Origin of the sequence: Paenibacillus nanensis, from assembly GCF_003583765.1 — a bacterium.
Taxonomy (GTDB): Bacteria; Bacillota; Bacilli; order Paenibacillales; family Paenibacillaceae; genus Pristimantibacillus; species Pristimantibacillus nanensis.
Genome location: NZ_QXQA01000005.1, coordinates 115,344 through 172,530, shown reverse-complemented (window position 1 = coordinate 172,530; position 57,187 = coordinate 115,344). Strand labels below are relative to the sequence as shown.

Here is a 57,187-nt window from a genome sequence, read left to right as displayed (position 1 = left end):
TATCGCTTATGGGCGCGGGCGCGGCATCTCCGTCTGGCCGGGCGTGATGACGCCGACCGAAATCGTAAAGGCGATAAAAGCAGGAGCCGACGCGGTTAAGCTGTTCCCGATGGGGACGCTTGGAACGGGCTACTTGAAGGAGATACGAGGCCCGCTGAACGATGTGCCGATCTTGGCGACGGGCGGTGTGGATATGCACAATATAAAGGATTATTTTGCCGCGGGCGCGAATGCGGTCGGTATGGGCGGCAAGCTCGTTAACATGGAATGGGTGAAGGAAGGCCGGTTCGACCTTGTGACGGATCGCGCGCGGGCTTTCACGGAGGCTGCTGCATCCCTATAACGGTAATCGGAAGCGAAAACGGCGCCGCAATCTAGCATGATTTTTATATCCAAGCATATGATGGTAGGAATAGGCGTGAAGCGCCTACGCTTTCGAAGTATGTTTCACTTACGTGAACCATTTGAGGAGGAACGTATGCGAAAAGGAATGGCCAGGCTGCTGTTGCTTGTTGTGATCGTCTTAGCGGCATACAGTCTCGACCAGAAGCTGGATTTGTTCCCGAAGTTCGCGAAGTCGGAGGTTGCGATGGAGCCGGCTGAAGGGGAGCGGGTGACGCTTCAAAAGCTGGATGGCGGCAATGCCCAGACGGAGCGGCCTTACGGCAAGCTGGAGCTTGAGCTCGCGGCAGGATTCAAGGAGCGTTCCGAGCGGTTTTCGGTGACCTATACGGGGGACAAAAAGAAGCTTTCGGAAAACATGACTAGCATCATTCGCGATGCGCTAAGGCATGATGATTATTCGGCTTATATTTTGGAATCGTACATCTACACCATACGCAGCTGGGGCAATAAATCGACCATTACAGTAGAGGCGCGGTATCGCGAGACGCTTGAGCAGACGGCGGAGGTCGACCGCGTCATTGAAGAGGCTCTGGCCGAAATTTTAAGGCCCGAAATGAACGATCATGAGAAAGTGAAGGCGATCCATGACTGGGTCGTTACGCATGTGGAATACGATCAGTCTTTGAATTATTACACGGCTTACAACGCCGTTTCCCTCGGCAAAGCGGTCTGCCAGGGCTATACGCTACTTGGTTACCGTATGCTGGATAAAGCCGGCATACCGGTGCTTATCGCGGAAGGAACGGTAAATACAGGCGAGCACGCTTGGAATATGGTGCAGCTGGACGGCGTTTGGTACCATCTTGATTTGACATGGGATGATCCGATAGGCGTGGAGGATGACCGCATCCGGTATACGTATTATTTGAAAACGGATGAAGAGCTGCGCGCCGACCACCAGTGGACGAGGACGTATCCGGCTGCTGCCGTCTCCTATGCGGATACGGTGGAGACGTTGGTGCAAGAAAGCGGCGAGAAGGACGCGCTGCGCTACAACAAGCTGAAGCTGTCGCTTGGCTTGCACTGGTTCGACGAAGCGCATACGGTAACCGACGAGGAGCAGCTCCGCGACAAGATCCATACTGCCGTTCGTTCGCGGACGACGAATTTGGAGTTCCGCTATAAGGATGGGGAGGCTTTCCCCGAAGCTCTGAAAGCGGCTTTTGATGGCGTCGGCGTGGCGGTCGGCTACCGCGCCAGCTACGAGAAATTCGGCAGCGACGAATCGCTGCTAGTTAATATTCATTTGAGCTACCAGTAAGCGCGTGAATATAAGAAGCCCGCAGGACCTATTAGCCATTACAGACAAAGGCTAATGCGTCTTGCGGGCTTTTTTGCAGCGATTAATTGATATCCTGCTCTTGATTGCGCGCGGCCGTAATCTGCTGCCATACCGAGCCGGCCGCTTCCTCGCCGCGCTTAATTCTCTCGAGCGCGATTTGGGCTTGCAGCTTCACTTCGAATTCGCTGTCGTTCGCCGCTTCTTCGAGCGCTTCAATCGCCGTCTCGTCTCCGGCTTCATACAGGAACCTGGCGGCTCTCCACCGCACCAGCTTGTTTTTATCCTTAAGCGCCTCGATCATCGGTCCGATTGCGGCAGGGTCACCCATATCGGACAACGTATCGCCGGCAGTTCTTCTGACGGAGGAAGAGCGGTCTTTCAGCGCTTCGAACAGGAGGGGCAGAGACTCCGGCGAACGAAGATCGCCCAGATAGACGACCGCTAGACGTCTGATCGACGCGTTCTCGTCGCGGATCGCTTTCGCCAGCAGCGGAATCCCTTCCGGTGCGCTGACATAACGCTCCAGCGCGGCGTAACGGACCTGCCAATCGTCGGATTGGAACGCCTGCACGGTCTCTTCCAGAGTAAGCGGCGCCGGTCTAGGCGCAGCGGGCGACGCCTGCTCACCGGGTCCTGCTTCGAGGGAGGCTGCGATCAGTGCTGACAGCCTCTCGTCCGTATAGGTCGCATCGAGCTCCCGGACGATTTCTTCCGCGATTTCCTCCGGCTCGCCATAACGGACGCCGAGTTCCTCCAGCTTTCGTTCCCGGATCATGCTGGACCCTGCCGCAGCGTTCACCGCGTCGGCGAATTTGGCGGGCAGCGCCGAACGGACCTCACGGTCGTTCATGCGGACTCTGACCTGGATCGGTATGCCGCGGAACATTTGAACCAGAACCTGCGCTTCGCCGAAGCCGGTAGCGACGCCGGCTCCGCCGCCTGATTGGCTTTGGCCGTCTCCATCGGCTTGGAGCAGCGCGCGCGCATCCGCGAGAATCCGCGCCCAATCAGCGCTTGGCTTGCGGTCCAGCGCAATGAAATCCGCCGTCCAGAATACGCTTTTGACGCCGTCTATGCCAAGCAGGCCTTTGAGCGGCTCCGGCGCCTGCTCGGCTTCGCTCGCCAGAAAAGTCAGTCTGCGTCCGCGCGGCAGCGTCTCATCCAGGTTAAGCTTCATGGAATTCGGGCTCGGCGTTGGTTCTATCGATAAAAGCTTCATAAGAAGAGTTCCTCCTTTAGCGGGTGAAAATGTCGATTTCTGCGTTTGCCGCAGCAGTCATTTCTACTATACCATGACATTAGCGGATATTCCCAGCCGACGGCACCATCGATCCTGTCCCGGGAGTAAATTGTAAAAGATGCGGCCGACTTTGCGGGGGACGCAAGGCCTTATTTGCATTGCATACCTATCGCTTGGTATCTTAATGGTATGCATAAGCATGCGAGGAGGGTAAGCCCAACTTGAGGATAAGAAGATTCGAAAATCAGGATCAGGTCGAACTGCATAATTCCTACAAGCATCTAAAACGATGGCGTCAAGAACGAATCCGGAAGCTGAAGCTGAAGGACTATTCGTATAGGGTGCCTAACGTAGAGCCGGATTTGCCGTTTCTGGCGCGCAACAGGGACATTCCCTCGATAACGTGGATCGGCCACTCGACCTTCTTTATTCAGCTCGGGGGACTTAATATCATTACCGATCCCGTATGGGCAGGCCAGATGGCCTTCCAAAAGAGGCTGGCTCCGCCGGGCGTTCCGATCGATGAGATGCCGCCTATCGATATCGTGTTAATTTCGCATTCGCATTACGACCATCTCAATATCTCCTCCTTAAGGAGGCTGAAGGGAGAGAAGCTGCTGCTTGTTCCCGCCGGCTTAAGCAATAAACTAAGGCTTAAAGGGTTCAGCAGAGTGAAAGAGCTGGGATGGTGGGACTCCGTGACGGAGAACGGCGTCACCTTCACGTTTGTCCCGTCTCAGCACTGGACACGCCGCAATCCATGGGATACGAACAGCTCCCATTGGGGCGGCTGGGTCGTAGAGCCGGCAGCCAAGCGTGAAGCTGCGATGGAGAAAGGCGGCGGATCCGGCAAGAAGCAGGACGAATCGGTGACGGCTTCTCGCAACGAAGCAGCGGCATCCCTGGACACTGGCGGAGCGGTGAAGCCCGGCCGTATGGAAGGAAGGGGTCCGAGACCGCTTGTTTCCTCGTCGCCGACGGTATATTTTGCGGGGGACAGCGGATATTTTCGAGGCTTCAAAGAAATCGGCAGCCGCTTCCATATCGATGTGGCGCTGATGCCGATCGGCGCTTATGAGCCGGAATGGTTCATGGGACCGCAGCATGTTACGCCGGAGGAAGCTTTGCAGGCGTTCGAGGATGTGGGAGCGAATTGGTTCGTCCCGATGCATTACGGCGCGTTTAAGCTGGCGGATGACACGCCGCGCGAAGCGCTCGACCGGCTGGAGGCGGAACGTCTTCGCAGAGGGCTGAACCAGGAGCGCGTTATCCTGCTCCCGCATGGGGAGACATGGAGGCTTGCGGACGGTTCCGAGGTGTGAGCAGGCGCCCAACTATATTACGTTTTCACTTATTGTCATACTAGCATTCATATTAGGAGGGTCTTTTATGAGCCAGAATACCATTTCAATCGGCATCATCGGAGCGGGAGGAATCGGCAACGTCCATATGGGCACGTTAGCCCAAGTAGACGGCGCGGAAGTGACGGCTGTCGCTGACGCTTATCAGCCTCTCGCTGAACAGCGGGCGGAGGAGCACGGCATTAAGACTGTATATCCCGATCCGGGCGCGCTGCTGCAGGATGAAAGCATCGATGCCGTCGTAATCGGCGTTCCGAACAAATTCCATGCGGAGCTTGCGGTCGAGGCGTTAGGTCGCGGCAAGCATGTGCTGCTGGAGAAGCCGATGGCAATCGATTCCGCCGCGGCTAGAACGATCTACGAGCAGGCGGAGCAATCGGGCAAAGTGCTGATGATGTCGCATCAGATGAGATGGAGGGGACTGAGCCGCGCGGTTAAGGCGATCATTGAAAGCGGCGAGGTCGGACGCATCTATAACGCGAAGACGGGCTGGCTCCGCAAGAAAGGCATTCCGGGCTGGGGCTCCTGGTTCACGCGCAAGGACCAATCGGGGGGCGGGCCGCTCATCGACATCGGGGTGCATATGCTGGACCTGTCGCTTTATTTGATGGGCAATCCGAAGCCGGTATCCGTATTCGGCTCTACCTATGCGGAATTTGGCCCCAATAAGGAAGGCATCGGGAACTGGGGAACTCCGAATTGGGACGGCTACTACGATGTAGAGGATCTCGCATCGGCGCTCATTAAGCTGGATAATGGCGCTACACTGGCGCTTGACGTCAGCTGGGCAGCGCACTCCGCCGGATTGCCGGAGGAGCCGTTCATCCACTTGATGGGAACGAAAGGCGGCATTTCGATCATCGGGGAGAAGGGCACTTATGTCACGCATAAGGACAATCAAGTGGTCGAAACCGAAATTGCTCCGCTTGAAGGCGAAGAAGACCGGATCCTGATGATGAAGCATTTCATAGATTGTATCCGTGAGGGCAAAGCGCCGATTACATCCGCTCTGTCCGGTTATACCAACAACCGGATTTTGGATGCCATTTATGAATCCTCCAAGACAGGACATGAAGTGAAGCTGAACTGGGACTAAAGCATATGCGGTTCAATACATACCTCCGCAAGGGAAGCTTTGCGGGGGTATCCTTGCATAGTGCGAAGCTGGAGGCTTCGTCTAAAATGGATTAATAGTGTTGAATTTCCTATTTATTCGAGTCTTTACAAGAAACCTTCCTTGCGAAGGTTCGTTTCTAGTTGGGCCTGTGCTATAATAGTTCGAGAAAATGCGATTTTGTAGTGAAGGACGGGATTAATAACCATGATAAGTACGAGCGGCATTACGCTTCGTTACGGGAAGCGAGCCCTTTTTGAAGATGTTAATATTAAGTTTACGCCTGGGAACTGCTATGGCTTGATCGGCGCGAACGGCGCGGGCAAGTCGACGTTCCTCAAAATTCTTTCCGGTGAAGTGGAGCAAACGTCGGGCGAGGTTCATATTACGCCAGGCGAGCGCCTTGCGGTGCTGAAGCAGAACCATTACGAATATGACGAGTTCCAAGTGCTCGAAACCGTCATTATGGGTCATAAGAGACTGTATGAAGTGATGAAAGAGAAGGATGCGCTTTACGCCAAAGCCGATTTTACGGATGAAGACGGCATGCGCGCCGGCGAGCTGGAAGCCGAATTTGCCGAGATGAACGGATGGGAAGCGGAGTCGGAAGCGGCTGAAATGCTGAACGGCCTTGGCATCGGTACGGATTTGCATCACAAAAAAATGGCGGAGCTGGGCGGCAACGAGAAGGTTCGCGTCCTTTTGGCGCAAGCCTTGTTCGGCAATCCGCAAATCCTGCTCCTTGACGAGCCTACCAACCATTTGGACATCGAATCGATTCGTTGGCTGGAAGACTTCCTCTCGAAGTATGAAGGCACCGTTATCGTGGTCAGCCATGACCGTCACTTCTTGAACCAGGTTTGTACGCATATCGCGGATATCGACTTCGGCAAAATTCAGCTGTATGTGGGCAACTACGATTTCTGGTACGAGTCCAGCCAGCTGGCTCTGTCCCTGATGCGCGCGGAGAACAAGAAGAAGGAAGATAAAATTAAAGAGCTGCAGGCGTTTATCCAGCGCTTCAGCGCGAACAAGTCCAAGTCCAAGCAGGCGACTTCGCGGAAGAAGCTTTTGGACAAAATTACGCTGGACGATATCCGTCCGTCTAACCGGAAATATCCGTTCATTCAATTTAAAGGCGAGCGCGAAGCCGGTAAGCAGCTGCTGCTTGTGGAAGGGCTCACTAAGTCCATCGAAGGCGAAAAGCTGATCGACAACCTGACGATTACGATCAACAAAGGCGATAAGGTTGCGTTCGTCGGTCCGAACGGACTGCCGAAAACAACGTTCTTCCAATTGATCGCCGGCGAGCTGGAGCCGGATGCGGGCACCTATTCGTGGGGGGTAACAACGACCCGCGCGTATTTCCCTAAGGACAACTCCAAATATTTTGACGGGGTAGACCTGAATCTGGTGGAATGGCTTCGTCAATATTCCAAGGATCCGGATGAGACGTTCCTGCGCGGCTTCCTCGGACGGATGCTGTTCTCGGGCGACGACGCGATGAAGAAAGCAAGCGTACTGTCCGGTGGCGAGAAGGTGCGCTGCATGCTGTCCAAAATGATGCTGGAAGGCGCAAACGTCTTTATTCTAGACGAGCCGACGAACCACTTGGATCTGGAGTCCATCACGGCGCTGAACAACGGCCTGATCGATACGGACTGCACGATCCTGTTCACATCGCATGACCATCAGTTTGTTCAGACGGTCGCGAACCGCATTGTTGAAATTACGCCAAACGGGGTAATCGACCGGATGATGACGTATGACGAATATCTGGAAAGCGCGGAAATTAAAGAGCTTCGCGAGCGTATGTACGCGGTATAGCATGCGCAAACTAACCGTCTTGGGAGAAATCCCAAGGCGGTTTTTTCATGTGGCGCTTAGGCTGTATGGCGCTTATCCCACTTTTTTGCCCTTATGCATAAATGTGCGTACAAGGTCAACACTGTTTCTCTAGACCCACACGGGATCGGTCGGGTATGATAGCGAGAGATGTTTGCTAGAGAATGGCAGGAGGGTACGACTCTGACACAGTATGATGAAATTAAACAAGGCGAGAAGGGCGCTTGGGTCAGCATCGCGGCATATTTGGCGTTATCGGCGCTAAAACTGGGCGCAGGCTATTGGTTCGTATCGGGCGCGCTTGTGGCTGACGGTTTTAATAACCTGACCGATATCGTCGCTTCGGTTGCAGTCCTTATCGGCTTGCGTATCTCGCAAAAACCGCCGGACAAAGATCATCCCTATGGTCATTTCCGGGCGGAGACGATTGCGGCACTTGTAGCTTCCTTTATTATGGCGACTGTCGGCATCCAAGTGCTGATCACAGCCGTCAAATCCATCTTTGACGGCGAGCCGGCGACGCCGAATCTGTTCTCGGCATGGGTGGCTCTGTTTGCGGCGGTATGTATGGGCGCCGTCTATGTATACAACAGCCGTTTAGCCCGTAAAATAAATAACCAAGCGCTGCAAGCGGCGGCTAAGGATAACCTGTCCGACGCGCTGGTCAGCATAGGCGCGGCTGTCGGCATTATCGGCGCGCAGTTTGGCATGCCATGGCTGGACCCGGCTGCGGCAATTGCCGTCGGTCTCGTCATATGCAAGACGGCTTGGGACATATTCTCCAGCTCGACGCATGCTTTAACGGACGGCTTTGACGAGAAGGAGCTGAAGACGCTCCGGTCAACGATCGCCAAAACAAAAGGCGTCTTAATGATTAAAGACATCAAAGCGCGCATTCACGGCAGCAATGTGCTGGTCGACGTGATCATCCAGGTAGATCCGGCGCTTACGATCATCGAAAGCCATCAAATATGCGATGATATCGAGCGGAGGCTTGGACGCAAGCATAATATTATGAGCGTGCATGTCCATGTAGAGCCTCTCGAGGAAGAAACACAAACGCCGCAATCGGCGCCACATTGACATCCATTCTCGGCTGGTAATTTGGACCAATGACGGCGGCTAAATCGATAAAATGAGTCATTGGTCCTAGGACACAAATGAGAAGGTCCTAATGTTTGTGAAATACGACAGGGTGTGGCAGTTCAAGCGACGGCTGAAAAAAATATCAAACATTAAAAAAATGTGAAGGCATCCCTATAATAGGGATGCCTTTTATTAATTTTTTCTCAGCGTTTTCCTATAATCCCATACTCCCAGTCCCGGCTAGTCCTATTTAGGAACATGGGTCGATGCCCAGGCTAGTGGACGAACTTACAATGGTTGTAGTCGCCGATTACGGCATCATTACAACAACCGGGGAGGCGTATTCCATGAAATACACGATGAAACAAAAAGTCGCAGCCGCGACGGTTACAGCAGCAATTATGTTTGGTTCCTTGACGGTACTGCCTGCGCCAGCAGCATATGCCGCGCAAGCTGCCGAAGTGACTTGGGGCGTAAATATGCGCACCGCACCGTCCGCATCGGGCGATGTCATCCGCATGCTGAAGAAAGGCGAGAGCATTTCCATAATTGATGAAACAGGAAGCTGGTATAAGATTAGCGACGCCAGCGGCAAAGTGGGTTATATCTCTTCCAATACAAAATATACGGACATGGTCAGCGGAAGCTCCGCACAGACGGTAACGGCAGCCTCAGCAGGATCTAACGCTGTTGTGAAAAAATCAGTCTCGTTCCGAAAAGGACCTTCGACTTCTTCTTCTCGCATCCGTTACATGAAAGCGGGCGAGCAAGTGAAAGTGACTAGCAAATACAACAGCTACTGGTACGCGGTTACGGATGCGAACGGCGTCAAGGGCTACGTTTCGACGCAGTCTCAGTACCTGTCCGTTGGCAGCGGTACCGTCAGTTCGGGCACAACGAACTCTGGCTCGGCTACGGCGCCGTCTGCTCCAACGCAAACGCCGTCGACGCCGGCATCGACTAACGCGTCCGTTGAAAAGGTCATTGCCGCGGGCATGAAATATTTAGGCACGCCTTATGAATTTGGTTCGAACCGCAACACGACAGCGACGTTCGACTGCTCCGATTTCGTGAGACAAGCCTTCAAAGACGCTCTTGGCATAACCCTGCCCGCAGACTCCCGTCAGCAAGGCGAATATGTGAAGAACAAAGGCAACTACACAACAAATATCAACAATTTGAAACGCGGCGATCTCATGTTCTTTATGTCTTATAAAGGCAGCAGCGCGTCGGCCTATAGCGGCATCAACAAGTCTTCGCAAAAAATAACGCATTGCGGCATTTATTTGGGCGACGGCAAAATTTTGCACACGTATTCCAATGAAAGCGGCGGCGTAACGACTAGCGTCGTGACCGGCAAGCACTGGGAATACCGCTTCCTCTTCGGCGGAAGCGCCCTGTAATCGCGGAAGCAATGAAAAAAGCTATCCTTATTCCTGCTCTTGATAGGAGCGGCAATAGGGATAGCTTTTCTTTTTTAGGCGTCGTGGCGCAGTCCAGCGGGTTCCGCCTGCACGCTTCCGCCTCCGGCTTTTTTGTCCGGTTCGGGCTGTATATCGGTGACAGCGTTCTGCTCGCCGCCATTCGCTTGCTCGCCGGCTTTCTTTTTCTTGCGGAGCCGGTGCCGGATAAAGAGGAAAGCGGCAATAATCGGAATACTGCCAAGGAACGTATACAGCGACACGTCCTTTACCATCGATTCGGCCGCGCGCCCATAGAAGTAAAACAAAGTGCCAACCGCATAAAACTTAACGGCGCGGCCAACGGCGGCATACCCGATCAAGCGCCACAGCGGGAAGTTCAAGCAGCCGGATAATATCGTGAACACCTTGAACGGAATAGGAGTGAAGGAACCGATTAGTATGGCGGATTCACCGTTCTTCTGGAAGCGGCTTGTCGCCGCGTCGATCCATTCAGCTTTGAGGAACCGATATAGGACGGATTTGCCCATCACTTTGCCCAAATAATAACCGACCGGCGTGCCTAATAAGCAGGCGATATAACCTACGGTAGCCAGCCATAGCGCGGTAGTCGGATTGACGATACTGAGCGAAACTTGCGTGAAGAATGCGGGAATCGGGAATATGACGGCATCCAGAAAGGAATGCGCGAACAGTCCCCAGGGACCGTAATCCTCAAGAAAATCGACGACGGCTTGAAACATGAAGTGGCTCCTTTTCGTTCGACTTACCTGCCAAGTGCTTGTCATTAGCGGGTGATTATAAATTCAAATCTCGAGGGCACAGTCCGCCTCTTAATGATTTTACGTGCAATTCGGGTTCAGGTTTCAAAAAAAATTGGTTAAAAGATTGTATACGCCAAGTAAATGCGCGTGGCACATGGTTTTCTTTAAAATGCTCCGGTTTTTGCTTTTGATGGAAAGGAAAAGGAAGCGTATAGTTGTTTAAATAAGCGGTTTGTCCGGAAAAGCGTGCGAATTAGACATCACGAAAGAGGAGTGACAGGATGGAAAATTGGAAACGAACAATGTGGATTTTATGGTTCGGCGTCTTGTTTTGCAGCTCCAGCTACACGATGGCCGTCCCTTTTCTCCCCTTGTTCCTGTATGACCTCGGCGTTGATAAAGGCTCGGTGAACTTGTGGGCAGGGGTCGTCCATTCTTCAGCCTTTATGGTCGGCGCGATTATGGCGCCTTTATGGGGGATGCTTGCCGATAAATTTGGCAAGCGGAACATGGTTATACGGGCAGGTCTCAGTTTAGCGGTCATCTATGCGCTAATCGCCTTTGTTCAAACGCCGTGGCAGCTGGTAGGCGTCCGGATGCTGCACGGGTTCGTCGGCGGGTTTGTGCCGGCTTCGATGTCGATCGTGGCAACGATTGCGCCGAAGGAGAAGCTGGGCTGGAGCCTTGGCATCATGCAGGCAGGCACAATGACAGGCGGGATTCTCGGGCCGTTGTTCGGAGGGCTGCTTGCTGAAGCGTTCGGCATGAGAAAGTCGTTTATCGCGGCTGCCGTTATTATTTTTTTGGCGGCAATTGCGGTGCTGCTCTGGGTGAAGGAAGGAAAGGGGCAGCGTCAATCAGGAGCAACCAGCAAAAAAGATTCGGCCCCGGTAACCTATCGGTTGGCGTTCCGCAATCGGGCACTCATTTATATGCTGCTGATTCTGGTCGTATTCCAGTTATCGGTCAATATGATCCAGCCGCTTTTGTCGCTGCATATCGCCGATTTGCAGGGCGGGGAGAAAGGGGCCGTCTTATCGGCGGGTTTTGTTCTCGCTTTGATCGGCATCGCGGGCATCATCGCTTCTCCGATTTGGGGGAGACTCGGGGAGCGAAAAGGATATTACCGGATTTTAGTGTTCTGTCTGCTCTGCGCGGGGACGATCATCTGCCTTCAATATTTTGTCGAAGCGCTGTGGCTGTTTGCTCTTGTCCAGTTCTTATTCGGCTTGTTTATGGCGGGAGTCGGCCCAATTGTCAACACGCTGATGGTGCAAAGCACGGATGAGCAATTTCGCGGCCGTTCCTTCGGCTTGACGGCGAGCGCCAACCAATTCGGCTCGATGCTGGGGCCGCTGCTCGGCGGACTGCTCGGTCTCTTCCTTGGCATCCATTGGATCTTCGTGGCTACAGGCGTCATCATGTTCGCCGCAGGCCTTGCCGTATTCGCGAAATGGAGGGGCAGTGACGCCGCGCGGCAGCTTCACAAGCAGCAGGGGGAACTGACACAATAGCGCGCAAAAACCTGCTTGCAGGAGAGCGTAAACGTCCTCCTCACAAAACAGAAAAAGCTGCAGGCTCTAATCCTAGCGAGTCTGCAGCTTTTTGCATTATTCGCGCATTTGGCGGCGCGAGACGCCGCTGCGTTTTGCGGCGTCCATGACGCGGCGGCGCACCTCTTCCACAACCTTCGCGTTGAATACGCTCGGGATGATGTACATGCGGTTCAGTTCGTCTTCGCTGATGACCGAGGCGATCGCTTCGGCGGCGGCAAGCTTCATCTCTTCATTGATCTCGGAAGCGCGGCTGTCGAGCGCCCCGCGGAAGATGCCGGGGAAGCATAATACATTGTTGATTTGGTTCGGGTAGTCGGAGCGGCCCGTCGCGAATACGCCGACAATGTCCTCCACAAGCTCCGGCCGGATTTCCGGTTCCGGGTTAGCCATCGCAAAAACGATCGGCTCGGGCGCCATACTGGCGACATGCTCGCGTGTAAGCAGTCCTCCCGCCGAGACGCCGATAAAGACGTCAGCGCCTTGCACGGCTTCCCTCAGACCGCCCTTAAGCCGTTCTGGGTTGGTGTTGCTTGCGTACCATTGCCAGTTTTGATTGTCATAGGTTTCATCCGCCGTTAGAATACCGGCGCGGTCAACGCCAACGATATGGCGCGCTCCGCCGGCGAGCAGCATTTTGGTGCATGCCGTGCCGGCAGCCCCGATGCCGCAGACGACGATCCGCGCTTCGCTTAAGGTCCGCCCGGTAAGCTTCAAGGCGTTCAGCAAGCCGGCATACAGCACGACGGCCGTTCCATGCTGGTCGTCATGGAATACAGGGATGTCGAGCTCGGCGCGGAGACGCTGCTCGATTTCGAAGCAGCGCGGAGCCGATATGTCTTCAAGGTTGATGCCGCCGAAGGCGGGGGCCAAATGTTTGACAGCCGCGATGACTTCCTCCGTATCCTGGGTGTCCAGACAGATCGGGAAAGCGTCAACGTCGGCAAACTGCTTAAAGAGCATCGCTTTGCCTTCCATAACAGGCATAGCGGCATATGGTCCGATGTTGCCGAGTCCCAGCACGGCGCTTCCGTCCGAAACGACGGCAACCGTATTTCTTTTGATCGTCAGCGTATGGGCCTTGGACGGCTCCTCCTGGATCGCCTGGCATACTCTTGCGACGTCCGGCGTGTAGACTCGGGACAGGTCGTCCCGGTTCTGAATCGGCGTCTTCGGCTGAATCGTAATTTTACCGCCAAGATGCAATAGGAACGTCCGGTCGGAGATGTGCAGGAGACGGATGCCCGGCACCGAGCGAAGAGCGTTGGAGAGCCGCTCGGACGCGCCCTGCTCTGTAATTTTGACCGTCAAGTCTCGTATGCTTTTGTTTTTATCCGTATGTATAACGTCGATGGCGACGATATCGCCTTTTGCCTGTTCGATTGCGGTGGCCGCTTTGCCGAACTGCGCCATTGCGGTATCGATTTCGAGCCGAAGAATGATTGTTTTTCCATCCGTTAATTGCGATTTCATCTTTCGATCTCCCTTCTCTTAATACTATGCCATAAGCGCCCGCATCTTTATCCCAATCTTTTCAAGCGAAAAACAAAGCCGTCACTGCATCAGCTGCAGAACGGCTTCCGGACACTTTTTCGCGTCGTATTGTTGATTGCGCTTGTGAATGAGCTCTTCCCGAAACCGGCTCGACGCTTCTTTGTTATGAATAAGCTCGAACCATCGGTCCACGGTATCGTTGGAATCCAGCATTTCGCCGAACCCGTTTTGAATAAAATATTCGCAATTCTCTTCTTCCTGGCCCGGAATCGGCTCGTAGAACAGCATCGGCAGCGCCTTGCTCATCCCTTCCGTGCAGGTCATACCGCCCGGTTTCGTTACGAGGAGGTCGGCGACGTCCATCAGCTTGTGAATCTCACGGGTAAAACCAACGATTCGAACGTTCGGATGCTGGAACATCGGATCCGAAAGCATCTTCTCCTTCATTTTCTCATTGGAGCCTACGCAGAATATCAACTGCGTGTTCTCGCGCCACTTGGTCATATAGGAAAGAGCATTATCTTCATATAATATACCCCAACCGCCGCCCATAATCAGCACGGTAGGCATATCCTTCAGCCCGAATTCCTCCCGCACTTCCTCCTTCGAATGGGGATGCCAGAAGTTCGGGTGAACAGGAATGCCTGTCACCTCGATTCGTTCAGGCAGCACGCCTTTCTCGACAAGGCGGCGCTTTACGTCCGGCGATGATACGAGATAGTGATCGACCTGCTGGCTAACCCATGAGCCATGAGCGTCGTAATCCGTGATGAGCGTATATAAAGGCATTTCCAAACCAAGCCGCTTCAGCCTCCCGACAACCCCGTTCGGAACGGGATGCGTACAAACAATAAGATCTGGCTTAAGCTGCGAGATCACCTGCGACGTCTGCGTATAGAACATGCGGTGAAGCGCAAGCTGGGTGAATCGGTTTGTCGGCTTTTTGTAATTGCTGCGGTACATAAGTCCTACCATCTTCGGCTGAGAGCTGACCGTTTTGCGGTAGGCGGACACAATCAAGGGGCCAATGACGGGATTTAAAAATTTCCCAAGTTCGATGACTCTGGCTGAAATGCTCGGACATAACTGCTTCAAACCGACTGCCAGCGCGTTCGCCGCCTGCGTATGACCAGAGCCGAACCCCTCCGAGAGCAGCAGCACTCTCTTCTTGCGCATAATCTCACCTACTTTTCTATTTCCATATTACTTCGCACGTCAGGTTAATACAAGCATTTGTGTTCGCCTTGCTATGAATTCCGCGTTGCTTTACAGTATTTATATATGAAAAAAGCGGTTTTTCAGTCATTAAGGATGGGTCAATTAGGAGGAAAATGGAAAATGTCCAACCAAGAAATGAGCGAATTGAAAGTAGGAGATATCGTCAAGGCAGAGGTTCGTACTGGCCAATACGCCGGTGAGATCGTCGAGCTGTACGGTCCGAGGGCAGTCGTTAAAGTGCTTGCTGTGCTCAAGCATCCGGAACAGGGCGATCTGCATCACCCCTATAATCCGGACGTAGCGATGTTCCATGAGCGACGCGCCTTGAGCTATACGGAGAAAACGACGGTGCTTCTGAGAGATCTAAAGCGGTATTCGGAAGCGATTCCCGACTATAAGGAGTCGCTTTGCGCCGCCGCGGCGGCGGAGATCGAGCAATTGGACCGTCTCCGCCGCTGGTCGGCGCAAAGCCTCGAGCTCATGCAGCAATTGCAGAAGGAATATCAATCCATTAAGAATTAATAAATGCGGCTTTTAGCGTGTCGCGGTATTCAACCTGCAGGCCAAGTCCTTCGGAGAGGGCGGCCAGAGGCACGTATGTTTTTTTCTCGCCGGGATATTGCTGGAAGTAAGCGGGCTCCGCGTTTAGCGGCATCGTCTTTCCATTAATCTTGATCGTTTTTGCGCCTATCGTCATTTCAACCGTGCGGCCGTCCAGAAGGATGGTCGCCGTGTTCGTTTTGGCGTCCCATTTGCGTTCCGCGCCGATGGCATCGGTAATGTCGGCGATGGCAACGAAGGTGCGTCCTTTTTTAATAACGGGAACATAGCTGGATTCCAGCTCTTTGCCGTCTACAACGACGGAAATCGGCACATTCGCCGGGCGTTTCTTCACGGTTTTGTATTCGCCCCAAATCGCCTCGGCGTATGCTTTGCCCAGCTCGGCATAGCCGGCTTTGGTCGGGTGAACGTCGCCTTCCTCGATGCTCGTATAAGCCAGAATGCTCTTCTCGATTGCGGAAGCGGCATCGGCTATTTTTATCGAAACATCCTTATTCTCGAGCTCGGATACGACGGTTTCCAAGCGTTCCAGCAGCTTCGCTTGTCCGTCAACCAGAAATTCGGCCGTCGATTCCGGTATCAGATACGTTGTTTCATTCCTGACCTTCATAAAAGGCACGGGCAGATATTGATTCGCGACGACGATTTGGGCGTCCGGCTGAAGCTCCCGGACCGTCTCGATCGCCGACTCGAGCTGCGCTTCATAGGTGTCCAGAAGAGTGGTCAGCATCGTTCGCAGGCTGCTTTGTTCCGCCGGGGGCAGCTTGCCGAAATCGGCTAATGTTTCGTCCCCCTCGAGGCCGTTCAATAATTGAAGAAAGTCGTTGCCGCCGATTGAGATCAGAATCAGCTCGGCGCTTCGCACATCCTCCTCCAGCTGCTCCGTATTCGCGAAGAAAGCTTCCGCTCGCGGATCGGAGAGAGCGGCTTGAATGTCCTTTTTCGTAACTTCTTTTCCTTCAGCCGCGGCGCTGAGCCATTTGCTTAATCCGTCCGAGCGGAGTCCGATAATGCCATAGTTGGCGTATTCGGCTCTTAAGCCTTGGAAGAGCGCCTGCTCGTACACATGCTCCGCAAACCCGTACGGCACGGATTTTTCCGTGAATCCGTGTTCATAGCCGGCTGCAAGCGAATCTCCCAGAACAACGATGTCGTAGGACTTACCGGCGGATGGCGCCGTGTCCGCCGCCAGAGCGGCCGGCGCGCCGACCGCCAGGGATCCGGCGATTAAGGCGGCAAGGCCCGTCCGGCTTAGTGCATTCCTTATTTTGCTATACAATTGACACACACCCTTCTGATAATATAGAAGAAATAAATTGTTACCCGCATGTCCGATCTGTCCGCCGCCGCTGCCGCTAAACATTCCTTATCAGAATAATAAAAAATATTAAATTGATTCCGATATGGCCAGATGTTAAAATCATATAATAATCGCTTAGCAACGGTAGATGGCAAGAAGGATGGCAAGGAGCAGGCCGATGCGCCTAGTCCCCTACCATTCTATGATAATTTAAGCCAAAAATGAAGCCAATTAAGTGATCCAAGCCTGCTATTATTTCTCCATTGCTTGCCCAAATTCTTCTGATAGAGAGGTTGCACACAATGAAAGAAAATATTTTGGGATTGCCGCCTAAACAAGGACTTTATGATCCGCAAAACGAAAAAGACGCTTGCGGTATGGGCTTTGTAGCCAGCATCAAAGGTAAGAAGTCTCACAAGGTAATCCGCCAGGCCTTGTCTCTGCTTGAGAACATGGAACATCGCGGCGGCCAGGGAAGCGAGCCGAACACGGGAGACGGAGCGGGCATCCTGCTTCAAATTCCGCACGCTTTCTTCGCATCGGAGTTGAAGAAGCAAGGCATCGAGCTTCCGGCAGAAGGCGAATACGCTGTCGGCATGATCTTTATGCCTCACGAAGAGTCCGCTCGCGCGGCGATTGAACGTGAACTTGCGAGCATTATCGAGGAAGAGAAGCAAACGCTAATCGGCTGGCGCACCGTGCCTACCAACGATGAGAAGCTGGGCCAATCGGCGCTGGCTGTTAAGCCGTATGTTCGTCAGGTATTCATTGCCAAAAACGCCGAGCTGAAAGATACGCTTGCATTCGAACGCAAGCTGTATGTCATTCGCAAACGCGCCGAGCTTGCGATCCGTTACGCAGGCAAAGAAGGCGGGAACATGTTCTATTTCTCCAGCCTGTCCTCGAAAAAGATCGTTTACAAAGGGATGCTTACAACGGAGCAAGTCCGTTCCTTTTATACCGAATTGAACGATGAAACGGTTGTTTCCGCTATTGCTTTAGTGCATTCCCGTTTTAGTACGAATACGTTCCCGAGCTGGGAACGCGCACATCCTTTCCATTATCTCATTCATAACGGCGAGATTAACACGCTTCGCGGCAATGTGAACTGGATGCACGCGCGCCAGACGTTGTTCGCGTCCGAGCAGTTCGGCGACGACCTGGAGAAAATCAAACCGATTATTAACCCGGACGGCTCCGATACGGCCATGTTCGACAATACGCTGGAGTTTCTATACTTGGCAGGACGTTCCTTGCCGCATGTAGCCATGATGATGGTTCCTGAGCCATGGTCGGGACATGAAAGCATGAGCGACGAGCGGAAGGCGTTCTATGAATATCACAGCACGCTTATGGAACCGTGGGACGGACCTGCGGCAATGGGCTTTACGGACGGCGTGCAAATCGGCGCGACGCTGGACCGCAACGGTCTTCGCCCGGCGCGTTACTACGTGACCAAAGACGACCATATCATCCTTGGCTCCGAAGCGGGAGCGGTTGAGATTCCGCCGGAGGATATTGTATACAAAGACAGACTGCGCCCAGGCCGCATGCTTCTTGTTGATACGGAGCAAGGCCGCATTATTTCCGACGAGGAAGTGAAGGCGCAAATCGTTGCCGAGCATCCTTACCGGGAATGGCTTGACGAGCATCTGGTCGCGCTTGAAGATTTGCCGGACGCGCCTGAAGTCCCGGAGCCTAGCCACGATACGGTTCAGCAGCGCCAGCAGGCTTTCGGTTATACGTTCGAAGACATCCGTAAAGTGCTGGAGCCAATGGCCGGCAGCGGCCAGGAGCCGATCGGATCTATGGGCTACGACGCTCCGCTTGCGGTGTTGTCCGAGCGTCCTCAACGACTGTACAACTACTTCAAGCAGCTGTTCGCGCAAGTAACGAACCCGCCGATCGACGCGATCCGCGAGGAAATCATTACGTCGACGGTCACGACAATCGGACCGGAGCGCAACCTGCTGAATCCGGAGCCGGAAAGCTGCCGCCATATTAAGCTGGACACTCCGATCTTGTCCAACGAGCAGTTCGCGAAGCTTCGCCACATTCGCCGCGAAGGCTTCAAGTCGATCACGCTGCCGATCTTCTTTACGGCAAGCGAAGGCGAAGAAGGCTTGCGCGCAGCGCTGAAGGGCATGTGCGAAGCGGCTGACCGCGTTATCGCGAAGGGCCATAACATCCTGATCCTGTCCGACCGCGGCGTCGATAAGGAGAATGCGGCGATACCGGCCCTGCTGGCCGTATCCGCGCTGCATCATCACCTGATCCGCCAAGGCACGCGCACGAAAGTCGGCATTATGCTGGAATCCGGCGAGCCGCGCGAGGTGCATCACTTCGCATTGCTGCTTGGATACGGCGTGAACGCGATCAACCCGTACCTGGCTTTCGAATCGCTGGACGATATGATCAGACAAGGCATGCTGAGAGGCGTGTCGCATGACAAAGCGGTGAAAAACTACATTAAAGCCGCAACCAAAGGCGTCGTGAAGGTACTGTCCAAAATGGGTATTTCGACCATTCAATCGTACCGCGGCGCGCAAATCTTCGAAGCGGTCGGCCTGCGCGAAGATGTCATTAACGAATATTTCACTTGGACGCAATCCCGCATAGGCGGCATCGGTCTCGACGTCATTGCCGAGGAGACGCTGAAATATCATAACCGCGCGTTCGCCGAGCAGGACGGAGCCGAGAAGGAACTGGATTCCGGCGGCGAATATCAATGGCGCAAGGACGGCGAGGACCATTTGTTCACGCCGCAGACGATCCATACGCTTCAGATGGCGTCGCGCAAAAACGACTATAAGCTTTATAAGAAGTTTTCCGAGCTTGTGCAAGGCGAGAACAAGAAGCATTTGACGCTACGTTCGCTGCTCGATTTCAAGAAGGACGGCAAGTCCGTGCCGCTTGAAGAGGTCGAGTCCGTCGACTCCATCGTCAAACGGTTTAAGACGGGCGCTATGTCGTTCGGCTCGATCAGCAAGGAAGCGCACGAAAGCCTCGCGATCGCAATGAACCGTTTGGGCGGCAAGTCCAATACGGGCGAAGGCGGGGAAGATCCGGCGCGCTTTACGCCGGACGCTAACGGCGACTCCCGCCGCAGCGCGATCAAGCAGGTTGCATCCGGACGCTTCGGCGTTACGAGCCACTATCTGGTGAACGCGGACGAAATTCAAATTAAAATGGCTCAAGGCGCGAAGCCTGGCGAAGGCGGACAGCTGCCTGGCCTGAAGGTATACCCTTGGGTTGCGGAAGTGCGCGGCTCCACACCGGGCGTAGGCCTTATCTCGCCGCCGCCGCATCACGATATTTATTCGATCGAGGATTTGGCTGAGCTGATCCACGACCTGAAGAACGCGAACCCGCGCGCTCGCATTAATGTGAAGCTCGTGTCTGAGGTTGGCGTTGGCACAATCGCCGCAGGCGTTGCCAAAGGCCGCGCTGACGTGATTATGGTCAGCGGCTACGATGGCGGTACAGGCGCTTCCCCGATGGGATCGATCCGTCACGCGGGTCTTCCGTGGGAGCTTGGCCTTGCGGAGACGCATCAGACGCTGATGCTGAACAATCTGCGCGACCGCGTTACCATCGAGACGGACGGCAAAATGATGAACGGCCGCGACGTTGCGATCGCTGCGCTGCTTGGAGCTGAAGAATACGGCTTCTCGACGGCACCGCTTATCGTGCTTGGCTGCGTCATGATGCGCGTATGTCAGCTTGATACTTGCCCGGTCGGCGTCGCAACGCAAAATCCGGAGCTTCGCAAGAAGTTTATGGGCGATCCGTCCCATGTCGTGAACTACCTGCGCTTTATCGCGGAGGAGCTTCGCGAGATTATGGCGGAGCTTGGCTTCCGTACCATCGATGAGATGGTTGGCCGTGTAGACCGTCTGGAGACGAAGCAGCTGAACGAGCATTACAAGGTGAAGGGACTTGACCTTTCCAGCATTCTGTACGAGGGCGATTATGCGGAGAACGCGAACCGCCGCTGCGTACAGGAGCAGAACCATGGCCTGGAGCTCTCTCTTGACATGCAGCAGCTGGTGCCGCAAGCACAGTCTGCTCTTGAGAACGGCGAGCTAGTCCGCGGCACGTTCCCGATCCTGAACACGAACCGCGTTGTCGGTACGATTCTCGGTTCCGAGGTTACGAGCCGTTACGGCGCGAAGGGCCTTCCGGAAGATACGATCTGGTACCACTTCGTAGGTACAGCGGGACAAAGCTTCGGCGCGTTTGTGCCAAAAGGCATTACGCTGTCGGTTGAAGGCGACTCCAACGACTACTTCGGTAAGGGCTTATCCGGCGGCAAGCTGATCGTGGCGCCGTCGCCGAAGGCAACCTTTGCCGCGGAAGAAAATATTATTATCGGCAACACGGCTCTGTACGGCGCAACGAGCGGTCAGGCTTATATCCGCGGTATCGCGGGCGAACGCTTCGCGGTGCGCAACAGCGGCGCCAACGTCGTGGTCGAAGGCGTAGGCGATCATGGCTGCGAATATATGACTGGCGGACGCGTAGTCGTTCTCGGCTCGACGGGCCGCAACTTCGGCGCCGGTATGTCCGGTGGCGTAGCCTATGTGTACGACGCGAAAGGCGACTTCTACAACCATACGAACCTAGAGATGATTCTGCTGGAGCGTGTGGAGGAGGAAGCCGACATCGCCGAGCTGCGCGGCATGATTGAAAAACATGTCGAATATACGAAGAGCGCGGTCGGAGAGCGCATTTTGAACGATTGGAATGCGTCGCTCGCGAAATTCGTGAAGGTTATTCCGAAGGATTACAAGCGGATGCTGGAGCAAATTCAAAAGGCTGAAGACAGCGGTCTTCAAGGCGGAGAAGCTTTGCTTGCCGCATTCGAAGCCAACAAACGCGAGCTTGCTCGCTCTGGCGGCAAATAACTCGTTACAAACCAAAATCGCAATGGGGCATAAGCTCCATTGCGATTTTTTTTGAGGAGGAACGGCGAGACGAATAAATGCGCCACACTCATACGGAGCAGACGAACGTTCGGCCGCGTTCAAAGATGACTGTCCAACGTTAGATGAAAATCGACAAAATAAGTCCGCGCTCCGAATTTTCGCCTCCCAGCAATCGACAAGCTCCACTGTTCCGCTCAAGTATAATAGTACATATTTGTACTGACCGAGGGAGGATGTCGCTTTGAAAATCGTAATCTTGTCAGGCGGTCCTGGAAAACGAGTATGGCCGCTGTCCGATAATAGCATGCCGAAGCAGTATTTGCCCGTGCTGGACGGACCAGGCGGAAAGCAGGAGTCGATGGTTCAAAGGCTGTGGAGACAGCTTATGACAGCCGATCTGATGGAGGAGACGAGTATTTCGACATGCGGCGAGCAAGTCGCGCCGCTGAAGCGGCTGCTTGGTCCGAATGTGCCGCTTATTTGCGAACCGGCGCAAAGAGGCAGTTATTCCGCCGCTCTGCTGACGGCTTCTTATTTATATACGGTCGCCGGTGTGACGCCAAACGAGACGGTCATCGTTTTACCGGTTGATTTTTATGTAGAGGGAGAGTTTTTTCATTGTATTCGCAGTCTTCCCAAGCTTCTGAGGGAGAGCGGTTCATCGGTCATGATGGTCGGCGCGAAGGCGGAGCATCCAAGTCCGCGCTACGGCTACATCGTGCCTGACCCTGGGAGCGGCGAGGACTGGGGGTACGATTCTAAAGTGAAAGACTACTATGAGAAGCCGAGCGAAGCGGAGGCTGAGACATTAGCTGCGCAAGGCGCGTTATGGAATAGCGGCGTGTATGCCTTCCGGCTTGAATTTCTGCTGTCCCGGCTTTCGGAGGCCGGATTGCCGGTCCATTATGAAGAGCTGTACAACCGTTACTTTTTGCTGCCCAAAATAAGCATGGAAGACGGGTTGATCGCTGATCCCAAAGTAGAGAAGTCCGTCATCCGGTATGACGGATTGTGGGTGAGCTTAAGCACATGGAGTATGCTATCCCGGCAAGCCGTTATTCCGAACTAGCCGGAGAAGTGTGACGCTACCAATCCTTTCCTCACTCGTATATAATGAAGAAATGCTGTCTAAGCTTACATGATAAGTGAGGGTAATGCGAGGGGAGGACGCAGGATGGAAGATAGTATCGTTCGTATCCAGAACGTCACGAAGCGAATCGGCAATCGGACGATTATCGATAAGCTGACGCTTGAGGTGCCGAGAGGGGAAGTGTTCGGATTTCTCGGACCGAACGGCTCGGGGAAAACAACGACGATTCGGATGATGGTCGGATTGATGTCGATCACCTCCGGAGATATTCTAATCGATGGTCATAGCATCAGCAACGATTTCGAGAAGGCGATCGGCCACGTTGGAGCCATCGTAGAAAATCCGGAGATGTACAAGTATTTGACAGGGTATGAAAACTTAATCCATTTCGCGCGGATGATTCCGGGCGTATCTGCGCATCGGGTGAAGGAAGTCGTTGCGCTTGTCGGAATGGAAGGACGAATTCACGATAAAGTGAAAACCTATTCCCTTGGCATGAGGCAAAGGCTGGGCGTCGCGCAAGCGATCCTGCATAAGCCGAAGCTGCTTATTTTGGACGAGCCCACGAACGGTCTCGATCCGGCGGGGATTCGCGAGCTTCGCGATTATTTGCGGGGCTTGTCCAGACAGGAAGGGGTAGCCGTATTTGTATCCAGCCATTTGCTCTCGGAGATGGAGCTGATGTGCGATCGCGTTGCCATTATCCAATCCGGCAAGCTGATCGACATTCGGAATGTTCAGCAATCGCGAGCTGCATCGGAAGCGGCTGGACGCATTCTGATCGAAGTGGATAACCCTGGAGCTGCAATTGAAGCGTTAGCGGCAGCCGGTCAACAGGCTGAGTCTACGGAACATCAAGGCCTTCTTGTTATTGTCGGGGACAAGGAGAAGGCAGCGGCCGCCAACGCGGCTTTGGTGCAAGCCGGGATCAAAGTATACGGCATTCGCGCCGAAGTGAAATCGCTTGAGGATCAATTCCTGGAGATGACAGGGGGCGAAAGCGTTGGCTGATTTCTTTAACCTGATAAGAAATGAAAATATGAAAACATTTAGACGTCCGCGCCTGTATGTGATGCTGGGCTTGATCGTCGGATTAATTGTGATCATATCCGGGATATGGGCGTTTAACGACAACAGCTTCAGCATGTGGGAAGTATCGATGGTGGAGACGACCACATTGTTTTGGATTGTTACGATATTTGCCGTCGTTGTCGCATCAAGCTCGGTAGCGGAGGAGTTCTCGACGGGAACCATCAAGCTGCTGCTGATCCGGCCGTGGAGCCGGTCCAAAATATTGCTGTCCAAATATATATCCAGCCTGCTGTTTGCTTTCTTTATGACGGTTATTTTTCTGCTGGCGCTACTGCTCGTGAACTGGCTGTTATTCGATGCGTTTAGCGGCGGAAACTCCCAGCAAGCGGCGATGCTGTTTACGGAGCTGGGCGGACATTCGTTCTTCGAATACATCATGCGTTATTTCGGTTTGACGTTTCTTAACACCGTCATGACGGTTACGATTTCATTTATGCTGTCGACGATATTCCGAAGCAACATTCTTGCGATCGGCCTTGCGTTATTTATTGAGATAGTCGTTAACAACGCCTTGCAGCTGCTTGCGTTAATCCCGAATAAGTGGGTTGACTATCTGCTGTTCGTCCATTTGAATTTAACGAAGTACGCGGGAAGTAACGTCTCGACGGAAGACGGCATGACGCTTGGCTTCTCCTTATCCGTGCTGGCCGTCTATTATGTGCTGTTTATCGCGCTAACCTGGTATATCTTTAATAAAAGAGACGTGGCTTCTTAACGTTAAGTTCAAGCAAGAAAGCCGCTCGAATCCTGCTCCCCGTATAGGAAAAGGATTCGGGCGGCTTTTTATGTAGGTTACCCTGCTTGCCGGGATTTCGCTTTGGAGTCGTTTCTATTCTCGTTTTTATTATCGTTTTTCGATAATTGAGCTTCGATATCCGAATTCGATTTTTGCTTCGAGTCGGCCGCTTGCTCCATGACAAAGCTGCCGTTCAGCTTCGCGCCGTCTTGAACGATTAACGATTGGGCGGTTACATTGCCGAAGAGCTCGCCGGAGGCGGTAATGACGAGGCGGCCTTTGGTGGTAACATCCCCGAACAGCTTGCCCGCCAGCGTCACATCCTGCGCAGTAATATTCGAGCGGGCGATCCCGCATTCCCCGATAATGACATCGCCGCGGCATTCGATGTCCCCCCGGTATTCGCCTTCGATTCGAAGATTCGCTTCGCTGATCATTTTCCCCTCTGCAATCGTGCCTTGACCAATCAGCGTATCCGTCGCGACCGTTCGTTTGGTTTCCTTGAACATGGAATTCCTCCTTCAGTACAAGTGATAGGGATAACGAGTCATCCATCAGCTGCGCTGCGCGAGGTACTTTAAAGGATTGACGGGCTCGTTTTTTTGCATAATTTGAAAATGCAGGTGAGGTCCGGTGCTTCTGCCGGTTGAGCCGAGCAGACCGATTTTTTCACCCCGCACTACAACGTCGCCAACCTTGGCTTCGATCCGGCTGAGGTGCATGTAAGCGGTTTGGAGACCGCCAAGATGATCGATAATGACATAATTGCCGTACCTGGAATTAAAGCCCGTATCGCTGACGGTGCCGTCCGCCGCGCTGAACACGGTGTCGCCGACGTCGCCGTCAATGTCAATTCCGGCATGAAAGGTCGCTCTCCCGGTGAAGGGGTCCTTCCGGTAGCCGAATCCCGATGTCATCTTCTTGGATCGCGTAGGCCAAAGATTCGGATAGGCGTCAACCGTCATTCTTTTATTTTGGGCTTTCTTCAGCGTTTGCTCCATCGATATTTCCATGGAATCGATCATCTCGTTAATGGATTGAAAGTCTAGCGAAGTATGCTGCGCGAGCGACGCCATCTGCATCATCGGAACAGGCGACGTAAGCTGCCGTCCCGCTTTCGCTTCGGCTGACTGGAGCGATAAGGTTTGAACGGCTCCGCTTTTCTTTTCGGCGGAGGGAGAATCGCTCGTCGGTTCGATAACCGAGCTGCCGTACTTCTCGATAAACAGCTTCAATTTGTTCTCTAACTCATTCAACTCTTGCATTTTGGCTTTCATCTCATCCGCTTGGCGCGACAGTTCCAGTATCTCTTGCTGCAAGGAGACGATCGCTTCATCCTTCCCGGCGATGACTTGATCCATCCCGGTAATCGTTTGCGTGAATTGTGCTGACTGGGAGGACAGCTCATCCTCCAGATGCTTCAGCTCGTAGGCGGCCTTCATTTGAAGGCCGGCGATCGTTCCTGTAACCGCGATGGCGGCGGCAACAGGCGCTGCTACGACTGAGCGCTTCGATACGGAGAACTGCTTGACTGTCTTGTCTGCGCCGCGCATCACAACAAATGACCATGCTGGCTTCCGCGCTCGTTTCACTGGTTAACTCCTTCCGGCCGGCGTTATTGTCCTGCAGAACGTTCTATGACTATTTATTCTCTGACGCTATAAAACATACCTTAAAACTTCCTCAGAATATTGCGAGCTTACGTATTATTCATATAAAAATGCTGTAAAACTGCGATTTTTGCGGTTCGTCCATTCTACACTAGAGAAAGGATCGAAATTGCGTACGCGAGGTGGTCAACGTGGAGATAGCGGTTTTCGGCGCAGGTTATGTCGGGTTAGTAACAGCGGTGTGCTTAGCAAGTCAAGGTCACCGGCTTTGCGTCGTGGAGAAGGATAGGGCGAAGCTCGACAAGCTTCGGAGCGGCCATGCTGCGTTTTACGAGCCCGAGCTGGAAGGGATGCTCGCAGATGCGGCAGGCGCCGATAGGATCCATTTTACGAATAATAGCGGGGATGCGGTTCATTCTGCCGATTTGTTGTTTGTCTGCGTCGGAACGCCGCCGCTTCCTGACGGCAGCGCCGACTTGTCACAGGTGGAAGAGGTGATGAAAACGATTCTGAAGCATGAAACCGAGCGTAAAAAGCATGAAGAGGACAAAGGAAAGCTAGTCGTTATAAAAAGCACCGTTCCCGTCGGCACGGCGTACCGGCTGAAACGAATGGCCGATCTTTACGGGAACGGCGCCGGAGAAATCGAGGTGGCTTCCAATCCGGAGTTTCTTCGGGAGGGAAGCGCTGTCCGCGACTTTATGCAGCCTGACCGGATCGTTATCGGGACGAGCGGCGAACGCGGCGAGGCGATGCTTCGGTCGGTTTACCGAAACTTCGATTGTCCGGTGCTCGTAACGGATACCAATACGGCGGAAATGATCAAATACGCGTCGAACTCGTTTCTGGCAACCAAAATCTCTTTTATTAATATGATCTCGGACCTATGCGATAAAGTGCAAGCCGATATTTCGATAGTCGCCGCGGGAATGGGCTATGATAAACGGATTGGGGAGCAGTTTCTAAAAGCGGGGATCGGCTTCGGCGGTTCCTGCTTCCCGAAGGATTTAAGCGCGCTCACAGCCGTTGGCCGAAAGCATCATGTGAAGGTGGAGCTGCTGGAGCAGGTAATCGGCGTTAACCGGGACCGGCCTCTTCGGCTCATGGAGAAGCTGAAGGAGGAGATGTGGGTGCTGAAAGGAAAAACAATCGTGCTGCTCGGGCTGACGTTTAAGCCGAATACGGATGATGTCCGCGATTGTCCGGCCGCATCGGTAGCGGAGAGGCTGCTGAAGGAACAGGCGAATGTCGTCGCATACGATCCGGCTGGCATGGCCAATTTCAAGAGCCTCTACCCGGAGCTGTCCGCCCGTATCCGCTTTGCCGACGATGCGTACGAGGCTTGCAGACGCAGCGACGGGATCGTGCTGCTGACGGAATGGCCAGTTTTTAAAGAGCTGGATTGGGGGCGAATTTCCGCCAATATGGAGGCTCCTTTCCTGCTCGACGCCAGGCATTTTTTGGAGGAGGCAAAGCTTAAGCAGGCAGGATTTATACGCGGATCACGAACATGAATGTGCGAACCTATTGTATAGAAGAAGCAGCTGGCGCTTATACTAAAAATCATTTTTTACGTGTCAACCGAAAGAAGAGGTGGCGGCATGACGGCATGGACAGGATGGCTGATCGCGCTTCTGGCGGCATATTTTCTCCAATTTGTTGTTATTTTTATATTCGAGCACAGGCGCCAAGCGAATATGACGGCGTGGTTATTCCTTTCGTTCGTCGTGCCGTTTATCGGATTTGCGGCCTATTACATGATTGGAAGAAGGAGAGCCCAGCTCGTCCAAGCCTCGGCGGCTAACGACCAAAAAGAAAGGCTGGCGTATGCGGAAGAGAGATCCTTTATTGTAGAAACGTCGGAGTGGGAGGAATCGGCGCTAGCAAGGGAGAGCAGACTCCAGCAAGCGCTGGCGAGACTCGCGCCGTTCCCGGTTACCGGGCGAAACAGGACGAGGGTGCTGACGAACGGGGAGGAGACGTACCATACGATGCTGGAGGCGATGAAGGACGCTAAGCATCATATTCATTTGGATTATTATACGATCCGCAATGACGGGGTCGGCCGGAGGTTTCTGGATGTTCTGACGAAAAAAGCGCGCCGCGGCGTCGAGGTTCGAATGATCTACGACGGGATCGGAAGTCTGGCTCTAGATGAGGCTTACCTGAACGCGCTGCGCGAGGCGGGAGCGGAGTGCCGCTGCTTCGCCCCTCCGAAGGCCGCCTTTCTCGAAAGAAGGATCAACTTCCGGAACCACCGCAAAATCGCTCTGATCGACGGGAAAGTCGGTTTTGTCGGCGGAATCAATATCGGCGACGAATACATAGGCCTCGATCCGAAGCTCGGCTTCTGGCGCGACACGCATCTGCGCGTGGAGGGCGACGCTGTACATTATTTGCAAGCCATGTTTCTTCATGATTGGCAAATGGTTGGCGGGAGCGGCATTCCGAACCCGGAAGCCTACATGCACGAGCACAGCATTGACGACAAGGAGCGCGTCATGATCGTCCCGGGCAGACCCGGCAGCAACGACAGAGACATTGTGGAGGCGTTTGTGACCGCAATGGCAGCCGCTCGCAAACGCATCTACGCCACAACCCCGTATTTTATTCCCGATCCGGTCATCGCCGCCAGCTTGCGCATCGCGGCGCGAAGCGGCATTGACGTGAAGTTGATCATACCGGGCGTCTCCGATTCCAAGCTGGTGCTGTATGCGACGTTATCCTATGTGCGGGACATGCTGGAGGCAGGCGTGCGCGTTTATCGTTACAGAAAGGGCTTTATCCATGCCAAGGTCATGATTATTGACGATATATTCGCATCCGTCGGCACCGCCAATCTCGATATGCGAAGCTTGTACAGCAATTACGAGCTGCTTGCCCTGCTCTTTGACGAAAAGCCGATTCGGCGGTTGGAGCGCGATTTTATGGAGGACCTGTCCGTCAGCGAAGAGATCGACCTTCATGCCTTTACGAGCAGGCCGGGCAAGCAGAAGGCGAAGGAAGCCGTAATGCATATCCTCTCCCCGATGCTATAGGAGTGAATGAAATAGGGCATAAACGGGAATATTTTGTCCGTAAGTAAGATGTATTTCATGAATCTAGAGGAGGCGGATGAAATGAGCGATCAGCGCAATCCCGAGCAGGAGAGGCATGATGCGGCAGAGCTTCGTTACGATGGCAGGGATGTCTACGACATGGATATCGACCGCATGGTGAATGAAGGTCTCGGCGGGGGTCAAGTCACGATTCATAACGGTCTCATCGAGGAGACGACAACGGATACGATGGTTGAGAAACCGGAGGGCGAATAATGGATACGGTACGAGCGAAACAAATTTTGGACTCCCAAAATACGTACGACGTGAAGCTGGAAGGAAGCTCCGTCTGGATTGAAAATGTCGATGTCGAGAACGGAACCGCGACTGTATCGGTCGGCAACAACACACAGACCGTTCCTGTAGAGAAGCTTCAGGAAGGCTAAAGCAAGGCATGAATAAGCCCGAGAGGACGGCAACATCATTACTGCCGGCGCCTGCTCGGGCTTTATTGTGATGGGAGGGGGCCATTACCCGCCATAAGCGTCGCGGAACGCTTCGCTTAGCCGCTCACGGTCGACCTCCCACAATTCCGCGATTTCCGCGCTGACAGCTTCAACCCACCAATCGGCTTGAGCTTTTCTGTTGCTCTGATTTTCCACGATCCATTGCAGGTTCAAGACGACCTTTTGAAAATACAGCTTTTCCGCTTGCTCCATCTTATCCTTAGGCACCCAAAGCTTTAGCCGTTTGGCCGTGCGGTAAAGCTCGTTGCTGCAGGATCGGCGGATTTTGCGCGCAGACGGGAAACCAGCGGCGTGCTTCTGTTCATTGGGTTTCATGCAGACCGACTCCTTTCCCCTTAATGTATGCGGGAGCCGTTGCCAAGGACACCGGCCCGTACTGGCTGAACAAGCATATTGGCAAGGAAAAGGAATAGGATAGGACAGGGTCGGAGTGGATGGCTTAGCCTCCCTATGTTAAAATAAATGAGGCGTCTTGGTTAACCAAAGTTCGCCAATATTGGATGGAGGAAAACGAATGGAAAATTGGATTACCGATTTTATGGAGCAGTTCGGTTATTTCGGCATCTTGCTGTTAATCGCGCTCGAAAACTTGTTTCCGCCGATTCCTTCAGAGGTCATTCTTACGTTCGGAGGATTCATGACGACGTATACAAGCCTGACTCCGCTTGGCGTAATCGTCGTTGCTACGCTTGGCTCGCTTATTGGCGCCATTATTTTGTTTTATATCGGACATCTGCTGGGCGTGGAGCGGCTGGAGAAAATCGTGGACCGCTGGGGTCGCTTGCTCCGCGTGAAAAAAGAGGACATCCGCAGAGCAGACGCCTGGTTTGACAAATACGGCTATTGGGCCGTCTTTCTGTGCCGCATGGTCCCGCTTATCCGCAGCTTGATCTCCCTGCCGGCCGGCATGTCGGGCATGAAGCTTGTTCCGTTTCTATTTTTTACAACGCTTGGCACGCTCATTTGGAATACGGTGCTTGTGACCATCGGATCCGCAGTAGGCGACAATTGGGAAAATATTGTGGAGTTCATGGACGTGTATTCGAATATCGCCTATGCGCTGATCGCAGTGGCTGTCTTGGTCGTCGTCGTCCTGTATATTCGCAGGGCTCGCAAATTTTAAGTATAATGGAACCATGACTTTAAGGATGGAAAAGAGGGATACATATGGGCAAAAGCGTAGCTGACAAGCTTGGCAAGGGCATTAGTCCGCAGCAATTTGTAGACGGGATGACGAAAAACAAAGAGGCCTTCATCGATTGGATGGAGAAGTTCAGCTGGCCGTCGGGGGAGGACCGCGATTTTTTCGAATCGCTGAATAACCGCGACGATATTCGCTGCTTGATCCTGATGGCCGATTGGTGCGGCGACGTCGTTCGCAACATCCCGGCTGTATTCGGCGCTCTGGAGGTTAGCGGCATTCCGACGGAAGTGCTCATTATGGAAGAGCATCTCGATACGATGGATCAATTTCTGACGATGGGCGGCCGGTCGATCCCGATCGTCATCTTCGCGGATACCGGCGGAGCCGTGCTCGGGCAATGGGGGCCTCGTCCGGCATATATCCAGGAGCCTATGGTCGCGTTCAAGCAGGCGAATCCGGACCGGGAGGCGCCGGATTACCAGGAGAAGTTGGCGGAGACGCGCCAGGAGATTATGAAGCGCTATGGCGAAGGACCTGGCTATCAGGCTCTGGTCGTGAAGGAATTGCGCGAACTGCTGGAGTCGTTCTAAGCGATGACGAACGTTACATTTAAGGTTGAGACGTTTACGCTTGGGCCCCTGCAGACTAACGCATATCTCCTGTCGGTGACAGATGGAGAACAGGAACGAAGCATTGTGATCGATCCGGGGATGAACCCGAAGCGGCTGCTTGACCGTATCGCCGGAACGCAAGTAGAAGCGATTCTGCTGACGCATGCGCACTTTGACCATATGGGCGGGGTCGACGAGGTACGCAAATTGGCGAACTGTCCGGTATACATCCATGATCTCGAAGCGGACTGGCTCACCGATCCCCGCAAGAACGGGTCGATGCGCTGGCAGGACGTTACGCCTCCGCTATCCACCGACCCGGCCGAGTTCGCGCTTGCCGAAGGACAAGAGCTGAAGCTTATCGGCCATACGTTCCGCGTCATGCATACGCCGGGGCATTCGCCGGGCAGCGTAAGCTTCTTATGCGGGCAGCACTTGTTCTCGGGCGATGTGCTGTTCAGACAGTCCGTTGGCCGAACGGATCTGCCCGGCGGCAGAGAGAGGGATTTGTACGATTCGATTCGTTGGAAGCTGTACAAGCTTCCCGACGATACCCTTGTTTATCCTGGACATGGCGGAAGAACAACCATCGGGTTCGAGAAAGCTAACAATCCCTATACGGCTTAACGACGGAAGCATTCTTGGCCGGAGACGGACGGGAATGCTTCTATGTCTTGATAAGCCGATACAGCAGTAGATAGAGAACAAGGACGGTGTAAACCATATGGCGGATCAAAATAAGCAGGTGACTGCTCCGGAGACTGAACTGGAGAAAGTAAAGCTCTCGACTGAAGAGAAGGCGGCGGAAAACAGCCGGATTATTGCCGGCATTGCGTCCCAGCTCGCGATTCCTGCATCGAAAGTGAAATCGGCGGTGTCGCTGCTGGATGAAGGCAATACGATACCGTTTATCGCGCGTTACCGCAAGGAGATGACCGGAGAACTGGACGAGAATGAGCTGCGGTCGATCGAGGAGAAGCTGCAGTATATGCGGAACCTGGAGGAGCGCAAACGCGAGGTCATCCGGCTGATCGACGAGCAAGGCAAGCTGACGGACGAGCTTCGCGCGGGAATCGTAGCGGCCGTAAAGCTTCAGGAAGTGGAGGATTTATACCGGCCGTACCGGCAGAAGCGCAAGACGCGGGCAAGCGTTGCGAAGGAGCGCGGCCTTGAGCCGCTTGCGAGTTGGTTATGGTCGCAGCCGCGTCAAGGCGACCCTTTGACGGAAGCGGGTCGCTACGTGAATGAGGAGAAGGGAGTAGCGACCGCCCAGGAGGCGCTGCAAGGCGCGATGGATATACTGGCGGAGCAATTCGCGGATGACGCGTCGATTCGATCCTGGGTGCGGAAGTTTACGTTCGATCAAGCCTTGCTGCGGACCGAAGCCAGAAATGCGGAGGAAGAGTCCGTCTACGAGATGTATTACAGCTATCAAGAGCCCGTGCGCAAGCTTCCTCCTCACCGCATCTTGGCGATTAACCGCGGGGAACGGGAAGAAGTGCTGCGCGTCACGTTCGATACGCCTGTTGAGCGCATTTATGAGCATATGAAGCGCAAGCTGCTGCGGAATGGCACGGCCGCTCCTGTGCGCGAGGTGCTGGAAGCGATTATCGAGGACGCCTACAAGCGTCTTATCGCGCCTTCGATCGAACGCGAGGTGCGCGGCGAGTTGACGGAGAAAGCGGAAGAGCACGCCATTACGATTTTTTCGGAAAACCTGCGGAATTTGCTGCTGCAGCCGCCCGTTCGGGGACATGTGGTGCTTGGCGTCGATCCGGCCTACCGGACAGGCTGCAAGCTGGCGGTCATTGACGACACCGGGAAGCTGCTCGAGGTTGCGGTCTCGTATCCAACGCCGCCGAATAACAAGGTAGCGGAAGCGGAGAAGCTAATTAACGGACTTATCGACAAATACAAGGTGGAGCTGATCGTCATCGGCAACGGCACAGCTTCACGGGAAACCGAGCAGTTCATTGCGTCGTTGATTGGCAAGCGCAAAAATGCGGGAACTGGCAGCGAGCTGAAATATATTATCGTGAACGAAGCGGGAGCAAGCGTCTATTCGGCTTCCAAGCTGGCACAGGAAGAATTCCCGACGCTCGATGTGGCGGAGAGAAGCGCGGTGTCGATCGCGCGCCGTCTGCAGGACCCGCTGGCGGAGCTCGTTAAGATTGAACCGAAGGCGATCGGCGTCGGCCAATATCAGCATGATGTCAGCCAGAAGCGGCTGGATGAGTCGCTCGGCGGCGTAGTCGAGTCCGCCGTTAACCATGTCGGCGTAGACGTCAATACCGCGTCCGCCTCGCTGCTCTCCTACGTTGCGGGCGTTAACGCGACCATTGCGAAAAACATTGTGAAATACCGCGAGGAGAACGGCCGCTTCACAAAGCGCGGTCAGCTGCAGAAGGTGCCGAGACTCGGCGCCAAGTCGTACGAGCAATGTATCGGTTTTCTTCGAATTCCGGAAGCCGACAACCCGCTCGATAATACGCCAATTCATCCGGAGTCATACGATGTCGTCGACCGGCTGTTCCGCGAGCTTGGAATGAAGCTGAGCGAGCTTGGTACGGAGGCGGCCAAGGCGAAGCTGGCTTCGCTTGACGCGGCATCGATGGCGGCCAAGCTGGAGGTTGGCGTGCCGACGCTGCGCGATATTATCGACAGCCTGCTTAAGCCGGGCCGGGATCCGCGCGAGGAGCTGCCTCCTCCGATTTTCCATACCGATGTGCTGAATATCGAAGACTTAACGCCGGGGATGGAGCTGCAAGGCACAGTGCGCAACGTCATCGACTTTGGCGCTTTTATCGATATCGGCATTAAAAATGACGGATTGGTCCATATCTCACAGATGAGCGACAAGTTCGTCAAGCATCCGATGGATGTCGTCTCCGTCGGCGATACGGTAACGGTGTGGGTGCTGAGCGTGGACCTTAAGAAGGGCCGTGTGAGCCTTACGATGAAAAAACCGGATTAAGGGCTGCTAAGCCGGACGCGGCTCCCGTACCGTGCATCACGGGAAGCGGATAAGGCAACAATAAAAAGGACAGCCGCGAGGCTGTCCTTATTGCTTGCGATATAAGAATAGATGGAAACGCTTACTATATGTTAGCTTGTTATTTGAATAAAGTTAATTGACAATAGTTCGTTATGCGGATATACTGTTATCAAATGAGTTACAGTTAAACAAAGAGACCGGGGAGGAATAAGAATGACCGTTTCCAATGAATTGAAAGAAGCTGTAGGAGCAGACGTATCCTTTTTTAAAGTGGCTGAGGACCGCCGTTCCGTCCGTAAGTATGACACCAGCGCGGCGATCACAGAGGAAGAGATTCGCGAGCTGCTGACGATTGCGACGAAGGCGCCGTCTTCGTCCAATATGCAGCCATGGCGGTTTCTTGTTATAACGGATCAAGAGACGAAAAACCAGCTGCTTCCGATCGCCAACAATCAGCAGCAAGTTGTAGAAGCTTCCGCAATCGTTCTTGTTATGGCCGATCTTGAAATGTATAAGCTTTCGGAGCAGATTTATACTTCGGCCGCTGAAGCCGGATATATGTCGGAAGACATTAAAAACAATATGATTGCAAACTCCACAAGGCTTTATTCATCCCTGCCAGCAGAGCGCCTTAAGGAAATTGTAATGTTCGATTGCGGGCTCGTCTCGATGCAGCTTATGCTTGCCGCGAAAGCGAAAGGCTACGACACAGTGCCGATGGGCGGCTACAACCGCGATAAAGCAAGAGAGTTTTTCCAAATTCCGGACCGGTACTTGCCGGCCCTCATGCTGCCGATCGGGAAAGCGGCGTCTCCCGGACACCCGACGACACGGCTGCCGCTTGATCAAATCGTATTTTTTAACGAGATGAAATAATAAGGCATTAATAAACCCGTCGGCTCGCATGAAGAGAGCTGACGGGTTTTTCATTGGAGCGCGTGTCCGCTTACTCCTTGCTATAACGAACCGCTGCTCTGTTCCTTCGGTCCTTGTTTGGTTCGATAAAAATACCAGCAGTCGTTAAGCAGCTTGATCTGTCTTCGGTCCTTCTGCTGAAATGCGCGCATCAGTTGGTTGCACAGCCACTGCGGCATACGCATCCGTCCTCCTCCCGGGGCTTCGCCTGTTGTTCTACTACCATATGGCGAAGGGCGGATGTCCGTGCAGGTCCGAATCGAATTAGCCTAGCTGTTCTTCCTCAAATTCTTCGTACCATTGCTCCAGCTGCGCTTGCAAGGCGCGAATTTCTGTAAGAAGCGAGATGAGCGGATACGATTTTTCCTGGATTCCGGCGAAATCGCGTTCTAGGCTGTTAATGTATGCCAATCCGCTAACGATCGAAACGGAAGGATCATGCAAATCCACGTTATCGCATTCGGCTAACGCATAAGGCAGCGCCGGCACTTCATCGGCGGTAAGCTTGTCGATTTCTTTATGGAGGCGCAAATTCAGCGCGCTTAGCTGGTAAGCGTGAGACGCTGGCATTTCCACGAAGGAAACGGATTCTTTATCTTTTAATAAAACATATCGCATAGTAGCCATGAACGGTCATATTCTCCCCTCGATTTGCTTGCGTAAACGCGGTGTTCGGTCCATTAACGATTCATCATTCCTACTTGACAGTGTAGCTTATACAAGCGTTAAAATTCAAGTATTGGGGGAGGATAAGACATGGATAACGAAGCTTTGCAAAAGTGGGTGGAACGGGTTTCTTTAGAGTCTTTCGGAAGACCGTTTCTGCATAAGGCCACGTTTAACGGAAGACTGAAAGCTACCGGCGGCCGGTATTTCACCCGTACGCATGACATCGAGATTAGTCCGCATCAGCTGGCAGCGTTCGGTGAAGAGGAAACCGAAAAAATCATCAAGCACGAGCTTTGCCATTACCATCTTCACCTCATGAAACGAGGATACCGTCATCGGGACGCCGATTTCAAAACGCTGCTGGCCCATGTCGGCGGCTCCCGGTTTTGCAGCGCCTTGCCCGATCGCACAGGCCGAAGGACAAGCCCCTTCCGTTACAAGCTGAAGTGCGTGGATTGCGGTACCGAATATTTGCGGAAAAGGAAAGTCGATCCGGCCCGTTACGCTTGCGGAAAATGCAGGGGAAGATTAAAGATGCAGACGCTTGACAACCTGAAGTCGCCGTGATAAATTATTAATTGTCACTTTTACTTTTCCCTGATAGCTCAGTTGGTAGAGCACTCGACTGTTAATCGAGTTGTCACAGGTTCGAGTCCTGTTCGGGGAGCCATTTTCTGGAGAAGTACCCAAGTGGCTCAAGGGGACCCTCTGCTAAGGGGTTAGACTGCGTAAGTGGTGCGAGGGTTCGAATCCCTCCTTCTCCGCCATATCTTTTCTCAGGACTCAAGTGGAAGAGGCCGAGCATCGGTCTTTTTTATTTGCCTCAAATGGCCGTCGAAAAGATTTTAAAAAAAGTACTTGCAATTTGAATGACAAGTTGATATAATCATTCTTGTCGCCAAAAAGCGAAGCTAGTAAATGTGGCCCGTTGGTCAAGGGGTTAAGACACCTCCCTTTCACGGAGGTAACAGGGGTTCGAATCCCCTACGGGTCACCAACCATCCTCTAGAGAAGCAGCTCTTATGAGTTCGTTTCCGTCATGAGAGCCATTAGCTCAGTTGGTAGAGCACCTGACTTTTAATCAGGGTGTCGAAGGTTCGAGTCCTTCATGGCTCACCAGTTTCTTTCTCCCTCGAAAGCGCTGGTATGAAGGATCGGTCGACAATTTTATACATGCGGTAGTGGTGGAATGGCAGACACGCTATCTTGAGGGGGTAGTGGGCGTACGCCCGTGGAGGTTCGAGTCCTCTCTACCGCATACATAAGTTGAACAATGAAGCTCCTGGTACCCAGGGGCTTTTTTGTTTTATTTACAATGTTACTTTCTTTTAACGGATTTTCCGAGAGCGTGGAAGGAGAGTATAGTTGAAGCAATCATTTTTTCTGCCCGAGATAGGAGAGAAATGATTGGCGGACCGGTCACCCTGACAAAAGAACAGATCGATCAAGTCTCGCCAACGGGTTTTCCTATAAGTCCTTGCCATGTGCCAAGGGCTTTTTTTTGCGACTTCAGGACAATGCCGGCACATACCAATATCGTCGTCAAGATCGCGAAATTATGATAGGCAACAGTTGTTCAAAGTGCTCAAATGCACGAAACCTTAAAGGAACCTTAAAAAGTTGTGACCAAATACGCGCTAATTACGTATTACCGACCATAAAAAAGGGTATTTGGAAGGAGAGGGCGCAGTTGAATTTTATGAATCAAGAACCTCAAGCGGGTCCGAAAGCCAATCCGAACCGTAAGCCGCCGGAACTAAAGCCGGGCACGGTTAAAAAGCTGATGATTGGGATAGCGGCCGCCATCGTCATCATTTATTTGGGATCATCATCTTTCTATACCGTACAGGAGCAGGAACGGGCGGCCGTGCTGACATTCGGAAAATATTCGCATGAAACGACATCCGGGCTCCATTTCAAATGGCCGGCGCCGATTCAGCAGGTCCGAATCGTGCCTGCGGAGCTCACTCAGCATATCACGATCGGCTACCGTCAAAACGGAGACGAGGTCATTCCGGTCGACGAAGAAGCGATCATGATTACCGGCGATGAAAATATCGTTTCGGCTGATGCAGTCGTGACATGGAAAATAAGCGATATTCACGACTATCTCTATAATATTAGCAACCCTGAACAATTTCTCCGAAACGCTACCGGCGCGTCTATACGCTCCGTCATTGGCTCGCAGAAGCTGGATTACGCCATTACGGACGGGAAAACAGCCATCCAGGATCAAGTGCGGGAGCGTCTGATCGAGCTCCAGTCGAAATACGAAACAGGGATTCAGATCATCGATTTGAAATTCCAGGATATCGAGCCGCCAGGGGGCGAAGTGGAGGATGCCTTCCGCGCCGTCACCAATGCGCGCGAGGAGAAGAACACTAAAATTAATAACGCGGCCAAATACGAGAACGATCGAATTCCAAAAGCCAGAGGTGAAGCGCAGGCGCTAATTGAGCATGCGGAGGCCGAAAAAAAATCGCGTATTCTGAACGCGGAGGGCGACGTCGCCAAATTTAACGCCATATATGCCGAATACGCTAAAAATCCGGATGTTACGGAAAGCCGCCTCATTCTCGAGACGCTGGAGAAAATATTGCCTAACGCGCAAATATTCATCACGAACTCCGGAAGCGACACCGTCAATTATTTGCCTCTTAACGAGCTGCTGCGGGATAAGGGAGCATCCTCTTCATCAGGTTCTAGTACGAGTGACAACACGCAAGGAGGTAACGCGCAATGAAGCCAAAACATTGGATAATGATAGCCGCGGTCATCGTCGTGTTCATGCTTGGAGCGGGCTCGATGTTTATCGTGAAGGAAGGCGAATACAAAGTTGTGTTAAGATTCGGGGAGGCGATGAGAACGGTCAAGGAGCCTGGGCTTAACTTCAAGATTCCGTTCATAGAGTCGACTACGGTGCTGCCCAAATATCAGATGACGTTCGAAAGCAATCCAGGTCAAATCATGACGAAGGATAAAAAGCCGATTCTCGTGGACAATTATACGATTTGGCGCATCTCCGACCCGGAGAAGTTTTACCGCAATCTGAATACGGTCAGCGGAGGGGCGCAGCGGATTGACGAGGCCGTATACAATTCGGTCAGACGGAAGCTGTCGGAAGTCGATTATGACGTCATCATTAGCGAAAACTCCGCAAGGGGCAATATAAATGACGAAATTACAATGGACGTGGCCCAGGCGCTTCAACGCAGCGATTATGGCATTGAGATTATAGACGTGCGCATTAAGCGGACGGATTTGCCCGAAAGCAACAAACAAAGCGTTTATAATCGGATGATATCAGACCGTCAATCGATTGCCGCGCGTTATTTGTCCGAGGGCGACGAGGAGTCCAGGAAAATTACGTCAAAGGCGGACCGGACAGCGACGGAATTATTGGCTCAGGCGGAGGCCGACGCCAAAAAGATCATTGCCGAGGGCGAGCAGGAAGCCGCGCAAATTTATAACAGCGCTTATGGCAAAGATCCGGGCTTCTACAATTTGTACCGAACGCTGGAGAGCTACGTGATTACGCTGCAGAACGAACCGGTCATCATGATTCCGATCGAATCGCCTTATGCCAAAATTTTGCTGGGCGAATAAATCTATTGGGTCTATTAACTATTAAAAATGCGCTGCTATCTCTAGTTAAACGTACTTCCGGTCATAGACTCGTTTCATAGAATGTAGAGAGGTGAAACGAGTGGCCAAAAATTACGCAAGCCGCAACATTAGAGGGAAGCTGCGAGTATGCCATTATCTGTCCGACGATACCGAACTGCGCCGTTATGTGCCGAAGACACTCGCGTTTAACCGGTTAAATCTGGAGTGGATGATCGCCAACTATGCAACGGTATATGTGAAACCGGACGTCGGTTCGTTAGGCATTGGGATTTGCAGAGTCAGACGCGTCGGCAAGGGATATGAACTGAAGGCGGTAGAGGGCAAACAGCAATGGAAAGCTATATTTGACTCTAAGGCCGAGCTGTATAACCGGATCCTAGGGCTAAAGCGCGGACAAATGATTATCCAGCAAGGGATCGACCTGGACAAAGTGGGGAACAGGCCGTACGATATCCGGGTTATGGTGCAGAGAAAGCCGGGCGGCTCTTGGGTGTGCACGGGGTTTATGGTAAAGGTGGGCGCTGCAAAAAAGATTGTTACGAATTATTATCAAGGCGGGGACATTATTTCAATCCATGACCTGCACGAAAGCTTAGATTTAAAACAGGTGGAGCGAACCAGAAGAGAGCGGCAGCTATCGGATACGGCGGTTCGAATCGCAAGACATTTAAGTGCCAAGCGCTCCGGCATGCAAGAGATGGGGATCGATTTCGCGTACGATACGTCGGGTGAGTTGTGGGTGCTGGAAGTGAATTCGAATCATCCGCAATTCCATCCGCTTGAGAAGATTGATCAAGAGGCCTATAACAAAATGCTGCTGTATGCCGCGTCTTATGGCCGTTATGATGCAAAGTGACGAAGAAGCAGACTAGATTTATGCTGGTCTGCTTTTTTTGGGCTTGCAAAACTAATGTCATTAGTTTATAGTGAAACTAACGATATTAGTTTTAGGAGGAGCGTGTTAAAGTTATGCGAATGACTCGTGAGAAAAAGGCCGCGCAGCTTACGTATTTGCCGGTTGTATTCCCGGTGAATTGCTATTTGGTTGAAGAAGAGGACGGATTGACGCTAGTGGACGCCGCATTGCCGAACAATGTATCGGCTATTATGAAAGCGGCGGAACAGCTCGGCAAGCCGATAACGCGAATTGCGTTAACGCATGCGCACGGCGACCATGTTGGGGCGCTGGACGGACTGAAGAAGCTGCTGCCGGAAGCGAAAGTTTATATTTCGGAACGGGATGCGAAGCTGCTTCGCGGCGACGTTTCCTTAATGGACGGAGAGGGGGATAGGCCGATTCGCGGCGGGATACCGAAGGGCATCCAGACGACTCCCGATGTGCTGCTTGCTGAAAACGACCGGGTTGGCTCATTAATTGCCATCGCCGCTCCCGGACATACGCCGGGCTCGATGGCATTTTGGGATGAGCGAACAGGCATGCTGCTCGCGGGAGACGCTTTTCATACAAGAGGGGGAATGACGGTTACCGGGCATATGAAATTCATGTTCCCGTTTCCCGCATTCGCGACCTGGAACCCGGCGGCTAGCTTAGAGAGCGCTCGGAAGCTCGCGAGGCTTCGTCCCGCGGTTTTAGCAACTGGCCACGGCAATTTGTGGAAGGATCCGCTTTCGGCTATGGAGAAAGCGATCCGGGACGCGGAACGTTTTTTCAATAAGAAAGGAGTTATTTCTCATGTCACCGAGGGCCGGTCTTGATCTGAACGTTATTATTATGCAAGCAGCTGAGCTGGCCGATTCGGAAGGGCTCGAGTCCGTGACGCTTGCATCGCTTGCCAAGAAGCTAGGCGTCCGCTCGCCATCGCTGTACAATCATGTGGAAGGCTTGCCGGCTCTTCGGTCTCATCTTGCCGTATACGGCCTCCAGCTGCTGAATGAAGCCTTGTCGCATGCGGCGGGGGATGCGATCGGCTATGAAGCGGTCGTCCGGATCGCTTCAGCTTATACGGGTTTCGCGAGAGCTCATCCCGGTTTGTATGAGCTGACGCTGCGAGCGCCGTCCCTTGATAACAAAGAGCATGAACGTTTAGCGGATAAACTGGTGAACATGTTCCTGAACATCTTGTCTCCTTATGGCCTATCCGAGGAAGAAGGCATCCATGCGGTACGCGGGCTTAGAAGCTTGCTTCACGGATTTGCCTCTATCGAGGGCCATGGCGGGTTCGGGATCCCTATTGATATAGATAAGAGCGTAGCGTTTGTGCTTCACCGTTTTTTGGCAGGTCTCGAAAAGAAGAAGGGATCATGAACCGTGCCTATAAAATGCTGTACAAAAAAGAAGCGATGTAGTAATATCCATTCGAATGAATCGTGATGAGCGAGGATCCTTAGCTTTCGGCTGAGGGTCCTCCGTCCGTTCTAACATCCTAGCGAAGAAGGTATCGATCATCTTATGGCACGCGTGACGAAGGCTAGCTCTCATCTCGTGAAATTCGGCATGCCGATGACGGCAAGGGTTTGGAGAAACGCTCGCACTGACCTAATAGCCTCCTGTTTATTCGGATTATTTAATGTTGTAATGAATCAGTTTTATGTCGCCTTTGCCATTCAGCAAGGAGCGAGTCACGTCCAGGTCGGGCTTTTGACCGCCGCGCCCGCGATCGGCCTTATCTTCTCCCCCTTTTGGGCGAACTGGATTGAGAGAGCGAAAGCGCCGAAGCCGTTTGTCATTATTCCGAACTTGATTGGCCGTTTGCTTCTTCTGCTGCCCGCTTTTTTCGCGTATCCATCCGTTTATGTCGCTACCGCCTTAATTTTCCAGCTGCTTATGGGCATTCAAGCTCCGGCCTATGCGGCGCTGGTGTCCAGAATGTACCCAACCGATATAAGAGGCCGGCTGATGGGGTATGTCCGCGTCGCGATGGGCATCCTGATGATTCCGCTTGCCTATTTGGTCGGCGGCTGGTCGGAAGCGTTCGGTCCCTCTGGACCATTGATTGCCGCTTCGATTGCAGGAGTTGTATCCGCAGCCATATTCAACACGCTGAAATTGTCCAAAAAAGCGGAGCGCACATCTGAGCCGGACTCGCGGCAACGGGAAGCCTCCGAACCGGAAGCGAAAAAACAGAAATTTGCTTGGAAAGAACAATGGGAGCTTGTGGCGTCGAATCGGGCGCTGGCGGTCTTCCTGGCCGCTACGACGTTTGCGGGCTTTGGGAATATGCTGGCAAGCCCGCTCTATCAAATAACCCAGGTCGATGTGCTGGAGCTTACTAATGTTCAGATCGGCTACGCCCGCGTCGCTTACTTTACCGCCCTGCTTCTTACGTTCTGGACGGCAGGCCGAATGATCGACCGCTTTCCGATCAAGTATACGCTTATGATCGGAATCGGCGCCTATGCCATCGTCCCGATGCTATACGGCTTATGGGGGACGTATCCCGCGGTCATTATAGGAAACGGGATTCAAGGCATCGGCGAAGCGATATGGGATATTGGCATTCTGGCGTTTGTATTTCGGCTTGTTCCGGGAAGAGAAGCGATGGTGTTCGGCATTCATCTTATGTTATTCGGGGTTCGTGGAACGCTTGGTCCGATTCTGGGATCGACGCTAACGTCTCAAGTGCCGATCAGCGCTTTGCTTATCGCTGCCGGGATTTGCGGTGCTATCGGCACGGTGCTGTTCATCTGGGGCAATCGGGGAAAAGAAGAGAACCGGCTTGCAGCAAGCTAATAAAAACGCCATCTCTCCTGCGTCATGCAAGGGAGATGGCGTCTTTCGTTTATCTTAATAAAGCGAAATCGTGAGCGTGTCCCGCTCATAATAAGAGTGAAGCGTAGCCTCGCTGCCGACGATCTCGACGCTTATTAAAGAAGTGATACATTTTTTAAGCGCGTTTTTACCGGTAGTGAGTTTTCGGTTTAGAACGGCAGACAGCTTATCGAGCGCTTGTTTGTTTGTATCCGTTAAATAAACGGGAATAGTTTTATTCTGAAAGACTAGCATTGTTCTCATATAAATGACCTCCATCCTTTAGGAAGGATTTTTTTCTATTTTAACGGATAAATATTAAAAAAGTCTTAAAAAAAAGTGATCAAAAGGTTACAGCCTTGTAAACTTTACGATTAACTAGCGTGTAAGCTTTATTCATTCTATCCTTGGTGATGTCGAAATGCAACAGTGTCCATCCCAACACTATTCCTTCGAAAAGGCAAAATCGCATAAAAATAAGCTAATAAAACAACTATTCTCGCAGGAGAACGGTCGATATAATGGAACTCGTAGGGCAAAATCAGACATTTAATCCGTAACTTAAATCGATAAAGGAGTGCGCTGCAATGAAAAGAATGGGCATTGGCTTGCAGATGTATACGCTTCGCAACGAAACGGCTGAGGACTTTGAAGGCACGCTGCGTAAAGTGGCGGCAATGGGGTATGAAGGCGTTGAATTTGCCGGCTATGGCGATATCCCGGCAGAACGCATGCGCGAGCTGCTAGACGAGCTTGGCCTGAAGGCAATTGGAAGCCACATCGGACTTCATCTGCTGGAAAACAATCTGGAAGATGAAATCGCTTACCTGAAAACGATAGGCGCTAAATACGCGATCTGCCCTTGGCTGCCTGTCGAAGCGCGTGACACGGAGTCCTGGCGCAAGCATCTGGTCAGCTTCGAACAATTCGGCAAACGCTTTAGAGAAGAAGGCATAACATTCGCATACCACAACCATGACTTTGAGTTCGAAGTCGAAATCGACGGAAAAATCGTTTTTGACGCGCTGTATGAGCGCATTTCGCCTGAATATTTGCAGGTTGAGATGGACATCGGCTGGGTGCAATATTCCGGTATCGATCCGGTAGCCTATGTCAAGAAATATGCGGGCAGACTGCCGCTTCTTCATTTGAAAGATTTCCGCGGCGGCGAGAAGGGGCAGCAAATTGACACCGTCGAGCTTGGCAATGGCGATCTGCCGTTGAGCCCGATTATTGAAGCGGCGTCGGAAGCATCGGTAGAATGGCTGATCGTGGAGCAGGACGTATGCGCGAACCCTCCGATCGAATCGGTAGCTACCAGCATGGAATGGATGAAAGCGAACTATCTGAACAAATTTGAATAAAGGCAGGGGAATTTATTTATGTCCAAAGTAAGAGTAGCTGTAATTGGTTGCGGATCCATCTCGAAATACCGTCACATCCCGGAGTATGCGGCTAATCCAAACGTAGAACTGGTTGCTTTTGTCGATCCGGTTATTGAACGCGCCCAGCAATTCGCTGAGCAGCACGGCGGAAAGGCGTTTGCCGATTACGAGACGATGCTCGCTGAAGTAAAGCCTGACGCGGTAAGCGTATGTACGCCAAACGCGCTGCACGCTTCTATGAGCATTGCCGCGGCGAAAGCAGGCGCACATGTACTGGTAGAGAAACCGATGGCGGTATCGGATGCCGAAGCGGAAGCGATGATCCAAGCGGCTGAAGATAACGGAGTAAAATTGATGGTTGGCCACAACCAGCGCCTAATGCCTCCTCACGTAAAAGCGAAGCAAATTTTGGAATCCGGCGTGCTTGGCAAAGTGCTGACATTCCGTACCTCCTTCGGTCATCCAGGACCTGACGCATGGAGCGTAGACGGCGCGAACAGCTGGTTCTTCCGTAAAGAAGAGGCGCTAATGGGAGCTATGGGCGACCTTGGCGTTCATAAATCCGACCTGATCCGTTGGATGCTGAATGATGAAGTTGCGGAGATCGGCGCATTTGTAGGCACGCTCCACAAAGAAGGCACGCAAGTTGACGACAACGCTTCTTGCATTCTCCGCATGAAAAGCGGCGCTATCGGTACGCTTGTGGCAAGCTGGACGTACTATAAAGGCGAAGACAACAGCACGATTCTGTGGTGCGAGAACGGCGTGATGAAAATCGGTACGCATCCGGACGATCAAGTGATTGTCGAGCTTCGCAACGGCACGGTTGAGAAGCATAAAGTCGGCGCAATTTCGACGAATGAGAAGCAGGAATCAAGCGGTGTTATCGATGCTTTTGTTGACAGCATCGTGAACGGCACTACTCCTGCCATTTCGGGTGAAGAAGGCCGCGCTTCGCTGAAAGTCATTTTGTGCGCATTTGAGTCGCAAGAAACAGGCAAATTCATTACCGTAAACGCGTAAATTCGCTTTATTTAATAGCCTCCTTATCCTCGTAAATGCGGGGAATGGGAGGCTTTTTTCTATGAAAATACCGGATGAGACGATTCTAATAATGCAGGAACGGCGCGTATTTGACCCTGTTTTCTTATGAAATGGAAACTTTTGTGCCATGAAAGCCTTTTTATCCCCGTGCTAAGATGATGCCATCAGGACGTCCTACAAAACTATCACGCTTAGGGGGAAATGAATAATGAAGATGAAACCGATACATGTAGGTGTAGCAAGTATCATTGCGGCAACGATGATCGGAACAGGATTCGCTGCTCCGAAAGCTGATGCGGCTCAAGCTAATTGCAATTATTTGAATGCAAAATCATACGTTATGAATTTCGCATCGCTTAACGATATCGCAAACAAATACGGTGTCGATCTGAGCAAGCTGAAAATCGATCTAAACGGCATTACAATCAAGTATCCATCCGCAACAACGACACCGGCGCCAACAACAAAGCCGGCTCCAACGCCGAAGCCAACGACTACGCCGGCTCCAACGGCGAAGCCGACGACTACGCCGGCTCCGACAGCAAAGCCGACGACTACGCCGGCTCCAACGGCGAAGCCAACGACTACGCCAGCGCCGACGGCGAAGCCGACGACAACACCGGCTCCAACGGCAAAACCGACAACGACGCCGGCACCGGCAAGCTCGGTTCAAGAGCAAATCGTATCCTTGGTTAACCAAGAACGCGCTAAGCTTGGATTGAAAGCTCTGCAAATGGATGCCTTGCTTAACAAAGTCGCAACCGAAAAAGCAAGAGATATGGATGTGAACAATTACTTCAGCCATACTTCTCCGACTTACGGTTCGCCATTCGATATGATGAAATCATTCGGCGTGAAGTATAACTACGCGGGAGAGAACATCGCATCCGGTCAACCAACGGCAGCACGAGTTATGTCCGATTGGATGAACAGCCCAGGACATCGCGCGAATATCGTAAATCCTAACTTCACGAAAATCGGAGTGGGCTACGTAAACGGCCAATGGGTTCAAATGTTCATCGGCTAATAGAAGCAAACGCGGGGCGTTAGCTGCATCGCTTAACGCCCTGCTATTTTTTAAAGGCGAAGTCTGGAGGTATGGTTTTGAAAAAATCTTTTATAGCTTGCGCGGCAATCGCGCTTTCCATTACGTTATCCGCAGGAACCGTACATGCGTCGAATCAAATACATACGGTTACAAGCAAAGATACATTCTGGAAGCTTTCGCAGCAATATAAAGTTCCGCTGAAAGACATACTGGTAGCGAATCCAGCCGTTGACCCGCTGAATTTGCAGGTCGGCATGAAGGTTACGATTCCTACTGTCACGACGGCCAGAGAAGCGGCAACCATGTCCATCAAGCAAGCTGCGTCCGCAAAGGAGCCCGTATCTGTCATGGATCCGGCAGTAAAAAACGTTCGCGGGCCAGGGGGATACGATTATTCGTACACCAAAAAGATGACCTTGAAAGCTACCGCTTATTCGGCGGACACGATGGAAAACGGCGGCTGGGGTGCAGTCGATTACTTCGGGGATAAGCTGAAGATTGGAACGGTTGCGGTGGACCCGGCAAAAATTCCTTTAGGCACAAAGCTTTATATTACCGGCTATGACTATTTGGGACTTCCGAAAATTGGTATCATTGCGACCGCCTCTGATACAGGAGGGGCTATCAAAGGCGACCGCATTGATATTTTTGTCCCAGGCTCGAAGGAAAAGGTTCGTCAGTTCGGCATCCAAAACGTTACGGCTTATGTGCTTCAATAACCTTTACCGGTAAGGCTTTTTCCCAAGCATTTCAGGAAGGGTAAGGAGATCATATCCTTTTCCTTGCAGCCACTCGATTAAGACGGGAAGAGCGTTGATCGTACCGGATAAATCCTGCCCTTCTCCCCCGCCGGCATGCTGCAATATAATGGAGCCAGGCTGCAGCGTCTTTCGAATATTAGCTAAAACCCGGGCGCTGCTCGGGTTTTTCTTCCAATCCTCGGAATCGACATCCCAGTTTACGATGGTATATCCATATTTTTTCCCCCATGCCGCTTGCTTCGGCAATAACTCTCCATACGGAGGTCGAATGAAATTCGGCGACAAGCCGGTAATGCGTTTGATGATACCGTCCGTTTTCCAAATTTGCTGCTCGTACTGATACATCGATAAGGTTGAGAAAACGGAGTGATTGTACGAGTGATTGCCGATTACATGCCCTTCCTTAATAATCCGATCCACTAATTCCGGATGCTTAGCCGCCCGCTCGCCTACGATAAAGAAAGTGGCGCAAATGTTGTACTTCGCCAAAACATCCAATATAGCCGGGGTAAACCGCGGGTCCGGCGCGTCATCGAATGTTAGGGCTACGATTTTGCGGTCGCGGCTCCCATTGGTCATGAACACATTTGGAAATTGCTTATGCAGAGCAACCCAGCTCATATCGCCGCCGTTGTTTTTTTTCGCGTGTCTTCTTTTAGCCGCGTTTTTTTTTGCGTGGCTTCTTTTTACTACTCGTTTTGTTTGACTGCGGCGTTTTTGCTTGTGTTGAGGCTTGATCTTCTTCTCCTTCGTATCGGGAGCGGCAATCGCGAGCTGATCGGACCGGCTTGGTTGCAGGGCCGGGAAATCAAGAAAGACCGACAAAACAATGATCGACAGGATTAATTTGAGGAACGCAGAGATTTGTGGCTTCATATCCCATCATCCGTTCTGTAGTTGTGATATGTGAACCGATTACTTTTTATTGTGCCGACAAGCGAACGGATCATGCGTCATTCCGGACATGAAAAAACCGACTTTAGCGAAATTGCCAAAGCCGGTTAGCATTTTTGATATTATTTCATTTTGAATACTTGAATCGTTCGTTGCAATTGCGTTGCCATCGTCAGCATACGTTCTGTCTCTTCCACGACCGCTTGAACGGAAGAAATTTGCTCATTCATCGAAGCGGATACCTGCTCCGTTCCCGCTGCGGATTGCTGTGTAATGGCGGAAATGTTCTGAATAGCGGCCGAAATTTTTTGAGCGCTCTCAAGCATCGCGTCGCTTTCTTGAGAAAAAGCATAAATCTGATCGGTAATAAAGCCGATGCTTTGCTCAATCTCTTTAAATACAAGCTCAGATTGACGAATGTGCTCCGTTTGAAGCTGTACGACTTCTTCGTTGACCTTCATGTTGCTGATTGCTTGACGAATTCCTTCGTCGATGCTTTTGACGAGATTGAATACTTGCTTTGTCGAAGCAGTTGATTCTTCGGCCAGCTTTCGGACTTCCTGCGCAACCACCGCGAACCCGCGGCCGTGCTCGCCGGCTCTGGCTGCCTCGATCGATGCGTTGAGCGACAGCAGATTCGTTTGTTCTGCGATGTCGGAGATCGTCGTTGTAATCGCGGAGATGCCTTGCGCTTTGCGCGCCAAATCTTCAATCGTCTCGGACACTTTGGCGGTAGCTTCAACGTTGCGCTTCATGCCTTCGGCCTGAACCTCAAGCGCCTCGCGGCCTTTGTCCACCAGCACAATCGTTTGCTTCGATTTGTCGTTCATGACTTTGGTGGAGTTCGCATATGCGGCTACCTTTTCTTCAATCGCATTGATCGACTCGCTCATGCCGGAGACATCCTCAGAAATTTCGTTCGCCCCGGTCGCCAGCTCGTTCGCCGAAGCGGCCACTTGCTCCATTGCGGTCTTAATATTGTTGTTTTTATCAAAGATACTGCGGCTTGTGTCTGCGACATGCTTAATGATGTTCGATGTCTCGGACAGAATATCGCGAAGCTTGTCTACCATGCTGTTAAAGGCATGCCCCAGCTCCCCGGCGCCGGATCCTGAAGCCGTATCAATCTTCTGAGTAAAGTCGCCTTTGGCGATCCGGTAAGCAGCCCCTGAAATTTCGCTGAAGGACTGCGTGATGGATTTCTCGATGAACGATACGAGCGGGAAGGCCGCGATCGCAAGCACGACAGCCCCGATCACGACAGCGAGCACTTTGCCGCCAAGGATAGCTGTAGTAAGGATTGTTACAATGGCAAAAAGCGCTAAATTGAAATAAGTCGTGACCAATAATTTATTGCGCACTGATAGCGAGTAGTACCATTGAATCATTATGTAAGCGCTCCTTTATATAGAATACCCATATTATAGCACTAGTGGGGAATGCGGTCTATAATTGTCGAAATATTCCCGAGCAAAGTTCTGGTTCGAATTTCTTACAAAAATAGGCCTAAAAACGCAATGAGAAATTCGGAAAATACAAAAAAATTTTTCGGTGAACATTGAAAAGGATAATGTTACCATATGAACGAAGATGTAAGAAAAAGAGGAAATATGTCGAAAGAATTAAAATCATGTTGGTTTGAGGAGGAACTGAAGTTGGAAGTGAATTCGTTATCTTTAGCCCGCCAGGTAGACTTTGTATTTAGACAATTGGAAGGAGAACTAACGAATGCAGCGGCAGGGACGGTATTGATCCATATCCGGAATAACGCCGTCGGCAAATTCGGCCTCAGGCACCATCCGATTGAAACGAAGGACGGCAAGATTCAAGGATGCGAAAAGGGACTTACGCGCGAGCAAGTGCAGGCCTTTCGTCAAATGGCCATCGAGGCGCTTAAATATAGAAAGGACTGGACGCACGGCGAAATTTTATACGATTTCTCGGTTCGACCAAGCTCGAATTCCTGGTCCGCGAGCATACTTTATGAATCGAACTACAATATGGCGGCATGGAACAACCGATACGTTCCTCAAGCAAGACCGCAGCATATGTTCCGCGAATATGTATAGCTCGTAACGGGCAGGCAGCCGGAGCCGGCCTCTCCATCTATAGATCGAGAGAAGCCGGTTTTCTTGTCGGACGTTTCAATATTTTTCCTAGAGCTTGCACAAGGCGATGCTCTTCAATTTAGTACGTCAAATGTCGAAATAAATATAGCAGGCAAACGGATGATTTGTGGTGCTTTAGTCCTGCTTCCGGTTATCCCTTGCCAGTACATTACATAGCAGACATTTAAGCAGCAACAGCAGAAAGGGTGAGTCCAGACATGTATGAATACGAGACCGTTCTGCTGATCATTCTGTTCGCCGCATCGATCCAATATTTAATGGATACCGCGCTTGTTATTATTCGGCGAAATCCGAAGCAAGTCGAATATCGTTTGGCTTTTTTTACGACGGGCATGCTAGCGGTTATGCTTATCTTTCACGGTATCCAACAGCTGCTTTCAGTCCGGCATACGATTGATGTTACCGTATACTTTGTTTACCCTGCAGCGATTTTAGCGACATGCGGGGGCTTCCTGCTGCATGTAAAGGCCGCCATAATGAACCGCCTTCTGCCTAAACCTGTGTGGATTGGAATTTCAGCAGTCCCGATGATGTATTACGTTACCGCCCTTGTCATCAAAGGCGAATCGTTTTTCGCAAGCGGGGTCGAGGTGGAAGCAGGCTGGAAACAGATTGTATTTGCCGAGGGCAGTTCTTATTTGAGCATCCTTGTTGGTTGGTTCTCGGTAATGAATTTGTTCATCAGTATTTTCGCCATTAGCCATTCAACTAACCGTAATGGGAGAAGCCGCGGCAAGGTGCTGCTGAAAGCAAATTTGTTTTATCAAGCTTTTGCTGCCGTCTTGATCGCTGCATATTTTGGTCTCCCGGAGCAATATTCGTTCCCCATTTCCGTCATCTACTTGGCGGCGGCTGTATGGGGCGCTTCTTTGCGTATTGTGATGAAACACGATTTTCTGCCAATCGAGAGAAAATACGAGATGCTTTATCATTTATCGCCGGCTGCCATTGTCGTTATGGACCGCAATATGGTCGTCAAAGAAGCCAATCCCGGAGCTGTAAAGCTTTTTGGCTTTGATCATGAAAAGGAACTGATCGATCAGCCCTTGTCCGAATTTCTGCCGAAGCGGGATTACGTTTCGGTCAGAAACGAGTACAGCCGTTTATTTTCGCATAAGGATTGGTCGAATCGGGAGCTTGCCATCATTAACCGTCGGCAAGAGACGAGACTGGTTAGCGTGGATACCCAAATGATAGAGGACGGCGAGCAGTGGCGGATATTGGCTATCATTCGGGATGTTACGAGACAGAAGGAAGAAGAGCAAGCCTTCCAATTTATGGCTCACCATGATGCGCTCACAAAGCTGCCTAACCGCTATTTCTTTAATACCGCGCTTGAGAAGGCACTTGCAGAAATTTTGCCGAAACAGGGTCTGATCGGCGTTCTGCTTATCGATCTTGACCGGTTTAAGCTCATTAACGATACGCTTGGACATTCAGCGGGCGATGAGGCGCTTATTCGAGTGTCGGACCGGCTCCAGCAAACGATGTCTGATATGCATTTGCTCGCAAGGCTTGGCGGCGATGAGTTTATCGTCTTGGTCCGATATACGCATGAATATGACGAGATCATTCGAATGGCGGAAGAGATTTTAGCAACTTTCCAGAACCCGATAACGCTGCTGGGGCAGGAGTTCTTCTTCGGCGGCAGCATCGGCATTAGTGTGTATCCTTATGACGGCGATTCAACGGATGTTTTGATCAAAAAAGCGGATATTGCCATGTATAACGCAAAGCGAAGCGGAGGCAATCAATACCGGCTTTACAGCGACGATATGATGCAACTGGTGCAGCGGAATGTCCGGATGGAAAAGCACTTAAGAAGGTCGCTCGAACGAAATGAATGGGTGCTTCATTATCAGCCGCAATACGATATCCGTTCCGGAAGGCTAATCGGCGCGGAAGCGCTTATTCGGTGGCAGTCGGAAGAATTGGGGCTCGTATATCCCGGAGATTTTGTTACGCTGGCGGAGCAAATCGGACTCATTAATGAAATTGGGCGTTGGGTTATCGAGGAAGCTTGCAGACAAGGCAAACAATGGATGGACGAAGGCTGGGATGACTTCATGATATCCGTTAACGTATCCTCTAAGCAGCTGGACGAGCCGTTTTTCGTCAAAAACGTGCAATCCATTCTGCAAAGCAGCGGGCTGCATCCCTCCTATCTTTGTTTGGAAATTACGGAAAGCATGGTCGTGAACAAGCTTAACGCCGCCCGGTCGATGCTGGACGAGCTTGTCGAGCTTGGCATTCATATCGCGATCGACGATTTTGGCACAGGCTACTCCTCATTAAGCGTACTTCGGCAATTGCCGATTTCAATAATAAAAATTGATCGCGCTTTTATAACAGACATGGTAAGAGACCGTGACGGGCTGTCAATCGTCAAAACGATTGTATCCATGGGACATGAATTAAATAAGCAAATTGTAGCCGAAGGCGTTGAAACGGAGGAGCAGCTGCAGCACCTGCATCGACTGAATTGCGATAAGGCCCAGGGTTATTACTTTCATAAGCCCCTGCCGGTGGCAGATATGGAAGCTTTGTTAGCGCAGACGGGCGAGCTGCGTCATCGGGCTCAGAAATAAACGAAGCGGAATACCGGATCCATGGGTCCGGTTTCCGCTTCGTTTCGTTATAAACCGAATTCTAAATCAGGATATACGTAAGGGGATTCAGGTGCGGGAATGCGTTCGACTTTTATGGCTTCGATCGCGATAATTTCATTTTCCCCGTATTGCGTTAACGTTAGTTTGCCTCGTACGGTCACCCATTCGTCTTCGGCGTAATGACCGGCTTTTGGCCATAAGGTCATTAATCCGTAAGGCAGCGCGTCAGCGGAGCAGCAGTTCATGGCGAACCGGCTCACCGCCATCTTGCCGCTTCCCATCTCCTCCTCGCGGTATACGAAGCCGCTGATCTCGACCTCTTTGCCGAGCAGAGCGCCCCGATATAGATCAAGCGTCGTTAACGTTTCAATAAATTGCTTGTCCGGTACTGTAATTAGGGATTGCTTATACAGCTCCATGCCGAGTTTGGCGTGGTCCGCCGTATATTCGTCGTAAGGAAATAATTGCTCCAGTGTTGGAGAAAGGGAAGGCTGCTCATCTGCCTGAGTTGCGGGCGATTGATCATGCCATGCGGTACTCGGCTTGTTGTCCGCTACGCTTCTGCTTACCGTTTCACTTCCTGTAAAGCTGATCCCCTTTTTTTCCGCCAGCGCGCTCCCGAGCGTGCCTGCGGGAACCAGAAACACGAGCAGCAATGGAAATATAAACAATCCGTACATAACAGCGTTTTTAAACGGGGATTTGTGATGCGATTGACCGCAGCCGCAGTTTTCCGTATGCGGGTGGTTATGCCTGCGCAGCCGCGCCTGCAAAGCGGCATAGACCTGATATACGGATGCCGCATACAAGCCAAGCGCGGTGAGCTTTACGAGCAGCTCCATCCGCGGCGCAATGTAAAGCGTCATTTGTTCTGTCCGGAACAGGTATACGATCATAAACGCGAAACCGGCAAGTATGACGGCGCGAACGAAATGATGGATCATAACAGCACCTCCGCCAGCGCGGCCCCGGCCAGTGTGAGCGTAAAGGCAAGCGCAATGAGGATGAGGACGATTTTAACCTTGAAGGTCGAAAGCATCATAAGCATGTTTTTCAAATCGATCATCGGGCCGAACACTAAAAAAGCGAGCAGCGGACCGGATGTAAAAATGCCTCCGAAGGAAGAGGCGATAAAGGCGTCGGAGGTCGAGCATATGGACAGGATAAACGCAAAAACCATCATGAACAGATAAGACAATAACGGCTGTTCCGCGAACGCGGCAATCGTGCCCCGGTCGACGACGGTTTGAATGACCGCGGTGAGCAGAGCTCCGATGATTAAATATTTGCCCATATCAAAAAATTCGTCAGACGCGTGCGCCAAAGTCGAGGACCACTTATTTAAACGGCCTCGCTTGATCACGGGCAGACGGCCCTCCCTATGAAGAGAACCTTCGTTATGTACGCCGATAAGCGGGCTGGCTTTCAGAAACTTGACCAACAGAAAGCCTATAACCGTTGCTACAGCAAGACCTAAAGCCATTCGGGCGTACGCTAGCTCAGGCGTTGATCGGAAGGCAAGATAGGTCGATGAAAAAACGATTGGGTTTACAATTGGACCGGCAAGCAAATAGACAATTCCGATATACGCGGGCATACCCTTCCGAATAAGCCGTCGGATGACCGGAATCATGCCGCATTCGCATAGGGGGAAGATAATGCCTAACAGTCCGCCGAAGACGATGCCGAGAATGGGATGCCGAGGAGTAAATCTGCGGATCGTCTCATCGGAGACGAACACTTGAAGAAGGGCCGAGAAGATGACTCCTATCATAATAAACGGGAAGGCTTCGAGCAAAATGCTGACGAACAAAATATGAAAGGATTGCAAATTTGCGGCGCTGAAGAGCGATAACAAGGCTTCGGGAGCATTTCTGTTCACGACGATGAGCGCAAGCATTACCAGGCAGCCTGCTCCAAGAACAGGTGTGCCAAGACGATACAGCAGCTTTTGCATGTTCACGTATCCTCCGCTTATTAGTAATTATTACGATATTGGTTTTACCTTATCATATGCGGCTTGTACGCACAATAGGACAGGATGATGGATTCGTCCTGGCTAAAAGGCGCAAAAAAACGGCTTTTGCTTGAGCAGAAGCCGTCTTTGGTGATGCAGCATTATTCTTTTTCAGCTTGCTCGGCTGCTTCCTTGCGTTTTCTAAGCCGAGCCTTTGTTATAAATCCGGCGCCGATGCTGAACAACGATAGCAAACCGAACAGCGCTACAAGCCAGCCGTTATGGCTGATCGAGATCGCGGTTGCGCTCATAAACAGGACGGATAAAGTGGCGAAAAATAACGACAGCGATTTGGACATCATATCTCTCCTTACACCATTTCATAAAGGTCCTAAAAATATTTATTTCACAGCTAGCATAGTTTCGTTCGAGATGCACATAATAACCTTGCAAGCTTGCAACACATCAAAGTGCAGAGGACGAAAGGAGAAAATTCCTATGGCATCGAACAGAAGAAGTAACCAACTAGTTGTCCCACAAGCATCGCAAGCGCTGGAACAAATGAAAATGGAAGCTGCTCAACAGCTTGGCGTTCAAATTCCTCAAGATGGTTACTACGGTAACGTATCTACTCGCGACGCTGGATCGCTTGGTGGTTACATCACAAAACGTCTTGTACAAATTGCTGAGCAACAACTATCTGGCGGTAACCGCTAATCGCTTCTTATACACAATTGTAACGTAAGCTTGAGGTCCAAGGGAAACCTTGGACCTTTTCCCGTTCCGTAATGAAAAGCCCCTTCCATTGTGCAGGAAGGGGCTGCTTTTCGTCAATGTCAATACGTATCCATTCGTAAACGCTTGTTCAAGCGCTCTTCGCTCAGCCAGCCTACATATGAACCGACTGTTTCGTACTGCTTATTCATCAGAAGCACGCCGACAAACGGATATTGCTTCCGATGACGGTACCGCACATCGGACCATCTGACCTCATACCCCCAGCTGTGCTCTTTCACGTCCGCGCAAGCAAAGCTTGTGAAATAGAGAAATGATCGGATAGCCGGGTCGCTTTTGGACTTTTCTACGGCTGGATGCGTTGAACATTTCGCTTTATCCAGCCAACGCAAAGAGCTGCCGCGCAAATTGCCAATGTGGAAGGTGCCGTCTTCAGACTGCTTGACAATATTCCAAATCGATAAGGAGATGGTCGGAATCGCGATATACGTATCCCCTTTTTGATGCTCCGTATCCAGTCGCGAGAGCCTGCTTACGGTTTGGCGGGCCGCATATGTCCGCCATACGTAATAAACAATTAACAGCAGGTACAAAACCGGAAACAGAATGGCGGGATTTACGAGACCGGCCGCCCAGAGTAAAATGGCTATGATATGAGAGGTGAAAATGATGGGATCGAAAATATGGATAATATTCCATGAAATCCACTTCTCATTGAAAGGCCTCATCGCTTGCGTGCCGTACGTATTGAATAAGTCGGTTCCCACATGCACGACAACGGCTAGCAGCACCCACGCTCCGACATGGAGCCAAGGCAAGCTTCCGCGGTAAATGAGCTGAAGCAGCCCCGTAATCGCGATTGTCCATAAGAGGATGGCTGGAATGGAATGGGACAAGCCGCGGTGATTTCGTATATAGCAGGCATTCCCGCGTACCCGCAGAAGGTTATCGAAATCCGGGGCTTGAGAGCCAACAACGGTGCCAAGCAAGACGGCGGTGTGGACAGCCGGGCTGGCTGCAACGACGGGATCGATCATGGCTAGTCCGCCAAGTCCGATCCCCATAACAAGATGTGTTCCAGTATCCATAAAGCGTGAATGCCTCCCTGATCGTATTGATTAGGGATAGTATCAACGAAGTTTGTTTACTTTATCAATATGTAGGAGAAGGAGACTCCAACCAAATGTATATTTGTTTTGCGGAATATAAAATTATGCCGGGGGAAATCGAAAATTACCGGATGAAAGTGGAAGAGCTGCGGAAGGCTGAAGCGAGATCTTTCCAATTATA

General features: G+C 52.0%; 54 protein-coding genes and 5 tRNA genes (2 of these 59 only partly in view). 42 read left to right on the top strand and 17 right to left on the bottom strand.

The window, feature by feature from the left end; translation table 11 throughout:
- Nucleotides 1-343 carry the 3' portion of a bifunctional 4-hydroxy-2-oxoglutarate aldolase/2-dehydro-3-deoxy-phosphogluconate aldolase gene (locus tag D3P08_RS10715; RefSeq protein WP_338068716.1) on the top strand. 293 nt of this gene lie to the left of the window's left edge, so the window shows 343 of its 636 coding nt (coding positions 294-636); its start codon lies off the left edge, out of view; its stop codon occupies nt 341-343.
- Nucleotides 344-478: 135 nt separating this feature from the next.
- Nucleotides 479-1,666, top strand: coding sequence for a transglutaminase domain-containing protein (locus tag D3P08_RS10710; protein ID WP_162848427.1), 1,188 nt, complete (start codon nt 479-481; stop codon nt 1,664-1,666).
- An 82-nt stretch (nt 1,667-1,748) separates the two neighbouring features.
- Here the strand turns inward: D3P08_RS10710 and D3P08_RS10705 are convergent, their stop codons facing one another.
- Complete coding sequence (locus D3P08_RS10705; protein ID WP_119599682.1) at nt 1,749-2,906, bottom strand: virulence factor; 1,158 nt, start codon at nt 2,904-2,906, stop codon at nt 1,749-1,751.
- Nucleotides 2,907-3,148: 242 nt separating this feature from the next.
- Here D3P08_RS10705 and D3P08_RS10700 point away from each other — a divergent pair, with 242 nt between their 5' ends.
- The 5 genes from D3P08_RS10700 to D3P08_RS10680 all read left to right on the top strand — a co-directional run bounded on the left by D3P08_RS10700 (nt 3,149) and on the right by D3P08_RS10680 (nt 9,736).
- Entirely contained in the window at nt 3,149-4,249 is a 1,101-nt protein-coding gene (locus D3P08_RS10700) for an MBL fold metallo-hydrolase (protein ID WP_119599681.1), read from the top strand.
- A gap of 67 nt (nt 4,250-4,316) precedes the next feature.
- The gene (locus D3P08_RS10695; RefSeq protein WP_119599680.1) at nt 4,317-5,384 is read left to right on the top strand and encodes a Gfo/Idh/MocA family protein; all 1,068 of its coding nucleotides are present in this window, start codon (nt 4,317-4,319) and stop codon (nt 5,382-5,384) included.
- Nucleotides 5,385-5,609: 225 nt separating this feature from the next.
- Entirely contained in the window at nt 5,610-7,229 is a 1,620-nt protein-coding gene (locus tag D3P08_RS10690; protein ID WP_119599679.1) for an ABC-F family ATP-binding cassette domain-containing protein, read from the top strand.
- A 168-nt stretch (nt 7,230-7,397) separates the two neighbouring features.
- Nucleotides 7,398-8,330 (top strand): cation diffusion facilitator family transporter, encoded by a 933-nt coding sequence (locus D3P08_RS10685; protein WP_276311146.1) that lies wholly within the window; start codon nt 7,398-7,400, stop codon nt 8,328-8,330.
- 362 nt (nt 8,331-8,692) lie between these two features.
- Entirely contained in the window at nt 8,693-9,736 is a 1,044-nt protein-coding gene (locus D3P08_RS10680) for a C40 family peptidase (protein ID WP_119599800.1), read from the top strand.
- 74 nt (nt 9,737-9,810) lie between these two features.
- Here the strand turns inward: D3P08_RS10680 and D3P08_RS10675 are convergent, their stop codons facing one another.
- Nucleotides 9,811-10,497 (bottom strand): YqaA family protein, encoded by a 687-nt coding sequence (locus D3P08_RS10675; protein WP_119599678.1) that lies wholly within the window; start codon nt 10,495-10,497, stop codon nt 9,811-9,813.
- 302 nt (nt 10,498-10,799) lie between these two features.
- Here D3P08_RS10675 and D3P08_RS10670 point away from each other — a divergent pair, with 302 nt between their 5' ends.
- Nucleotides 10,800-12,032 carry an MFS transporter gene (locus D3P08_RS10670; protein ID WP_119599677.1) on the top strand — a complete coding sequence of 411 codons (1,233 nt, stop codon included), beginning with the start codon at nt 10,800-10,802 and terminating at the stop codon, nt 12,030-12,032.
- A gap of 96 nt (nt 12,033-12,128) precedes the next feature.
- Here D3P08_RS10670 and D3P08_RS10665 read toward each other — a convergent pair whose 3' ends face one another.
- Both D3P08_RS10665 and D3P08_RS10660 read right to left on the bottom strand, forming a co-directional pair.
- Complete coding sequence (locus D3P08_RS10665) at nt 12,129-13,544, bottom strand: NAD-dependent malic enzyme (protein WP_119599676.1); 1,416 nt, start codon at nt 13,542-13,544, stop codon at nt 12,129-12,131.
- A gap of 81 nt (nt 13,545-13,625) precedes the next feature.
- Nucleotides 13,626-14,741, bottom strand: coding sequence for an MGDG synthase family glycosyltransferase (locus D3P08_RS10660; protein WP_119599675.1), 1,116 nt, complete (start codon nt 14,739-14,741; stop codon nt 13,626-13,628).
- 162 nt (nt 14,742-14,903) lie between these two features.
- Between D3P08_RS10660 and kapB the strand changes: the two genes are divergently transcribed.
- On the top strand, nt 14,904-15,305 hold the full coding sequence (gene kapB / locus D3P08_RS10655; protein WP_240647412.1) for a kinase-associated lipoprotein KapB: 402 nt from the start codon (nt 14,904-14,906) through the stop codon (nt 15,303-15,305).
- On the opposite strand, the gene D3P08_RS10650 is transcribed toward kapB, so the two are convergent.
- On the bottom strand, nt 15,295-16,623 hold the full coding sequence (locus tag D3P08_RS10650; protein ID WP_162848426.1) for an SGNH/GDSL hydrolase family protein: 1,329 nt from the start codon (nt 16,621-16,623) through the stop codon (nt 15,295-15,297). The two genes, kapB and D3P08_RS10650, sit on opposite strands and share 11 nt — an antisense overlap.
- A 323-nt stretch (nt 16,624-16,946) precedes the next feature.
- Here D3P08_RS10650 and gltB point away from each other — a divergent pair, with 323 nt between their 5' ends.
- From gltB to D3P08_RS10630, 4 genes are all read left to right on the top strand, one after another.
- On the top strand, nt 16,947-21,551 hold the full coding sequence (gltB, locus tag D3P08_RS10645; protein WP_119599673.1) for a glutamate synthase large subunit: 4,605 nt from the start codon (nt 16,947-16,949) through the stop codon (nt 21,549-21,551).
- 262 nt (nt 21,552-21,813) lie between these two features.
- Nucleotides 21,814-22,641 (top strand): sugar phosphate nucleotidyltransferase, encoded by an 828-nt coding sequence (locus tag D3P08_RS10640; RefSeq protein ID WP_119599672.1) that lies wholly within the window; start codon nt 21,814-21,816, stop codon nt 22,639-22,641.
- A gap of 105 nt (nt 22,642-22,746) precedes the next feature.
- A complete protein-coding gene (locus D3P08_RS10635) occupies nt 22,747-23,673 on the top strand; it encodes an ABC transporter ATP-binding protein (protein WP_119599671.1) in 927 nt (308 codons plus the stop codon).
- Nucleotides 23,666-24,469: an ABC transporter permease gene (locus D3P08_RS10630; RefSeq protein ID WP_119599670.1), complete on the top strand. Its 804-nt coding sequence runs from the start codon at nt 23,666-23,668 to the stop codon at nt 24,467-24,469. Before D3P08_RS10635 ends, D3P08_RS10630 begins: the two co-directional genes overlap by 8 nt.
- A gap of 77 nt (nt 24,470-24,546) precedes the next feature.
- On the opposite strand, the gene D3P08_RS10625 is transcribed toward D3P08_RS10630, so the two are convergent.
- The gene (locus D3P08_RS10625) at nt 24,547-24,999 is read right to left on the bottom strand and encodes a bactofilin family protein (protein ID WP_119599669.1); all 453 of its coding nucleotides are present in this window, start codon (nt 24,997-24,999) and stop codon (nt 24,547-24,549) included.
- Nucleotides 25,000-25,044: 45 nt separating this feature from the next.
- The gene (locus D3P08_RS10620; RefSeq protein WP_119599668.1) at nt 25,045-26,082 is read right to left on the bottom strand and encodes a M23 family metallopeptidase; all 1,038 of its coding nucleotides are present in this window, start codon (nt 26,080-26,082) and stop codon (nt 25,045-25,047) included.
- Between the two features lie 209 nt (nt 26,083-26,291).
- Between D3P08_RS10620 and D3P08_RS10615 the strand changes: the two genes are divergently transcribed.
- From D3P08_RS10615 to D3P08_RS10600, 4 genes are all read left to right on the top strand, one after another.
- Entirely contained in the window at nt 26,292-27,614 is a 1,323-nt protein-coding gene (locus tag D3P08_RS10615; protein ID WP_162848425.1) for a UDP-glucose dehydrogenase family protein, read from the top strand.
- An 87-nt stretch (nt 27,615-27,701) separates the two neighbouring features.
- Nucleotides 27,702-29,138 (top strand): cardiolipin synthase, encoded by a 1,437-nt coding sequence (gene cls / locus D3P08_RS10610; RefSeq protein ID WP_119599666.1) that lies wholly within the window; start codon nt 27,702-27,704, stop codon nt 29,136-29,138.
- 81 nt (nt 29,139-29,219) lie between these two features.
- Nucleotides 29,220-29,414, top strand: a complete 195-nt coding sequence (locus D3P08_RS10605; RefSeq protein WP_119599665.1) for a hypothetical protein — start codon at nt 29,220-29,222, stop codon at nt 29,412-29,414.
- Nucleotides 29,414-29,584, top strand: a complete 171-nt coding sequence (locus tag D3P08_RS10600) for an H-type small acid-soluble spore protein (protein ID WP_119599664.1) — start codon at nt 29,414-29,416, stop codon at nt 29,582-29,584. Before D3P08_RS10605 ends, D3P08_RS10600 begins: the two co-directional genes overlap by 1 nt.
- An 84-nt stretch (nt 29,585-29,668) precedes the next feature.
- On the opposite strand, the gene D3P08_RS10595 is transcribed toward D3P08_RS10600, so the two are convergent.
- A complete protein-coding gene (locus D3P08_RS10595; protein ID WP_119599663.1) occupies nt 29,669-29,980 on the bottom strand; it encodes a dehydrogenase in 312 nt (103 codons plus the stop codon).
- Nucleotides 29,981-30,179: 199 nt separating this feature from the next.
- Between D3P08_RS10595 and D3P08_RS10590 the strand changes: the two genes are divergently transcribed.
- From D3P08_RS10590 to D3P08_RS10570, 5 genes are all read left to right on the top strand, one after another.
- Complete coding sequence (locus D3P08_RS10590) at nt 30,180-30,788, top strand: DedA family protein (protein WP_119599662.1); 609 nt, start codon at nt 30,180-30,182, stop codon at nt 30,786-30,788.
- Between the two features lie 44 nt (nt 30,789-30,832).
- Nucleotides 30,833-31,399, top strand: coding sequence for a thioredoxin family protein (locus D3P08_RS10585; RefSeq protein WP_119599661.1), 567 nt, complete (start codon nt 30,833-30,835; stop codon nt 31,397-31,399).
- A gap of 3 nt (nt 31,400-31,402) precedes the next feature.
- A complete protein-coding gene (locus D3P08_RS10580) occupies nt 31,403-32,047 on the top strand; it encodes an MBL fold metallo-hydrolase (protein WP_119599660.1) in 645 nt (214 codons plus the stop codon).
- A 97-nt stretch (nt 32,048-32,144) separates the two neighbouring features.
- Nucleotides 32,145-34,394 carry a Tex family protein gene (locus tag D3P08_RS10575; protein WP_119599659.1) on the top strand — a complete coding sequence of 750 codons (2,250 nt, stop codon included), beginning with the start codon at nt 32,145-32,147 and terminating at the stop codon, nt 34,392-34,394.
- Nucleotides 34,395-34,628: 234 nt separating this feature from the next.
- Nucleotides 34,629-35,291, top strand: coding sequence for a nitroreductase family protein (locus D3P08_RS10570; RefSeq protein ID WP_119599658.1), 663 nt, complete (start codon nt 34,629-34,631; stop codon nt 35,289-35,291).
- An 80-nt stretch (nt 35,292-35,371) separates the two neighbouring features.
- On the opposite strand, the gene cmpA is transcribed toward D3P08_RS10570, so the two are convergent.
- The gene (cmpA, locus tag D3P08_RS10565) at nt 35,372-35,509 is read right to left on the bottom strand and encodes a cortex morphogenetic protein CmpA (protein WP_119599657.1); all 138 of its coding nucleotides are present in this window, start codon (nt 35,507-35,509) and stop codon (nt 35,372-35,374) included.
- A gap of 85 nt (nt 35,510-35,594) precedes the next feature.
- Entirely contained in the window at nt 35,595-35,957 is a 363-nt protein-coding gene (locus D3P08_RS10560; protein WP_119599656.1) for a hydrolase/acyltransferase, read from the bottom strand.
- A 129-nt stretch (nt 35,958-36,086) separates the two neighbouring features.
- On the opposite strand from D3P08_RS10560, the gene D3P08_RS10555 reads away from it, so the two are divergent.
- The 12 genes from D3P08_RS10555 (at nt 36,087) to D3P08_RS10500 (ending at nt 43,317) form a co-directional block, all read left to right on the top strand.
- Nucleotides 36,087-36,566, top strand: coding sequence for a SprT family protein (locus tag D3P08_RS10555; RefSeq protein WP_119599655.1), 480 nt, complete (start codon nt 36,087-36,089; stop codon nt 36,564-36,566).
- A 27-nt stretch (nt 36,567-36,593) separates the two neighbouring features.
- Nucleotides 36,594-36,669: transfer RNA gene (locus tag D3P08_RS10550), tRNA-Asn, on the top strand.
- 6 nt (nt 36,670-36,675) lie between these two features.
- Nucleotides 36,676-36,766 (top strand) — tRNA-Ser (locus D3P08_RS10545).
- A gap of 155 nt (nt 36,767-36,921) precedes the next feature.
- Nucleotides 36,922-36,996, top strand: a tRNA-Glu gene (locus D3P08_RS10540).
- A 46-nt stretch (nt 36,997-37,042) separates the two neighbouring features.
- Nucleotides 37,043-37,118 (top strand) — tRNA-Lys (locus D3P08_RS10535).
- A gap of 56 nt (nt 37,119-37,174) precedes the next feature.
- Nucleotides 37,175-37,257: transfer RNA gene (locus tag D3P08_RS10530), tRNA-Leu, on the top strand.
- A gap of 441 nt (nt 37,258-37,698) precedes the next feature.
- A complete protein-coding gene (gene hflK / locus D3P08_RS10525; protein WP_119599798.1) occupies nt 37,699-38,742 on the top strand; it encodes an FtsH protease activity modulator HflK in 1,044 nt (347 codons plus the stop codon).
- Nucleotides 38,739-39,605 (top strand): protease modulator HflC, encoded by an 867-nt coding sequence (hflC, locus tag D3P08_RS10520; RefSeq protein WP_119599654.1) that lies wholly within the window; start codon nt 38,739-38,741, stop codon nt 39,603-39,605. Before hflK ends, hflC begins: the two co-directional genes overlap by 4 nt.
- 100 nt (nt 39,606-39,705) lie before the next feature.
- The gene (locus D3P08_RS10515; protein ID WP_119599653.1) at nt 39,706-40,482 is read left to right on the top strand and encodes a YheC/YheD family protein; all 777 of its coding nucleotides are present in this window, start codon (nt 39,706-39,708) and stop codon (nt 40,480-40,482) included.
- Nucleotides 40,483-40,595: 113 nt separating this feature from the next.
- Nucleotides 40,596-41,342, top strand: coding sequence for an MBL fold metallo-hydrolase (locus D3P08_RS10510; RefSeq protein ID WP_119599652.1), 747 nt, complete (start codon nt 40,596-40,598; stop codon nt 41,340-41,342).
- Entirely contained in the window at nt 41,320-41,892 is a 573-nt protein-coding gene (locus D3P08_RS10505) for a TetR/AcrR family transcriptional regulator (RefSeq protein ID WP_119599651.1), read from the top strand. The genes D3P08_RS10510 and D3P08_RS10505 overlap by 23 nt, the downstream gene beginning before the upstream one ends.
- Nucleotides 41,893-42,036: 144 nt before the next feature.
- Nucleotides 42,037-43,317: an MFS transporter gene (locus D3P08_RS10500; protein ID WP_119599650.1), complete on the top strand. Its 1,281-nt coding sequence runs from the start codon at nt 42,037-42,039 to the stop codon at nt 43,315-43,317.
- 54 nt (nt 43,318-43,371) lie between these two features.
- On the opposite strand, the gene D3P08_RS10495 is transcribed toward D3P08_RS10500, so the two are convergent.
- Entirely contained in the window at nt 43,372-43,599 is a 228-nt protein-coding gene (locus D3P08_RS10495) for a 3-dehydroquinate dehydratase (protein WP_119599649.1), read from the bottom strand.
- A gap of 323 nt (nt 43,600-43,922) precedes the next feature.
- Between D3P08_RS10495 and D3P08_RS10490 the strand changes: the two genes are divergently transcribed.
- The 4 genes from D3P08_RS10490 to D3P08_RS10475 all read left to right on the top strand — a co-directional run bounded on the left by D3P08_RS10490 (nt 43,923) and on the right by D3P08_RS10475 (nt 47,531).
- Nucleotides 43,923-44,699 (top strand): sugar phosphate isomerase/epimerase family protein, encoded by a 777-nt coding sequence (locus tag D3P08_RS10490; RefSeq protein ID WP_119599648.1) that lies wholly within the window; start codon nt 43,923-43,925, stop codon nt 44,697-44,699.
- An 18-nt stretch (nt 44,700-44,717) separates the two neighbouring features.
- Nucleotides 44,718-45,743, top strand: a complete 1,026-nt coding sequence (locus tag D3P08_RS10485; RefSeq protein WP_119599647.1) for a Gfo/Idh/MocA family protein — start codon at nt 44,718-44,720, stop codon at nt 45,741-45,743.
- Between the two features lie 229 nt (nt 45,744-45,972).
- Complete coding sequence (locus D3P08_RS10480) at nt 45,973-46,791, top strand: CAP domain-containing protein (RefSeq protein WP_119599646.1); 819 nt, start codon at nt 45,973-45,975, stop codon at nt 46,789-46,791.
- 71 nt (nt 46,792-46,862) lie between these two features.
- Nucleotides 46,863-47,531: a 3D domain-containing protein gene (locus D3P08_RS10475; RefSeq protein WP_119599645.1), complete on the top strand. Its 669-nt coding sequence runs from the start codon at nt 46,863-46,865 to the stop codon at nt 47,529-47,531.
- 3 nt (nt 47,532-47,534) lie between these two features.
- Here D3P08_RS10475 and D3P08_RS10470 read toward each other — a convergent pair whose 3' ends face one another.
- Both D3P08_RS10470 and D3P08_RS10465 read right to left on the bottom strand, forming a co-directional pair.
- Nucleotides 47,535-48,449, bottom strand: a complete 915-nt coding sequence (locus D3P08_RS10470) for a polysaccharide deacetylase family protein (protein WP_240647411.1) — start codon at nt 48,447-48,449, stop codon at nt 47,535-47,537.
- Nucleotides 48,450-48,589: 140 nt separating this feature from the next.
- A complete protein-coding gene (locus tag D3P08_RS10465) occupies nt 48,590-49,852 on the bottom strand; it encodes a methyl-accepting chemotaxis protein (protein ID WP_240647434.1) in 1,263 nt (420 codons plus the stop codon).
- 276 nt (nt 49,853-50,128) lie between these two features.
- On the opposite strand from D3P08_RS10465, the gene D3P08_RS10460 reads away from it, so the two are divergent.
- Nucleotides 50,129-50,536 carry an O-methyltransferase gene (locus D3P08_RS10460; RefSeq protein WP_338068717.1) on the top strand — a complete coding sequence of 136 codons (408 nt, stop codon included), beginning with the start codon at nt 50,129-50,131 and terminating at the stop codon, nt 50,534-50,536.
- Between the two features lie 257 nt (nt 50,537-50,793).
- Entirely contained in the window at nt 50,794-53,184 is a 2,391-nt protein-coding gene (locus D3P08_RS10455; RefSeq protein WP_119599643.1) for a sensor domain-containing protein, read from the top strand.
- Nucleotides 53,185-53,231: 47 nt separating this feature from the next.
- Here the strand turns inward: D3P08_RS10455 and D3P08_RS10450 are convergent, their stop codons facing one another.
- The 3 genes from D3P08_RS10450 to D3P08_RS10440 form a co-directional block, all read right to left on the bottom strand.
- Entirely contained in the window at nt 53,232-54,149 is a 918-nt protein-coding gene (locus D3P08_RS10450; RefSeq protein WP_119599642.1) for a TIGR03943 family putative permease subunit, read from the bottom strand.
- Nucleotides 54,146-55,162: a permease gene (locus tag D3P08_RS10445; protein ID WP_119599641.1), complete on the bottom strand. Its 1,017-nt coding sequence runs from the start codon at nt 55,160-55,162 to the stop codon at nt 54,146-54,148. The genes D3P08_RS10450 and D3P08_RS10445 overlap by 4 nt, the downstream gene beginning before the upstream one ends.
- A 161-nt stretch (nt 55,163-55,323) precedes the next feature.
- Nucleotides 55,324-55,521: a DUF5325 family protein gene (locus D3P08_RS10440; protein WP_119599640.1), complete on the bottom strand. Its 198-nt coding sequence runs from the start codon at nt 55,519-55,521 to the stop codon at nt 55,324-55,326.
- A gap of 139 nt (nt 55,522-55,660) precedes the next feature.
- On the opposite strand from D3P08_RS10440, the gene D3P08_RS10435 reads away from it, so the two are divergent.
- Complete coding sequence (locus D3P08_RS10435) at nt 55,661-55,879, top strand: alpha/beta-type small acid-soluble spore protein (RefSeq protein ID WP_119599639.1); 219 nt, start codon at nt 55,661-55,663, stop codon at nt 55,877-55,879.
- Between the two features lie 119 nt (nt 55,880-55,998).
- On the opposite strand, the gene D3P08_RS10430 is transcribed toward D3P08_RS10435, so the two are convergent.
- Nucleotides 55,999-56,985, bottom strand: coding sequence for a metal-dependent hydrolase (locus tag D3P08_RS10430; protein ID WP_119599638.1), 987 nt, complete (start codon nt 56,983-56,985; stop codon nt 55,999-56,001).
- 95 nt (nt 56,986-57,080) lie between these two features.
- Between D3P08_RS10430 and D3P08_RS10425 the strand changes: the two genes are divergently transcribed.
- Nucleotides 57,081-57,187, top strand: the beginning of a protein-coding gene (locus D3P08_RS10425) for a hypothetical protein (protein WP_119599637.1). 199 nt of this gene lie beyond the right edge of the window; the window shows 107 of its 306 coding nt (coding positions 1-107); it begins with the start codon at nt 57,081-57,083; its stop codon lies beyond the right edge, outside the window.

Bases quoted from the DNA above. Each gene is read 5' to 3' on its own strand.
- D3P08_RS10560 (WP_119599656.1), bottom strand. From the start codon at position 35,957: ATGGCTACTATGCGATATGTTTTATTAAAAGATAAAGAATCCGTTTCC.
- D3P08_RS10690 (WP_119599679.1), top strand. From the start codon at position 5,610: ATGATAAGTACGAGCGGCATTACGCTTCGTTACGGGAAGCGAGCCCTT.
- D3P08_RS10680 (WP_119599800.1), top strand. From the start codon at position 8,693: ATGAAACAAAAAGTCGCAGCCGCGACGGTTACAGCAGCAATTATGTTT.
- D3P08_RS10595 (WP_119599663.1), bottom strand. From the start codon at position 29,980: ATGAAACCCAATGAACAGAAGCACGCCGCTGGTTTCCCGTCTGCGCGC.
- D3P08_RS10695 (WP_119599680.1), top strand. From the start codon at position 4,317: ATGAGCCAGAATACCATTTCAATCGGCATCATCGGAGCGGGAGGAATC.
- D3P08_RS10580 (WP_119599660.1), top strand. From the start codon at position 31,403: ATGACGAACGTTACATTTAAGGTTGAGACGTTTACGCTTGGGCCCCTG.
- D3P08_RS10670 (WP_119599677.1), top strand. From the start codon at position 10,800: ATGGAAAATTGGAAACGAACAATGTGGATTTTATGGTTCGGCGTCTTG.
- D3P08_RS10495 (WP_119599649.1), bottom strand. From the start codon at position 43,599: ATGAGAACAATGCTAGTCTTTCAGAATAAAACTATTCCCGTTTATTTA.
- D3P08_RS10480 (WP_119599646.1), top strand. From the start codon at position 45,973: ATGAAGATGAAACCGATACATGTAGGTGTAGCAAGTATCATTGCGGCA.
- D3P08_RS10500 (WP_119599650.1), top strand. From the start codon at position 42,037: ATGGCACGCGTGACGAAGGCTAGCTCTCATCTCGTGAAATTCGGCATG.
- D3P08_RS10440 (WP_119599640.1), bottom strand. From the start codon at position 55,521: ATGTCCAAATCGCTGTCGTTATTTTTCGCCACTTTATCCGTCCTGTTT.
- D3P08_RS10590 (WP_119599662.1), top strand. From the start codon at position 30,180: ATGGAAAATTGGATTACCGATTTTATGGAGCAGTTCGGTTATTTCGGC.
- D3P08_RS10625 (WP_119599669.1), bottom strand. From the start codon at position 24,999: ATGTTCAAGGAAACCAAACGAACGGTCGCGACGGATACGCTGATTGGT.
- D3P08_RS10675 (WP_119599678.1), bottom strand. From the start codon at position 10,497: ATGTTTCAAGCCGTCGTCGATTTTCTTGAGGATTACGGTCCCTGGGGA.
- D3P08_RS10470 (WP_240647411.1), bottom strand. From the start codon at position 48,449: ATGAAGCCACAAATCTCTGCGTTCCTCAAATTAATCCTGTCGATCATT.
- D3P08_RS10585 (WP_119599661.1), top strand. From the start codon at position 30,833: ATGGGCAAAAGCGTAGCTGACAAGCTTGGCAAGGGCATTAGTCCGCAG.
- cmpA (WP_119599657.1), bottom strand. From the start codon at position 35,509: ATGCCGCAGTGGCTGTGCAACCAACTGATGCGCGCATTTCAGCAGAAG.
- gltB (WP_119599673.1), top strand. From the start codon at position 16,947: ATGAAAGAAAATATTTTGGGATTGCCGCCTAAACAAGGACTTTATGAT.
- D3P08_RS10575 (WP_119599659.1), top strand. From the start codon at position 32,145: ATGGCGGATCAAAATAAGCAGGTGACTGCTCCGGAGACTGAACTGGAG.
- D3P08_RS10445 (WP_119599641.1), bottom strand. From the start codon at position 55,162: ATGCAAAAGCTGCTGTATCGTCTTGGCACACCTGTTCTTGGAGCAGGC.
- D3P08_RS10485 (WP_119599647.1), top strand. From the start codon at position 44,718: ATGTCCAAAGTAAGAGTAGCTGTAATTGGTTGCGGATCCATCTCGAAA.
- D3P08_RS10475 (WP_119599645.1), top strand. From the start codon at position 46,863: ATGGTTTTGAAAAAATCTTTTATAGCTTGCGCGGCAATCGCGCTTTCC.
- kapB (WP_240647412.1), top strand. From the start codon at position 14,904: ATGTCCAACCAAGAAATGAGCGAATTGAAAGTAGGAGATATCGTCAAG.
- D3P08_RS10710 (WP_162848427.1), top strand. From the start codon at position 479: ATGCGAAAAGGAATGGCCAGGCTGCTGTTGCTTGTTGTGATCGTCTTA.
- hflK (WP_119599798.1), top strand. From the start codon at position 37,699: ATGAATCAAGAACCTCAAGCGGGTCCGAAAGCCAATCCGAACCGTAAG.
- D3P08_RS10430 (WP_119599638.1), bottom strand. From the start codon at position 56,985: ATGGATACTGGAACACATCTTGTTATGGGGATCGGACTTGGCGGACTA.
- D3P08_RS10505 (WP_119599651.1), top strand. From the start codon at position 41,320: ATGTCACCGAGGGCCGGTCTTGATCTGAACGTTATTATTATGCAAGCA.
- D3P08_RS10455 (WP_119599643.1), top strand. From the start codon at position 50,794: ATGTATGAATACGAGACCGTTCTGCTGATCATTCTGTTCGCCGCATCG.
- D3P08_RS10705 (WP_119599682.1), bottom strand. From the start codon at position 2,906: ATGAAGCTTTTATCGATAGAACCAACGCCGAGCCCGAATTCCATGAAG.
- D3P08_RS10450 (WP_119599642.1), bottom strand. From the start codon at position 54,149: ATGATCCATCATTTCGTTCGCGCCGTCATACTTGCCGGTTTCGCGTTT.
- D3P08_RS10490 (WP_119599648.1), top strand. From the start codon at position 43,923: ATGAAAAGAATGGGCATTGGCTTGCAGATGTATACGCTTCGCAACGAA.
- D3P08_RS10605 (WP_119599665.1), top strand. From the start codon at position 29,220: ATGAGCGATCAGCGCAATCCCGAGCAGGAGAGGCATGATGCGGCAGAG.
- cls (WP_119599666.1), top strand. From the start codon at position 27,702: ATGACGGCATGGACAGGATGGCTGATCGCGCTTCTGGCGGCATATTTT.
- D3P08_RS10570 (WP_119599658.1), top strand. From the start codon at position 34,629: ATGACCGTTTCCAATGAATTGAAAGAAGCTGTAGGAGCAGACGTATCC.
- D3P08_RS10660 (WP_119599675.1), bottom strand. From the start codon at position 14,741: ATGCGCAAGAAGAGAGTGCTGCTGCTCTCGGAGGGGTTCGGCTCTGGT.
- D3P08_RS10510 (WP_119599652.1), top strand. From the start codon at position 40,596: ATGCGAATGACTCGTGAGAAAAAGGCCGCGCAGCTTACGTATTTGCCG.
- D3P08_RS10635 (WP_119599671.1), top strand. From the start codon at position 22,747: ATGGAAGATAGTATCGTTCGTATCCAGAACGTCACGAAGCGAATCGGC.
- D3P08_RS10685 (WP_276311146.1), top strand. From the start codon at position 7,398: ATGTTTGCTAGAGAATGGCAGGAGGGTACGACTCTGACACAGTATGAT.
- D3P08_RS10435 (WP_119599639.1), top strand. From the start codon at position 55,661: ATGGCATCGAACAGAAGAAGTAACCAACTAGTTGTCCCACAAGCATCG.
- D3P08_RS10555 (WP_119599655.1), top strand. From the start codon at position 36,087: ATGGATAACGAAGCTTTGCAAAAGTGGGTGGAACGGGTTTCTTTAGAG.
- D3P08_RS10600 (WP_119599664.1), top strand. From the start codon at position 29,414: ATGGATACGGTACGAGCGAAACAAATTTTGGACTCCCAAAATACGTAC.
- D3P08_RS10665 (WP_119599676.1), bottom strand. From the start codon at position 13,544: ATGAAATCGCAATTAACGGATGGAAAAACAATCATTCTTCGGCTCGAA.
- hflC (WP_119599654.1), top strand. From the start codon at position 38,739: ATGAAGCCAAAACATTGGATAATGATAGCCGCGGTCATCGTCGTGTTC.